Genomic DNA, 57,671 nt, shown 5'->3' on the forward strand with positions numbered 1-57,671 from the left:
GCCTGTTCGGCTTCGGCCAGTTTGGCGCGTTCCTTGTCGATGACTTCGGCCGGCGCCTTGTCGACGAAACCAGCGTTCGACAATTTGCCGCCGACACGCTGCACTTCGCCTTGCAGACGCTGGATTTCCTTGTCCAGACGCGCCAGTTCCGCACCTTTGTCGATCAGGCCGGCCATCGGCACCAGCACTTCCATCTCGCCGACCAGCGCGGTCGCGGACAGTGGTGCTTCTTCGCCTGTCGCCAACACGGTGATCGATTCGAGGCGCGCCAGTTTCTTCAGCAGTGCCTCGTTTTCGGTCAGGCGACGCTGATCTTCGGTGCCGACGTTCTTCAGGAACAGCGGCAGCGGTTTACCCGGGCCGATGTTCATTTCGCCACGGATATTACGCGTGCCGAGCATCAGGCCCTTGAGCCATTCGATGTCGTCTTCGGCGGCCTGATCAATGCGTGCTTCATTGGCCACCGGCCAAGGTTGCAGCATGATCGTCTTGCCTTCGATACCGGCCAGCGGCGCGATGCGCTGCCAGATTTCTTCGGTGATAAACGGCATGAACGGGTGCGCCAGGCGCAGGGCCACTTCCAGTACGCGCACCAGCGTGCGACGGGTGCCGCGCTGGCGTTCAACCGGCGCGTTGTCGTCCCACAGCACAGGCTTGGAGAGCTCCAGGTACCAGTCGCAGTACTGGTTCCAGATGAACTCGTACAAGGCTTGTGCGGCCAGGTCGAAACGGAACTGGTCGAGCTGACGGGTCACTTCGGCTTCGGTGCGTTGCAGCTGCGAAATGATCCAGCGGTCTGCCAGCGAGAGCTCGTAGGCTTCGCCGTTCTGGCCGCAGTCTTCGCCTTGTCCAGCACGTAACGCGCCGCGTTCCAGATCTTGTTGCAGAAGTTGCGATAGCCTTCGACGCGGCCCATGTCGAACTTGATGTCGCGACCGGTGGACGCCAGCGAGCAGAAAGTGAAGCGCAGGGCGTCGGTGCCGTAGCTGGCGATGCCTTCGGCGAATTCGTCGCGGGTCGCTTTCTCGATCTTCTTCGCCAGTTTCGGCTGCATCAGGCCCGAGGTGCGCTTCTGCACCAGCTCTTCCAGCTCAATGCCATCGATGATGTCCAGCGGATCCAGGACGTTGCCCTTGGACTTGGACATCTTCTGGCCTTGGCCATCACGCACCAGGCCGTGCACGTAGACGGTCTTGAACGGAACCTGCGGGGTGCCGTCCTCGTTCTTCATCAGGTGCATGGTCATCATGATCATCCGGGCAACCCAGAAGAAAATGATGTCGAAGCCCGTCACCAGCACGTCGGTGGAGTGGAATTTTTTCAGGAACTCGGTCTTTTCGGGCCAGCCGAGGGTGGAGAACGTCCACAGGCCCGAGCTGAACCAGGTGTCGAGTACGTCGTTGTCCTGCTGCAGCGCGACGTCCGGGCCGAGGTTGTGCTTGGCACGTACTTCGGCTTCGTCGCGACCGACGTAGACTTTGCCCGACTCGTCGTACCAGGCCGGAATCCGGTGGCCCACCACAGCTGACGGCTGATGCACCAGTCCTGGATGTCGCGCATCCACGAGAAGTACATGTTTTCGTACTGCTTGGGCACGAACTGGATACGGCCGTCTTCGACGGCGGCAATGGCCGGCTCGGCCAACGGCTTGGTGGACACGTACCACTGGTCGGTCAGCCACGGCTCGATGATAGTGCCGGAGCGGTCGCCCTTCGGTACTTTCAGGGCGTGATCGTTGACGCTGACCAGCAGGCCGGCAGTATCGAATGCAGCCACGATCTGCTTGCGCGCTTCGAAACGGTCGAGACCGGCGTATTCAGCGGGGATCTTGCCATCGATGCTCTCGTTCAGCGTGCCGTCAAGGTTGAACGCTTGGGCGGCTGGCAGAACATTGGCGTTCTTGTCGAAGATGTTCAGCAGCGGCAGGTTGTGGCGCTTGCCGACTTCGTAGTCGTTGAAATCGTGGGCCGGGGTGATTTTCACGCAGCCGGTGCCGAATTCAGGGTCGCAGTAATCGTCGGCGATGATCGGGATGCGGCGGCCAACCAGCGGCAGCTCGACAAACTTGCCGATCAGGGCTTTGTAGCGTTCATCGTTCGGGTTAACGGCGACGGCGGAGTCACCGAGCATGGTTTCCGGACGAGTCGTCGCGACGATCAGGTAGTCGTTGCCTTCAGCAGTCTTGGCGCCGTCAGCCAGCGGGTACTTCAGGTTCCACAGGAAACCTTTCTCGTCATGGTTTTCCACTTCGAGATCGGAAATCGCCGTGTGCAACTTGGTGTCCCAGTTGACCAGACGCTTGCCGCGGTAGATCAAACCGTCTTCGTGCAGGCGCACAAACGCTTCTTTAACGGCTTCCGAGAGTCCGTCATCCATGGTGAAGCGCTCGCGGCTCCAGTCCACGGACGAGCCGAGGCGGCGGATCTGACGGCTGATATTGCCGCCGGACTGATCCTTCCACTCCCAGACTTTCTCGAGGAATTTGTCGCGCCCCAGATCGTGGCGATTCTGGCCCTGGGCTTCGAGTTGACGCTCCACCAGCATTTGCGTGGCGATACCGGCGTGGTCGGTGCCCGGCTGCCACAGGGTGTTGCGACCCTGCATGCGGCGGAAACGGATCAAGGCGTCCATGATCGCGTTGTTGAAGCCATGACCCATGTGCAGGCTGCCGGTGACGTTCGGCGGCGGGATCATGATGGTGTAGGACTCGCCCGCGCCTTGCGGGGCGAAGTAATTTTCAGACTCCCAGGTGTTGTACCAGGAAGTTTCAATGGCGTGCGGCTGGTAGGTCTTATCCATGCGCGGCGGGACCCTATTGGCATTTATTCAGGAAAAGCCGGCAAGTATAGCGGGGATGTTCCGATGCGCGTAGAGCGAGGTGACCGCGGGTGGGCGAAAATTCAGGATATGGGGAGTGTCAGATATTTTGTGTGCGGGCCGGTAACGGCCTGCCGTCAGGCAAGCCCTCATTTCACCAGTTTGACCTGGTAAATCGATCTCCATAAAGAATCGCAAATTGATTCATGGCTGTCTTCCAGTCGTGCGCCGCGCTGCCCCAATTGGCAGTGATGTTTTGCAGTGCCAGCCAAATCAGCTTTGTTGCCGCATCGTCAGTCGGGAAGTGGCCTCTTGTCTTGATGATCTTGCGCAGCTGAGCATTGATGCTCTCGATGGCATTGGTGGTGTAGATCACTTTTCTGATGCCAGGCGGGAAGACGAAAAACGGGATGACTCGATCCCAGGCGCGTCTCCAAGCGGCTACGACTGTGGGGTACTGCTTGCCCCAAGGCCCGGTTTCGAATGCGTCCAGCGCTTGCTCGGCAGCTTCTACATTAAGCGCTTGGTAAATCGGCTTGAGGGCTTTGGCCAATTCACGGCGCTTGTCCCAGGCGGCGTAATCAAGACTGTTGCGGATCAGATGCACAATGCAGGTCTGCAAGGTCGCTGTCGGATACACCGCGCTCAAGGCTTCTGGCATGCCTTTGAGGCCATCGGTCACCGCGATTAGCACATCTTCGACGCCTCGGGTTTTGAGGTCGTTGAAGACCTTCATCCAGAACTTGGCCCCTCAGTGTTCTCAATCCAAATGCCCAAGATATCTCGGGTGCCGTCTGGCAGTACCCCTAACGCCAGGTAAATGGCCTTGTTGCGAACCAGCCCTTCCTCACGGATTTTGACCCGCAGAGCATCGAAGAAAATCACCGGATACATCGGCTCAAGTGGGCGTTGCTGCCAGGCAGCAACTTCCTCTAAGACCGCGTCGGTGACCGAGCTGATGAATCATGGGAAACGTCAGTCCCGTACTGCTCCGAAAGGAATGCCCGGATCTCGCGAACGGTCATGCCACGGGCGTACATGGCAATGATCTTGTCATCGAAACCCGTAAAACGACGCTCGTGTTTGGGAATCAGGATCGGCGCAAAGCTGCCGTCGCGATCCTCGGGATGTCCAGCCGCAGCGGGCCATCGTCGGTCAACACGGTCTTGCCGCTTGTGCCGTTGCGCTGGTTACTCGTCTCTTCAGGGCGCTGTGCGCCCTGAAGATAGCCAAGGTGGTGACCCAGTTCGGCGCCAAGGGCTCGTTCAATCAGCGCCTTTTTGAACGCCATCGCGGCGTCCTGAATCGCCTCGGCGCTCATTGGACCTTTGACGAACTGATCAATCAGCTCCTTCGGGATCGAAGGAAGCTCGGGTTTGGCCTCCGAGGCCGTTTTCTTCTTGGTCGGCATACATGCTCCTTTTCAACATGTTATGCCCGAACACAAATTTCTGACAGTCTCAGGATATGTTTAGCCCGTCCGGACGCCTTCGCGGGCAAGCCTCGCTCCTACAGGAGATCTGTGGTGCTCACTAATCCTCTGTAGGAGCGAGGCTTGCCCGCGAAGCTTTTTGTATCAGGCAACGCGATTCAGATCGTTATGCCGCGTTTCCTTCAGGCACAGCACCGCAATCAAACTCAGCACCGCCGCCCGGACACATACCCGCCGACATAGCTCAAACCACCCATCGCCACCAGTTTCTGCGCGAAGAACGGCGCCGCCGAAGCGCCGACAATCCCGCCCAGGTTGTAGGCTGCTGACGCGCCGGTATAACGCACATGGGTCGGAAACAGTTCCGGCAGCAGTGCACCCATCGGCGCGAATGTAACGCCCATCAGAAACAGCTCGATGCACAGGAACAGCGCCACGCCCCAGGTCGAGCCTTGGGTCAATAAAGGTTCCATCAGAAACCCGGACAGAATCGCCAGTACGCCACCAATAATCAGCACTGGTTTACGCCCGTAACGATCACTGGCCCAGGCCGATAGCGGTGTTGCGGCGGCCATGAACAAGACGGCGAAGCACAGCAGGGCGAGGAAGGTTTCGCGGGTGTAGCCGAGCGTCGTCACGCCATAGCTGAGCGAGAACACGGTGGATATGTAGAACAGCGCGTAACACACGACCATCGCGCCGGCACCCAGCAGCACTGGCAGCCAGTATTGGCTGAACAACTCGACCAGCGGAATCTTCACTCGCTCCTCCCGAGCCACGGCATTGGCGAATACCGGCGTTTCGTGAAGCTTGAGGCGAACGTACAGGCCGACCATCACCAGCGCGGCGCTGAGCAGGAACGGAATCCGCCAGCCCCAGGAGCGGAACTGCTCGTCGTTCAGGGTCATTGCCAAAGTCAGGAACAAACCGTTGGCCGCGAGAAAACCAATGGATGGACCGAGCTGCGGGAACATGCCGAACCAGGCACGTTTGCCCTTGGGTGCGTTCTCCGTGGCCAGCAACGCCGCGCCTCCCCATTCGCCGCCCAGTCCGAGGCCCTGGCCGAAACGCAGTACACAGAGCAGGATCGGCGCCCAGGCTCCGATGCTGTCGTAACCCGGCAGTACGCCGATCAACGTAGTGCACACGCCCATCAGCAGGAGAGAGGCGACCAGGGTCGATTTTCGACCGATGCGGTCGCCAAAGTGACCAAACAGCGCCGAACCCAACGGGCGGGCGAGGAACGCGATGCCGAAGGTGAGGAAGGCCGAAAGCATCTGCGCCGTGCCGGATGTCTGCGGAAAGAACACCGGACCGATCACCAGCGCCGCGGCGGTGGCATAGACGTAGAAATCGTAGAACTCGATGGCGGTGCCAATAAAGCTCGCCGTGGCCACGCGCGTGGCGGAGTTCGTTGGTTGCGCAGGTGTGGAGTCGCTGTAAGTCGTGGTGGTCGTCATGCGGTTATCCCTGACAGTCATGTGCCCCAGTGGAGCGAATTATTATGGTCGAACACCCAGGGATGTGGGTTTAAAGCGCAGTGCGGGTAGCACGGAGGGAGGGCGGCTTGGGTAAGCGGTCCGATTATAGGAAGGAGGCTAACGATCAAACAAGGGGGGGCAAACCCATGTAGCAGCTGGCGAAGCCTGCGTCCGGCTGCGAAGCAGTCGTGAATTCAGTCGATGCGTTCTATCGGGTAGATCGCGCGCACAGGTTTTACGACTGCTTCGCAGCCGGACGCAGGCTTCGCCAGCTGCTACTTTTGGATGACGGGTACAGGATTGGTATGCCAGATCAAAACCCGAGTGACGCGATTGTCTTCTGTTTCAAGAATTTCCAGTCGATAACGGCCGATTTTCAGGCAAACGGCGCTTTCGGGAATGGTTTCCAGCGCTTCAGTCACCAGCCCGTTGAGGGTTTTCGGGCCGTCGCTTGGAAGATGCCATCCGAGGCTTTTGTTCAGCTCACGGATCGACGCGGCACCATCGATCACCAGGCGGCCATCGGCCTGAGGATGGATGTGCGGGTTTTTCAGGCTTTGCTGGCTTTCGAACTCGCCGACGATTTCTTCGAGAATGTCTTCCAGGGTCACGATTCCGAGCACTTCGCCGTACTCGTCGACCACCATGCCCAAGCGCCGCTGCTGCTTGTGGAAGTTCAGCAGCTGCAGTTGCAATGGGGTGCTTTCCGGTACGAAGTAGGGCTCGCGACTGGCCGCCAGCAGCGCTTCCAGCGTCAAGCTGCCATCGGGGAGCAAATGGCCGACTTGCCGGGTGTTGAGCACCGCTTCGACCTGGTTGATATCACTGTGAAACACCGGTAGGCGTGTGCGCTTGTTGTGGCGCAATTGCTCGATGATTTCCTCGATCGGGTCGTCCAGGTTGATCCCTTCGACTTCACTGCGCGGTACCAGAATGTCGTTGACCGTGATGTTGTCCAGGGCATGGATACCTGGCAGCGAATGCGGGCGGCAGGCGACGGGCTCGTCATCGTCTTGCCGGTCCTTCGGTGTTTCGTCTTCGCTTTGTTGCACCACTTTGGCTTTGCGGGCGAACGGACGCATCAGCAACTGGCTGATGGCATTGAGCAGCCAGGCTGCCGGATAGATGATTTTCAAAGGTACGGGAAGCAAGTTGTTGCCCAAGGCCAGGATCGCATCCGGATGGCGGACAGCGAGGGCGCGCGGCAAATAATCGGCAAACACCAACACAATTGCGCCTGCGCCGAGGCAGGCTACCCACGGTCCGTTTTCGGTCCAGGTGAAAATCGCCAGCAAGGTGCAGATGACGACCACCAGCGTGCGGCACAGGGTATTGCAGAAGATCAGGCTGTGGATCGGGAAGTTCAGCCGGGCCAGTGGCTTGTCGCTTGAGCGCGAGGCCGTGCGCTTGGCCAGCAAATGCAGGTGAGCGGATTCAATGGCGCAGAACAGGCCCGACCATAAAATCAGCAGGGCCACTACTGCGATCATCGGCCCTAAGGGCAAGTCGTCCATTAATGCCGCCCGTCAGATGTGCAGGATATATTCACGGACCAGCTTGCTGCCGAAATACGCCAGCATCAGCAGGCAGAAACCGGCGAGGGTCCAGCGAATGGCTTTGTGTCCGCGCCAGCCGAGACGGTTACGGCCCCAGAGCAATACGCTGAAGACGATCCAGGCCAGGCAGGCCAGCAGGGTTTTGTGCACCAGATGCTGCGCGAACAGGTTGTCGACGAACAGCCAGCCAGAGATCAGCGACATCGACAACAGGGTCCAGCCGGCCCAGAGGAAGCCGAACAGCAGGCTTTCCATGGTTTGCAGTGGCGGGAAGTTCTTGATCAACCCCGAAGGGTGCTTGTTTTTGAGTTGATGGTCCTGAACCAGCAGCAGCAGGGCCTGGAACACCGCAATGGTAAACATGCCGTAGGCGAGAATCGACAGCAGGATGTGGGCAAGGATGCCCGGTTCCTCATCGATGATCTGGACGGTGCCGGCGGGGGCAAATTGCGCCAGCAGCACGGTCGCGGCCCCGAGCGGGAACAGCAATACCAGCAGGTTTTCCACCGGGATCCGCGAGCAGGCCAGCAGGGTCAGGGCGATGACCGCTGCGGCAATCAGGCTGGCGGCACTGAAGAAGTCCAGGCCCAGGCCGATCGGCGTCAGCAGGTGCGTGAGCAGGCTGGCGCTGTGGGCCAGCACGGCAAGCACGCCGAGCGTGACCAGCAGGCGTTTGTTCGCCTTGGCGCCGTTGGCCAGACGAGTGCCTTGATAGAGAGTCGCAGCGGCATATAAAAAGGCGGCGGCGAGGGAAGTAAGCAAACTCGGTGACAAGGGGAGCATAAGTCCTGTTAGGCAAGCCCGAAAGGCGCTGAGTTTGGCATAGAACCCACACGGCACGAAAGACCAGACAAGCTGACGGCGAGGTGTCCGCCAGACGCAGTCTTCGCTATAATCCGCGACCTGCCCACGCCGCAGGCTCGCCGAACACATGTTTAGTCCGGTCCGGGCCGCCATTATCCCGGTCTACACAGGGCCTGAAAGGATCGCGCAATGTTTGAAAACTTAACCGACCGTCTCTCGCAGACGCTGCGCCATGTCACCGGCAAAGCCAAGCTGACCGAGGACAACATCAAAGACACTCTGCGCGAAGTGCGCATGGCGTTGCTCGAAGCCGACGTCGCCTTGCCGGTGGTCAAAGACTTCGTCAATTCGGTCAAGGAGCGCGCTGTCGGCACCGAGGTGTCGCGCAGCCTGACGCCGGGGCAGGCCTTCGTGAAGATCGTCCAGGCCGAACTCGAAAGCCTGATGGGCGCGGCCAACGAAGACCTGAACCTGAGTGCCGTTCCGCCTGCCGTCATACTGATGGCCGGTTTGCAGGGCGCTGGTAAAACCACCACCGCCGGCAAACTCGCGCGCTTCCTTAAAGAGCGCAAGAAGAAGTCGGTCATGGTCGTGTCTGCGGACGTTTACCGTCCGGCGGCGATCAAGCAGCTGGAAATGCTCGCGGGTGAAGTCGGCGTTACCTTCTTCCCGTCCGACCTGAGCCAGAAGCCGGTCGAGATCGCGCAAGCGGCTATTAAAGAAGCAAAACTCAAATTCATCGACGTGGTCATCGTCGATACCGCCGGTCGCCTGCACATCGACGAAGAGATGATGGGCGAGATCAAGGCCCTGCACGCCGCGATCAACCCGGTAGAAACCCTGTTCGTGGTCGACGCCATGACTGGCCAGGATGCTGCCAACACGGCCAAGGCCTTCGGCGACGCGCTGCCGCTGACCGGTGTGATCCTGACCAAGGTCGACGGCGATGCCCGCGGTGGTGCCGCGCTGTCGGTTCGGGCTATCACCGGTAAACCGATCAAGTTCATCGGCATGGGCGAGAAGAGCGAAGCGCTCGACCCATTCCACCCTGAGCGTATTGCGTCACGCATCCTCGGCATGGGCGACGTGCTCAGCCTGATCGAGCAGGCGGAAGCGACCCTCGACAAGGACAAGGCCGACAAACTGGCCAAGAAGCTGAAGAAGGGCAAGGGCTTCGACCTCGAAGACTTCCGCGATCAGCTGCAACAGATGAAGAACATGGGCGGCCTCGGCGGCCTCATGGATAAACTGCCGAATATGGGCGGTGTGAACCTGGCGCAGATGGGCAACGCCCAGAATGCGGCAGAGAAGCAATTCAAGCAGATGGAAGCCATCATCAACTCCATGACCCCGGCCGAGCGCCGAGACCCTGAGCTGATCAGCGGTTCGCGCAAACGTCGTATCGCCATGGGTTCCGGCACCCAGGTGCAGGACATCGGTCGCTTGATCAAGCAACACAAGCAGATGCAGAAGATGATGAAGAAATTCTCCGCCAAAGGCGGGATGGCCAAAATGATGCGCGGCATGGGCGGTATGTTGCCCGGCGGCGGCATGCCAAAGATGTAAAGAATCCGCGCCGGTCATCGCACCGGCGCAGACCCGCAAGGAAGCGGGATCTCCAGCAAACCCGCACTTGGCGGGAGCTGACCGGCCGTTTTCAACGACGGCTCTATAGCAAATCTGCATGGCGTCCGATAGGCCGCCGGAAAAAGTCATTTGCAAAAGTCCGGATATTCCTTAGAATATGCGGCCTTTCGGGCACCTATGCCCGCTGTGCCTTTAGATTTGCAGCACCGACTACAGGAACGATGTTCACATGCTAACAATCCGTCTTGCCCTTGGCGGCTCCAAAAAGCGCCCGTTTTACCACTTGACCGTAACCGACAGCCGCAACCCGCGCGACGGTTCGCACAAGGAACAGGTTGGTTTCTTCAACCCTGTTGCTCGTGGTCAAGAAGTCCGTCTGTCCGTGAACCAAGAGCGCGTAGCCTACTGGCTGAGCGTTGGTGCACAACCTTCTGAGCGCGTTGCTCAGTTGTTGAAGGACGCTGCTAAGGCTGCGGCCTGAGCAATATGAACGCGACGCCAGCTGTTGCTGATGATTTGATCGTTATCGGCAAAATTTATTCTGTTCATGGCGTTCGCGGCGAAGTGAAGGTGTATTCCTTTACTGATCCAATCAAGAACCTGCTGGACTACAAAACCTGGACGCTCAAGCGTGACGGCAATGTAAAGCAGGTAGAGCTGGTCAGCGGACGCGGGAATGACAAGTTCCTGGTCGCAAAGCTCAAGGATCTCGATGATCGTGAAGAAGCTCGTCTTCTGGCCGGTTATGAGATCTGCGTGCCGCGCAACCTGTTCCCTGAACTGACCGACGGCGAGTACTACTGGTACCAGCTGGAAGGTCTGAAGGTTATTGATCAACTTGGGCAATTGCTCGGGAAAATCGATCATCTTCTGGAAACCGGCGCCAATGATGTAATGGTGGTCAAGCCTTGCGCTGGCAGCCTGGATGATCGCGAACGCCTGTTGCCCTATACGGAGCAATGCGTGTTGGCTGTCGACTTGGTCGCAGGCGAGATGAAGGTGGATTGGGATGCGGATTTCTAAGCGTGGCTAACTTGCGCGTAGAAGTGATCAGTTTGTTTCCCGAGATGTTCTCCGCCATCAGCGAGTACGGCATCACCAGTCGGGCGGTGAAACAGGGGCTCTTGCAGCTCACTTGTTGGAATCCGCGAGACTACACGACGGATCGACATCACACTGTGGATGATCGCCCATTTGGCGGTGGTCCGGGCATGGTGATGAAGATCAAGCCCCTGGAAGATGCTCTGGTTCAGGCCAAGGCAGTCGCCGGGGAGGGCGCGAAGGTGATTTACCTGTCGCCCCAAGGCCGTCAACTGACTCAGTCGGCGGTACGCGAGTTGGCGAATCTGGATGCATTGATCCTGATTGCCGGCCGCTATGAAGGCATTGACGAGCGCTTTATAGATGCTCATGTCGATGAAGAGTGGTCGATTGGCGACTATGTACTGTCTGGCGGCGAGCTGCCGGCGATGGTCCTGATCGATGCGGTTACACGACTGCTGCCTGGAGCTTTAGGGCATGCGGACTCCGCCGAGGAAGATTCCTTTACGGATGGTTTGCTGGATTGCCCGCACTACACCCGACCGGAGGTGTATGCGGATCAGCGTGTTCCCGACGTATTGCTAAGTGGCAATCACGCGCACATCCGGCGTTGGCGTTTAAAGCAGTCCCTTGGTCGGACCTTTGAACGACGCGTCGATCTTCTGGAAAGCCGCTCGCTTTCTGGAGAAGAGAAGAAGCTGCTCGAGGAATACATCCGCGAGCGGGACGATAGTTAACAACGTATCGATGGTAGATCCGACGATTTACCTTAGGAGCACAGCATGACTAACAAAATCATCCTTGCACTCGAAGCAGAGCAGATGACCAAAGAGATCCCTACCTTTGCCCCGGGCGACACCATTGTCGTTCAGGTGAAAGTGAAGGAAGGCGACCGTTCGCGTCTGCAAGCGTTCGAAGGTGTTGTTATCGCCAAGCGTAACCGCGGCGTAAACAGTGCATTCACCGTTCGTAAAATCTCCAACGGTGTTGGCGTAGAACGTACTTTCCAGACCTACAGCCCGCAAATCGACAGCATGGCCGTTAAGCGTCGCGGTGACGTGCGTAAAGCCAAGCTGTACTACCTGCGTGACCTGTCTGGTAAAGCAGCTCGCATCAAGGAAAAACTGGCTTAAGTCCAGCTTCCGATGCAGAAAAAAGCAGCCTACGGGCTGCTTTTTTGTTGCCCGCGATTTATCTTCCTTGGCCGTAATCGGTCTTGCCTGAGCCTTTATGCCCGCCATTGATCATCCACTGATAGACCAATTCCTCGACGCCCTGTGGCTGGAGAAAGGTCTTTCCGATAACACTCGCGATGCCTATCGCAGCGACCTCGCGCTGTTCAACGGCTGGTTGCAGGAGAAAGGCCTGGAACTGGCCAACGCTGGCCGGGAGTTGATCCTCGATCATTTGGCCTGGCGTGTGGAGCAAAACTACAAACCTCGTTCAACCGCGCGATTTCTCTCTGGCGTGCGGGGTTTCTACCGCTATTTGCTGCGGGAAAAGTTGATCGCTGTCGATCCGACCCTTCGCATTGATATGCCGCAGCTCGGCAGGCCTTTGCCTAAATCCATGTCGGAAGCGGATGTGGAAGCGCTACTTAAAGCGCCTGATTTAAGCGAAGCGATTGGCCAGCGCGATCGGGCCATGCTTGAGGTGTTGTACGCCTGCGGCCTGCGGGTGACGGAACTGATCAGCCTGACACTGGAGCAGGTCAACCTGCGCCAGGGTGTGCTGCGGGTGATGGGCAAAGGCAGCAAGGAGCGGCTGGTGCCGATGGGCGAGGAGGCGATTGTCTGGGTCGAGCGATATCTGCGCGATGGCCGTGGCGAGATGCTCGGCGGGCGTCCAAGTGACGTGTTGTTTCCCAGCCTGCGCGGCGAGCAGATGACTCGCCAGACTTTCTGGCACCGGATCAAGCATCAGGCCAAAGTTGCTGGGATCGGCAAGTCGCTGTCGCCACACACTTTGCGCCATGCGTTCGCCACGCACCTGCTCAACCATGGTGCTGACTTGCGGGTGGTGCAGATGCTGCTGGGCCACAGTGACTTGTCCACCACCCAGATTTACACCCATGTAGCCCGGGCGCGCTTGCAAGACCTGCACGCCAAACACCACCCGCGTGGCTGACTGCGATCCCTGTAGGAGCGAGCTCGCTCGCGATGATCTCAAGGGCAACGCGTTAAATCAGTCAGCCCGCGTCATCGTTAACCACCATCGCGAGCAAGCTTGCTCCTACAGGCTCTGCGCAATGCCTTGCATCACCCGCATTCGGCCCCACGAGCCTTATGTGGTAGGCTTTGCCGGTTTGCACGATGGGCGGTTGTGACCCGGTGTTTCGGTACCGGCGTTCTGATCGTCCCATTTGTCCGCCTTCAGGAGTTCTCATGCGTCTGACCCAGATATTTGCCGCCGCCGCCATTGCGTTGGTCAGCACCTTTGCCGTCGCCGATGACGCGGCCGACAAAGCCATCCGTAAAAGCCTGGAAAACCTCCAGCTTGAAGTGCCGGTAGAAACCATCACCGCCAGTCCGCTGCCCGGCCTTTACGAAGTCAGGCTCAAGGGCAGCCGCGTGCTGTACGCCAGTGCCGACGGCCAATTCGTGGTTCAGGGCTATATGTACCAGCTCAAGGACGGCAAGCCGGTCAACCTGACCGAGAAGACGGAACGTCTGGGTGTCTCCAAACTGATCAACGAGATTCCGCTCGCTGAAACCGTGGTTTACCCGGCTATCGGCGAAACTAAATCGCACATCACCGTGTTCACCGACACCACCTGCCCGTACTGCCACAAACTGCACGCTGAAGTGCCCGAGCTGAACAAGCGCGGCATCGAAGTGCGTTATGTGGCGTTCCCGCGCCAGGGTCTGGGTTCGCCAGGTGACGAGCAACTGCAAGCGGTGTGGTGCTCGAAAGACAAGAAAGCGGCCATGGACCAGATGGTCGATGGCAAGGAAATCAAGGCCGCCAAGTGCGATAACCCGGTTTCCAAACAGTTCGCCCTCGGCCAGTCGATTGGCGTGAATGGCACACCGGCCATCGTTTTGGCTGATGGTCAGGTCATTCCGGGCTACCAGCCTGCGCCACAAGTCGCCAAACTGGCGCTGGGCGCGAAGTAAATTCGCATCGTCACGGCAAGCCTTGACGATCATGGTCCGGCAGCGACATCGCCGGGCCATTAATAGAGAGCCGCGAACATGCGGTTGTTTTCACGGCCGGCCTTGAGTCGGCCGTTTTATGGGGAGTTCACAGTGAAACCGGTCAAAGTAGGCATCTGTGGGTTAGGGACCGTCGGTGGCGGTACCTTCAACGTACTTCAGCGCAACGCCGAGGAAATTGCTCGTCGTGCCGGGCGTGGTATCGAAGTGGCACAAATTGCCATGCGCACGCCAAAGCCTCAGTTCCAAACGACCGGTATTGCGATTACCAACGATGTCTTCGAGGTGGCCACGAACCCTGAGATCGACATCGTTATAGAGCTGATGGGCGGCTACACCGTTGCCCGTGAGCTGGTACTCAAGGCCATCGAGAATGGCAAGCATGTGGTCACCGCGAACAAGGCGCTTATCGCTGTTCACGGTAATGAAATTTTTGCCAAGGCTCGCGAGAAGGGCGTGATCGTTGCGTTCGAAGCGGCCGTGGCCGGTGGTATCCCGGTGATCAAGGCGATCCGTGAAGGCCTGTCCGCCAACCGTATCAACTGGGTCGCCGGCATCATCAACGGCACCGGCAACTTCATTCTCACCGAAATGCGTGAGAAAGGCCGAACCTTTGAAGATGTGCTGGCTGAAGCTCAGGCACTGGGTTACGCCGAAGCCGATCCGACCTTCGATGTCGAAGGCATCGACGCGGCGCACAAGCTGACGATTCTGGCGTCCATCGCGTTCGGTATTCCGCTGCAGTTCGACAAGGCCTACACCGAAGGCATCACCAAGCTGACCACCGCTGACGTGAACTACGCCGAAGCCCTGGGCTACCGCATCAAGCACCTGGGCGTGGCGCGCAGCACCGCGGCCGGTATCGAGCTGCGCGTACACCCGACGCTGATTCCGGCCGATCGCCTGATCGCCAACGTCAATGGCGTGATGAACGCGGTGATGGTCAACGGCGACGCCGCCGGTTCGACCCTGTTTTACGGCGCCGGTGCTGGCATGGAGCCGACCGCTTCGTCGGTGATCGCCGACCTGGTGGACGTGGTTCGCGCCATGACCTCCGACCCGGAAAACCGCGTTCCGCATCTGGCCTTCCAGCCGGATTCGTTGTCGGCGCATCCGATCCTGCCGATCGAAGCCTGTGAAAGCGCCTACTACCTGCGCATTCAGGCCAAGGATCATCCAGGCGTGCTGGCTCAGGTAGCGAGCATCCTGTCCGAGCGCGGCATCAACATCGAGTCGATCATGCAGAAGGAAGTCGAGGAACACGACGGCCTGGTGCCGATGATCCTGCTGACCCACCGCGTGCTGGAGCAGCACATCAACGATGCGATTGCCGCCCTGGAAGCCTTGGCGGGCGTGGTCGGTCCGGTTGTACGGATCCGCGTCGAGCATCTGAACTAAGCCGTTATCGTTCACCGGGCGTCGTGACAGGCGCTCGGCATTGCGAACACTGTCCCAATGGAGTCAGTCATGCGTTATATCAGCACCCGCGGCCAGGCACCGGCCCTGAATTTCGAAGACGTCCTGCTGGCCGGTCTGGCCACTGACGGCGGTTTGTACGTCCCGGAAAACCTGCCACGTTTCACCCAGGAAGAAATCGCTTCCTGGGCCGGCCTGCCGTATCACGAGCTGGCCTTCCGCGTCATGCGCCCGTTCGTCACCGGCAGCATCCCGGACGCCGATTTCAAAAAATCCTTGAAGAAACCTATTCTTCATCAGAGCAGGGCGTATTCGCGCACAGCAGCGTCGCGCCGCTGCGTCAGCTCAACGGCAACGAATGGGTACTTGAGCTGTTCCACGGCCCGACCCTGGCGTTCAAGGACTTCGCCCTGCAACTGCTCGGTCGCTTGCTCGACTACGTGCTGGAAAAGCGCGGCGAGCGCGTGGTGATCGTCGGTGCCACTTCCGGTGACACCGGTTCGGCCGCCATTGAAGGCTGCAAGCATTGCGAAAACGTCGACATCTTCATCCTGCACCCGCATAACCGCGTGTCCGAGGTGCAGCGTCGGCAGATGACCACCATTTTCGGTGAGAACATTCACAACATCGCCATCGAAGGCAACTTCGATGACTGCCAGGAAATGGTCAAGAATAGCTTCGCCGACCAGAGCTTCCTTAAAGGCACACGCCTTGTGGCGGTGAACTCGATCAACTGGGCGCGGATCATGGCCCAGATCGTTTACTACTTCCATGCGGCCCTGCAGCTGGGTGGCCCGGCCCGTTCGATTTCGTTCTCGGTACCGACCGGAAACTTCGGCGACATTTTCGCTGGTTACCTGGCGCGCAACATGGGCTTGCCGATCAACCAGTTGATCGTCGCCACCAACCGCAACGACATCCTGCACCGCTTCATGAGCGGCAATCAGTACGTCAAGGAAACCCTGCACGCCACCCTGTCGCCGTCCATGGATATCATGGTGTCGTCGAACTTCGAACGTCTGCTGTTCGATCTTCACGGTCGCAACGGCGCGGCGATTGCCGGGCTGATGGACAGCTTCAAGCAGGGCGGTGGTTTCAGCGTCGAGCAGGAGCGCTGGACCGAAGCGCGCAAGCTGTTCGACTCGCTGGCCGTGGATGATGCGCAAACCTGCGAAACCATCGCCGAAGTCTACGAGCAGACCGGTGAAGTACTGGATCCGCACACCGCCATCGGCGTCAAGGCCGCACGCGAATGCCGCCGCAACCTGGATATCCCGATGGTGATCCTCGGCACGGCCCATCCGGTCAAGTTCCCGGATGCCGTGGAGAAAGCAGGGGTAGGAAAAGCTCTAGAGCTCCCTGCACATCTTTGCGATTTGTTTGAGCGAGATGAGCGTTGCACCGTATTGCCGAACGACCTGAAAGCCGTGCAGGCTTTTGTCAGTCAGCATGGCAATCGCGGTAAGCCGCTGTAAACACCCCCTGTAGGAGCGAGCCTGCTCGCGATGGGCGCATGGACGACAAGGGGCACCTGATGCCCAGCGTTATCGTTGACGTCCATCGCGAGCATGCTCGCTCCTACAGTGGGCGCGCGCGTCAGCCAAGCCGACAAACGTCAGGCAACTGTTTTTTCCCTGTCATCTTTGCCATGCATGCTCTTTCGACGAGAGAGGCATCGCTATCGGCGCTCTGCTTTCAGAACTTTCTTCTCGGGCCAGCGGTCATCTACTGTAGACACACCCCAGGCACTTCGTTTTCGGACTATTGAGTGGTGATCGAGATGGAAAGTATCAGTCTCTTGCTCGGTGAGGCTCTGAGCCCGTACCAGGTGACATTGACCCCGTCAGGCATTCATGGCGAATGCCGGGTGACATTAAAGAATGCGAGCGGCGTCAAGGTGGTAGAACGCGAGTTCAATCAGGCGCAATTGACCGACAAGCGATCGCTAACCGATGTGGTCGACGGGTTGCATCGCGACGTGCTGATCGCCGAAGGTCGCCTGGAGCCCTGTGTTATCGCGGCATTACGCAATGCCGCTCAAGTCAAACTGCTGGCCAGCCGAAATTGAATTGTCGTTTGTGGGAACCTTCCTGCACTCGAGTCAGTCAGACCTTTTAACAGCAGGATCAAGCATTGTGCTCCGGTGCTTGTAGCTTGCTGCTACTGGTCTTATGCAGACCACGTTTAACCCCGAGTCGTCTCCCCACTTCTCGGGGTTTCTTTTGCCCGAAATTTGTCAGTGCCCGGCCTGCTGCTCGAAAAATGCCCTGGAGGCGTCCAGATATTCGCTGCGACTTTCCGGGTCGAGCCAGGCGGCGTAGGCCTCGCTCAGGTGATCGCGGGGCAGGGCGCGCAGCAGTTGGTTGATCTCGATGATTGCCTGCCTGCCTTGGGGAGTGTCGGTGCAACCGATGTAGCCGGACAAGTATTTGCCCGTGCCGCGAATCGGATAGAATTGTAATTCATCCTCCGTGATCCCGTGCTGCTGGGCCTGGTAGCGGATTTCCGGACGATAGCCCAATAGCAGCTGCAGGCGTCCGAGGCGTTGCATTTGCAACAGGCTGCCCAAGGCGTCGCTGCCGTAATGGAGCGTCAGCGCTTGGGGCGGTGCTTGTTTGAGTAGCGCATCGAGGAACTCGCCATAGTTGCGCTCCGCAACGATTCCCAAGCTTACGCTGCCAGTGGCCAGCAACGCCGCCAGATCTACCTCGCCATCCTTGATGAAAGGCGTCAGCACCTCCCGATCGATGCGCCTCACGGCCAGGCCATTGCTCATTGCTCGAAAGACCGGGATGGAAAACGCAATCCAGGTTTCGCGCTCTTTGCTCCAGTTCAGCGCCGCGTCGCAAACAAGGGATGGCTCGTGGAGCATTTGCAGGCCGCGAGCACGATTGACCTTCAACACGCTGTGCTGGTACTGAGGCATGCCGGCGATCAACCGCGACAACAGTTGATCGATGACCCCCTGGCCTTTTCTCGGTCCTTCGAAAATGAACAGCGGCGGTAGGTCCCGCTTCAGCCAGAGCAGGGTTTCCCTGGATTGCGCCAACGCGGGCGTGGCCAGAGCAGTGATCAGGAGCAGGCCCGCCAACGCACACAAAGGCCGCCAGTTACGCAACAGGCGGTATTTGAGGTGCCGCGCAGCCAGACGTTTCAGCTCAGATGGCTCCGTCTTTGCGCAGCTGTGTGATCTGCGACGCGTCATAGCCAAGTTCCTGGAGTACCTGTGCGTTGTGCTCACCCAGTTGCGGTCCGACCCATTCACAATCACCGGGTGTCTCAGAGAGTTTCGGCACGATTCCCGGCATCTTGAAGTCTTTGCCATCCGGCAGCTTGGCTTGCAGGAACATTTCCCGGGCGAGGTACTGCGGATCGCTGAACATGTCTTCGGCGCTGAAGATGCGGCTGGCTGGAACGTCGGCCTTATTCAGGTGCTCAAGAACCGCGTCCAGCGGCAGCGAATTGACCCAGCGATCAATGACCCCGTAGAGCTCGTCGCGGCGGCTGTCACGGCCGTCATTGCTGGACAGCACCGGGTCGTTGGCCAGGTCTTCGCGGCCAATGATCAGCATGAAGCGTTTGAAGATGGCATCGCCATTGGCGCCAATCTGCACGTGTTTGCCATCGGCGCTGGTGTGAATCGAGGAGGGGGTGATGCCGGGCATGATGTTGCCGGTACGTTCGCGGATGAATCCGAATACATCAAACTCCGGCACCATGCTTTCCATCATGGCGAAGATCGCTTCATACAGCGCCACGTCAACCACTTGCCCCTGACCACCATTGACCTCGCGGTGACGCAGGGCCATCAGCGCGCCGATCACGCCCCAGAGCGCAGCGATCGAGTCGCCGATGGAAATGCCGGTGCGCACCGGCGGCCGATCATCGAATCCGGTGATGTAGCGCAGGCCTCCCATGGATTCACCGACCGCGCCAAACCCCGGCTGATCTTTCATCGGGCCGGTCTGGCCGAAGCCCGAGAGCCGTACCATCACCAGTTTCGGATTCAATGCGTGCAAGACGTCCCAACCCAGGCCGAGTTTTTCCAGCACGCCGGGGCGGAAATTCTCGATCAGGATGTCCGCTTCACTGAGCAGTTTTTTCAGAATCGTTAGCCCCTCTGGATGCTTCAGATTCAGGGTCAGGGATTTTTTGTTGCGCGCCTGAACAAACCACCAAAGCGAGGTGCCTTCATATAACTTGCGCCATTTGCGCAGCGGATCGCCACCGTCCGGGGATTCGATCTTGATCACCTCGGCACCGAACTCAGCGCAGATGCGTGAGGCGAAAGGGCCGGCAATCAAGGTGCCCAATTCAATGACTTTCAGACCTGAGAGCGGCTTGGCGGTGAACGGCATACGGGATCCTGTAGACAAGAGGCTGAGTGAGACTTTTAACATAGCCGACTGTCAGCCGCTCACGGTAGATCTCCATCAATTCGATGATTGCCTGTCGCATCGGTTAGACTTGCCGCCTTTCCCCGTATCAAGAAGCCCGTTCATGGCCCAGCCGTCCACGACCTACAAGTTTGAACTGAACCTGACCGACCTCGACCGCAGTGTCTACGAGAGCGTCAAGCAGACCATCGCCCGTCACCCTTCGGAAACCGAAGAACGCATGACCGTGCGCCTGTTGGCCTACGCCCTCTGGTACAACGAGCAGCTGTCTTTTGGTCGTGGTCTGTCAGAAGTAGATGAACCGGCCTTGTGGGAAAAGAGCCTGGATGACCGTGTGCTGCACTGGATCGAAGTCGGTCAGCCGGATGCCGAGCGCCTGACCTGGTGCTCGCGCCGCACCGAACGCACCAGCCTGCTGGCTTACGGCAGCCTGCGCGTCTGGGAAGGCAAAGTGGTGCCGGCGGTGAAAAACCTGAAAAACGTCAACATCGCTGCGGTACCCCAGGAAGTGCTGGAAACCCTGGCCAAAGACATGCCGCGCGTTATCAAGTGGGACGTGATGATCAGCGAAGGGACGATTTTCGTCACCGACGACCGTGGTCAGCACGAAGTCCAGTTGCAGTGGCTGGCTGGTGAACGCGGCTAATTATCCGCCGTTAGACCGCGTCACCCGGATTTATCCTACGTATTAAAGAGAAGCCCCTGTCACCCCATGCGTATCGAACCTCGTCTGCTGCCCGACACCCTGCCATCGCTCGGTGATATTCCACCTCTGTTGACCCGCCTGTATGCGGCGCGGGGCGTGCAGTCCGAAGCCGAACTGGACAAGAGCCTGGCGCGGTTGATTCCGTTCCAGCAGCTCAAGGGCATCGAGGCAGCGGTGGATTTGCTGGTGACCGCGCTCGAGCAGCGGCACCGGATCCTGATCGTCGGCGATTTCGACGCCGATGGTGCGACGGCCAGCACCGTTGGTACATTGGGACTGCGCCTGCTGGGTGCGGCGCATGTCGACTACCTGGTGCCCAACCGGTTCGACTACGGCTACGGCCTGACGCCGGAAATCGTCGCGGTAGCATTGGAGCGCGATCCACAGCTGTTGATCACTGTGGATAACGGCATTTCCAGTGTCGAAGGCGTGGCGGCGGCGAAAAAGGCCGGGCTCAACGTATTGGTCACCGACCACCATTTGCCCGGCGATGAACTGCCGCTTGCGGATGCCATCGTCAATCCGAATCAACCGGGTTGCGGGTTCCCGAGCAAGGCGCTGGCCGGTGTCGGGGTGATTTTCTATGTGCTGATGGCTTTGCGGGCACGGTTGCGCAGCCTGGGTTGGTATGAAACCCGGCCGCAGCCGAACATTGGCGAGTTGCTTGATCTGGTAGCCCTTGGCAGCGTCGCCGACGTGGTGCCGCTGGATGCCAACAACCGGATTCTGGTGCACCAGGGCCTGGAGCGGATTCGTGCCGGCCGTGCCCGGCCGGGGATCAAGGCGATTCTTGAAGTTGCCAAGCGTGACCACGCGCGCATCACCTCGACCGATCTGGGGTTCATTGTCGGCCCGCGCCTGAATGCGGCGGGGCGTCTGGATGACATGAGTCTGGGTATCGAATGCCTGCTGACCGAAGACGCGGGCCTGGCCAGGGAGATGGCGGTTCAATTGGACGGCATGAACCAGGATCGCAAATCCATCGAGCAGGGTATGCAGCGTGAAGCGCTGGCCCAACTCAAGGATTTGCCGGTCGAATCAATGCCGTTCGGCTTGTGTCTGTTCGATCCCGAGTGGCATCAGGGTGTCATCGGTATCCTTGCCTCGCGTATGAAAGAGCGTTATTTCCGTCCGACCATTGCCTTTGCCGATGCAGGAGACGGCTTGCTCAAGGGCTCGGGACGATCGGTTCAGGGCTTTCATATTCGTGATGCCCTGAGCGTGGTGGCGGCTCAGCATCCGAACCTCATCACCAAGTACGGTGGCCATGCCATGGCCGCCGGCCTGACGTTGCCGGAAGCGAATTTTCCGTTGTTCTGCGAGGCTTTCGATGAAGAAGTACGTCGCCAATTGCGCGAAGAAGACCTGACCGGGCGCCTGCTGTCGGACGGCACTTTGGCGGTTGAGGAATTTCATCTGGAACTGGCCCGTGCTTTACGTCATGCCGGTCCCTGGGGGCAGCACTTCCCGGAGCCGCTGTTTCATGGGGTGTTTCAATTGGTCGAGCAACGCGTGGTCGGCGAACGGCACCTCAAAGTGGTGCTCAGAAGTGAGTGCGGCTCGGTCAAGCTCGATGGCATTGCTTTTGGCATCGATCGAGACATCTGGCCGAACCCCACGATCAAATGGGTGGAATTGGCCTACAAGCTCGACGTCAACGAATTCCGCGGCAACGAGACTGTCCAGCTGATGATTGCCCACATAGAACCGCGCTGACCCTATATCTGTAGGAGCGAGCATGCTCGCGATGGAGGTCAACGATAACGCTGGGAACCTGACACCCCGCGGTGTTCTGTCCTCCATCGCGAGCATGCTCGCTCCTACAGAGCGGCGACATCCCCCGATGTCGACTAGGCTCTAATCACTGCTTGATTATCCTTGTGACGTCTTGTCGAACTTCTTTACCCGCGGGGCGGGTGCCGTACCTTTTTCCAGTCACTCGTCGACTTTTCAAACAGAACCCTGGAGCCTGACCACTGATTCGAGAGGTGCCCCATGAGTCTGCTGCTTGAACCCTATACCCTTCGCCAACTGACCCTGCTCAACCGCATCGCGGTATCGCCGATGTGCCAGTATTCCAGCGTCGATGGCCTGGCCAATGACTGGCACCTGGTCCACCTGGGCAGCCGTGCCATCGGCGGGGCGGGGCTGGTGTTTACCGAAGCCACGGCGGTCACCGCCGACGGACGCATCACCGCGCAAGACCTCGGTCTGTGGAGCGATGAGCAAATCGAACCTCTGCAACGCATCACCCGCTTCATTGCCGCTCAGGGCGGTGTGGCCGGCATCCAGCTGGCCCATGCGGGACGCAAGGCCAGCACCTTTCGGCCGTGGATCGGCAAGCATGGCAGCGTAAAAATCGACGACGGCGGCTGGCTCCCGGTTGGCCCGTCACCCATTGCTTTCGACCCGGAACATACAAAACCCAAGCAGCTCGAAGAAGGCGAAATCGCCACTATCATTCAGGCCTTTGTCGATTCAGCGAAACGTGCGCTCACTGCCGGTTTCAAAGTCGTGGAAGTGCACGCGGCCCATGGTTATCTGTTGCATCAGTTCCTTTCACCGCTGAGCAATCAACGGCGTGACCAGTACGGTGGTTCATTTGAAAACCGCATCCGTCTGGTGTTGCAGGTCACCGAAGCGGTACGAGCGGTGTGGCCTGAAGAGTTGCCGCTGTTTGTTCGGGTATCGGCCACTGATTGGGTGGAGGACGGCTGGAACCCCGACGAAACCGTCGAGCTGGCGCGACGTTTGAAAGCCCTGGGTGTGGACCTGATCGATGTCTCGTCGGGCGGTACGGCGGCCAATGCGGAAATTCCTACAGGACCTGGTTATCAGACTCGCTTCGCCGAGCGTGTACGCAAAGAAGCAGAAATCGCAACCGGCACAGTAGGAATGATTACCGAGCCGGCGCAGGCTGAGCACATTCTGCGCACCTGTCAGGCGGACGTCATTTTCCTGGCCCGCGAGCTGTTGCGCGATCCGTATTGGCCGCTGCATGCGGACGACGATCTCGGCGGTCGCAAGGCCATCTGGCCGGCGCAATATCAACGGGCGACCCATCGTGAGCAGCCCATTCATGAATCGGATCTGCGTGACTGAACGCAGCGACCACCCCCTGTAGGAGCGAGCTCTGCTCGCGATGGACGACAGAACACCGCGGGGTATCAGACTCCCAGCGTTATCGTTCACGACCATCGCGAGCGAGCTCGCTCCTACAGTATCCAGGTATCCGATCAGGCCGCTTCGATCTTGCCGCGGTTCTGCTCGACCTTGTTCAGGTAATCCTTGAGTTTGTCCTGTTCCGCGGCGGTGGTGAACAAGCCGAGCTTGGTTCGACGCCACAGAATGTCGTGCGCGGTGGTGGCCCACTCTTCGCTGCACAGGTAATCGACTTCGCGGGTGTGGAGACCACCGCCGATGTGTTCACCCAGATCGCTCAGATTTTGTACACCTTCGAGCATGCGCCAGGTACGGCTGCCATAGGTGGTGGCCCAGCGGCGCGAAATTTCAGTCGGAACCCAGTCGAACTTGTCGCGGATCAGCGAGCTCAACGCTTGCGGGGTGGTCATATCCTCGCCACCCGGCAGGGTTGCGTTGGCAGTCCAACTCGGCTTGATGTGCTGAAAGTACGGAGCCAGTTGCGCCATCGCCGATTCAGCCAGTTTGCGGTAGGTGGTCAGTTTGCCGCCGAACACTGACAGCAATGGTGCTTCTTCACCGCTGCCCGACAGTGCCAGGGTGTAGTCGCGGGTGACGGCCGACGGGTTGTCAGACTCGTCGTTACACAGTGGGCGCACACCGGAGTAGCTGTGCAAGATGTCGTCGCGGCTGATCTGCTTTTTGAAGTGGGCATTGACCACTTTCAGCAGGTATTCGGTTTCGCCTTCCGTGATCGCCACTTTTGCCGGGTCGCCGGTGTACTCGCGGTCGGTGGTGCCAATCAGGGTGAAGTGGTTCAGATACGGAATGGTAAACACGATGCGCTGATCTTCGTTTTGCAGAATGTGCGCATGATCACCTTCGTACAGCTTCGGTACGATCAGGTGGCTGCCCTGGATCAGGCGGATGCCGTACGGCGATTCCATTTTCAGATCATCACGAATGAACTTGGCGACCCATGGGCCGGCTGCATTCACCAGCGCCTTGGCGCGGATCGACAAGAGGCTGCCATCGGCGCGCTCCAGGTGCAGGTGCCACAGGCCTTTAATGCGACGCGCGCTGACGCAACGGGTCTGGGTGTGGACGTGAGCGCCTTTTTCCCGGGCTGCCATGGCGTTCAACACGACCAGGCGCGCATCGTCGACCCAGCAATCGGAGTATTCGAAGCCTTTGGTGATTTCGCTTTTCAGTGCGCTATCCGGGCCGAACTTCAGGCTTTTCGAACCTTTGAGCTGTTCCCGTTTGCCGAGGTTGTCATACAGAAACAGGCCGGCGCGGATCATCCAGGCCGGACGCAGGTGCGGGCGATGCGGCAACACGAAGCGCATTTGCTTAACGATATGCGGCGCCTTGGCCAGCAATACTTCACGCTCGGCCAGGGCTTCGCGCACCAGGCGGAATTCGTAATGTTCGAGGTAGCGCAGGCCGCCGTGGATCAGTTTGCTGCTGGCGGACGAGGTGTGGCTGGCCAGATCATCCTTTTCGCAAAGGAACACCGAGAGGCCGCGGCCGGCGGCATCCGCTGCGATCCCCACGCCATTGATCCCGCCACCGATGACGGCGATATCGTAGACCTCGGCAAGAGGGGGCGTAGGCAAGGTAGAAGTGGGCATTGGCTAAGGCCTCGGAATTCTTTGATATTTGAATTCGAACATTAATGTTCATTTTCGAAAATATTAGCCGATAAAGTGGCGCACAGCCAGTCGGATTCGATTGAAAAAACTCATCGAAGGGCGGTTAAAGGAAACTTTTCGAACATTAAAAGCGGGAGGAGAGGGTGTTGCGGGGGATGTATTGTAGGAGCCGGCTTGCTGGCGAAGGCGTACTCAAGGGCGCCATCGCCAGCAAGCCGGCTTCAGGTTGTTTAACCGCCTTCGGCGTTAAACAACCTCCAACCGAACCTTATGCTGACTCAGCAACTGCGCCAGCGCAGGCACGGGCTGCTGATCGGTAACCAGGCAGTCAACCAAACTGATCGGCCCCAGTCGAATCATGGCGTTGCGCCCAAATTTGCTGGAGTCCGCCGCGAGGATCACTTGCCGGGCGTTGGCAATGATCGCCTGGGACACCCGCACTTCCTGATAATCGAAATCCAGCAGGCTGCCGTCTTCATCGATGCCGCTGATGCCGACGAGGGCAAAGTCGACCTTGAACTGATTGATGAAATCGACACTGGCCTGACCGACCACACCACCGTCACGTCGCACGTTACCGCCAGTCAACAGAACGTCGAAATCGTCCTTGGCGCTGAGCATCGAGGCCACATGCAGGTTGTTGGTGATGATCTTCAGATGACTGTGATTGAGCAGTGCGCGGGCGATGGATTCGGTGGTGGTGCCGATGTTGATGAACAGCGAGGCGTGATCGGGGATCTGCGCCGCAATCGCTTCGCCAATACGCTGCTTCTCATCACGCATCTGATCAGCGCGCATGGCATAGGCGGTATTTTCGACACTGGAATCGTAAGCCGCGCCGCCGTGGTAGCGACGCAGCAGATTGGCTTCCGCCAGCTGATTGATATCGCGGCGGATAGTTTGCGGGGTAACAACGAACAGCGTGGCCATTTCCTCGATGCTGACATAGCCGCGTTCGCGGACCAGTTCGAGGATTTGCTGCTGACGGGGAGGCAGATTCATGGGGCGTCCTTTGGGCTGCCGTGCAAAATTTGCCCATGATGCCGCAGGAATCTGCTCCCTACCAGTTACATCAGTCTGTAGCAGCTGGCGAAGCCTGCGTCCGGCTGCGCAGCAGTCGCCAACCTGCGCACCGAATCTATCTGATAAACCGCAGTGCCTGAATTGACGACTGCTACGCAGCCGGACGCAGGCTTCGCCAGCTGCTACAACGGATCTCTGGCTTATTCAGCCCCTTCGTGTGGCTCCCAATCGCGGGTGCGGCTGACAGCTTTTTTCCATCCGGCGTAGAGTTTTTCCTTCGCCGCTTCTTCCAGGGTCGGTTCGAACCGGCGCTCGATCACCGCCTTGCCGCGCAACTCTTCCAGGCTGCTCCAGAACCCGCAGGCCAGGCCCGCCAGGTATGCAGCGCCCAGCGCCGTGGTTTCGCGCATCTGCGGGCGTTCGACCTGAGTGCCGAGGATGTCGGCCTGGAACTGCATGAGAAAGTTGTTTGCTACCGCACCGCCATCCACACGCAGGGCCTTGAGGCGTTCGCCTGCGTCCTGTTGCATGGCATCGAGCACGTCGCGGGTCTGGTAGGCGATCGACTCCAGCGCGGCGCGGATGATGTGATCCACGCGTACGCCGCGAGTCAGACCGAACAAGGCGCCACGGGCATACGGGTCCCAGTATGGGGCGCCGAGACCGGTGAAGGCGGGGACCAGGTACACACCGTTGCTGTCCTTGACCTTGTTGGCGAAGTACTCGGTGTCGTGGGCGTCGTTGATGATCTTCAGTTCATCGCGCAGCCATTGCACGGTGGAGCCGCCGTTGAATACCGCGCCTTCCAGTGCATAAGCCACTTCGCCACGGGGACCGCAGGCGATGGTGGTGAGCATGCCGTGTTTGGACTTCACGGCTTTGTCGCCAGTGTTCATCAGCAGGAAGCAGCCGGTGCCGTAGGTGTTTTTGGCCTGACCGGCCTCGACACACATCTGGCCGAACAACGCAGCCTGCTGGTCGCCGGCGATACCGCCGATGGCGATGCCGCTTTTGGTACGACCGTAGATTTCAGAAGACGATTTCACCTGCGGCAGCATTTCTCGCGGAATATCCAGCACCTCCAGCATCTTCGCGTCCCACTCCAGGGTGTGGATGTTGAAGAGCATGGTGCGCGAAGCGTTGGTGTAGTCGGTGACGTGCACCTTGCCGCCGGTAAATTTCCAGATCAGCCAGCTGTCGACGGTGCCGAACAGCAGCTCGCCGTTGCGCGCGCGTTCACGGCTGCCTTCGACGTGGTCGAGAATCCACTTGAGCTTGGTGCCGGAGAAATACGGGTCGGTGACCAGGCCGGTGGTCTCGCTGATGTATTGCTCGTGACCATCGCGTTTGAGCTGCTGACAGATCTCGGTGCTGCGTCGGCACTGCCAGACAATTGCGTTATAGATAGGGCGACCGGTGTTCTTGTCCCAGACCACGGTGGTTTCACGCTGGTTGGTGATACCGATGGCTGCGACCTGATCATGATGCAGACCGGCTTGAGCCAGGGCCTCGACCATCACGGCGCTTTGGGTGGCGAAGATTTCCATCGGGTCATGTTCGACCCAGCCGGCTTGCGGATAGTGCTGCGCGAATTCACGCTGTGCGGTGCAGACCACGTTCGCATCGCGGTCGAAAATGATCGCGCGGGAGCTGGTCGTACCCTGGTCGAGGGCAATGATGTAGTTCTTATTCTGAGTGTCGGTCATGTCGATTGCCTTGGACGAAAAAAAGGGAGTGAGGTCTGGCGCGCGATTTAGTTGGCAGAATCATGCGCCAACGGTATCAAGAAACTCTTGGTTTGCCGTCAATGGCCGGTGTTGCATCCGTTGTAGCAGTTGTTGCGCTTGGCAGATGGCGGGCGATGACCCCGCGATAAGCCGCGGCACCGAGGCAGGCACCGACAATCGGTGCGAAAACCGGAATCAGGAAGTACGGGATATCGCGCCCGCCGGTGAAGGAAATGTCACCCCAGCCGGCAAAAAAAGTCATCAGTTTCGGGCCGAAGTCACGGGCCGGATTCATCGCGAAACCGGTCAGCGGCCCCATCGAGCTGCCAATCACCGCAATCAGCAGGCCGATCAGCAGGGGCGCCAGCGGGCCATTGGGCAGGCCATTGTTGTCGTCGGTCAGGGACATGATCACGCCCATCAGGATGGCGGTGATGATGACCTCGACCAGAAAGGCCTGAGACGTGGACAAACTCGGATTGGGGAAGGTGGAAAATACCGACGCCAATTCAAGGCTGGCTTCGGTGCCGCGAACCATATGGTGAGTTTGTTCGAAATCGAAGAAAAGATTGCTGTACAACGTGTACACCAGCAATGCGCCGCAAAAGGCGCCAGCCACCTGGGCGAAAATATAGAACGGCAGTTTGCGCTTTTCGAAGTCGGCGAAAATGCTCAGCGCAATGCTGACGGCAGGGTTGAGATGAGCGCCGGAAATCCCGGCTGTCAGGTAAATCGCCATGCTGACGCCGACACCCCAGATAATGCTGATTTCCCACAGGCCAAAGCTGGCACCCGCGACCTTGAGCGCGGCAACACAGCCCGTACCAAAGAAGATCAGCAGTGCAGTACCCAGAAACTCGGCCATGCATTGGCTCGAGAGCGACGGTTGTTGTAAAGCAGTTGTCATTGAAACCTCATTTTTTTTCTTGTCTGGCGCTTGCATTCCATCATGGGCAAAGCGCGTTTTTCACTGAGGCAGGATCCCCAACCTGTTCCCGGTTTACAGCTGGGTACTGCGATAAGACCTTTCCTGCAGTTTCAGAAACGAAAAAATATAGACAAGAAACACTGCTGTCAAAGGTCGAAAGTGAACCATTGGTCACAAATAAACTATTAGTTCCATGAATGATCGCGTCGGTGAGCGGCCGAAATCGGCACAAATGAACATGGAGAGCATTTTGTAACGGCACTGCGATAGAGCCATTTTCGGATCAATGTCCTAGAATCCGGCGCAGTATTTTTCTACTGCCGCCAGGTCTGGAGCTGTCATGACACCCGCATTGGATTTGCTGAAAAAGGTTCGCGCCGAACACCGTGTGCACAGTTATGAACATGACCCGAAGGCTGCGTCCTATGGGTTGGAGGCCTCGGAGAAGCTCGGGTTGGACCCCGCGCAGGTGTTCAAGACCTTGCTGGCGGCCAGTGAAAAAGGCGAGTTGTTGGTGGCGGTTGTTCCTGTGGGTGGAAGCCTGGATTTGAAGGCCCTGGCGCATGTGGCTGGGGTGAAAAAAGTCGAAATGGCCGACCCTGCCGCTGCGCAACGCTCGACGGGGTATCTGCTGGGTGGGATCAGTCCGCTGGGGCAAAAGAAGCGTTTGCGCACCTTTATTGATAATTCTGCCCAGCCTTTTGCGAGCATTTTTGTGAGCGCCGGCCGACGCGGCCTGGAAGTTGAATTGGCCCCCGCTGTGCTGGCTGAGCATACCCAGGCGAAGTTCGCCGATATCGGCCGTGCCTGAACGCCTACCCTGCGGCTGTATGGTGCAAAAATGCCTGCTCTGTCACTGTTCACTCGAACGGATCTAAACCACTGTAGGAGCGAGCTTGCTCGCGATGGTCGTTAACAATAACGCGTGTTTGCTGATTAAACGCAGCGCTCTTGAGTGCTTCGCGAGCAAGCTCGCTCCTACAAAGAAATTCCTGCGATTCATACGGTGGTCTGACAAAGGGAGAATGTTATGCAGCTCGAGTTTCATCAGGTCGACGCGTTCAGTGATCGGGCCTTCAGCGGTAACCCGGCAATGGTCTATCGGCTGGATGCCTGGCTCGCCGATGAGTTGATGCAAAAGATCGCCGCCGAGCACAACCTCGCCGAAACGGCCTTCGTGGTGCGCGAAGGGCAGGGCTGGCACATTCGCTGGTTTACCCCGACCACCGAGGTGCCGTTGTGCGGTCACGCGACCCTGGCCAGCGCCTACGTTTTGTTTGAAATCTACAGGGAGCCGGTCGAACGCCTGGACTTTACCTGCAAGTCAGGCCCCCTGAGCGTGAGTCGTGAAGGTGGGCGCCTGTGGCTGGATTTTCCGGCGATCGTGCCATCGGAAGTGGGCGTGACCCTGGACGTCGAACGCGCGCTCGGCGTGGAAGCCGTCGATGTGCTGGGTTCTAATGAGTTGTTTGTGGTGCTGGAGTCCGAACAGGCCGTGCTCGAGTGTCAACCAGACATGGTCGCCCTGGCGAAACTGCCGTGGCTGGGCGCCATTGTCACTGCCCGGGGCAGCAAACACGATTTCGTGTCGCGCTATTTCGCACCCGCCATTGGTATCAATGAAGACCCGGTGACCGGATCGACCCATTGCAGTCTGATTCCTTACTGGTCGAAACGTCTGGGCAAGTCGAGTCTGACGGCTTACCAGTGTTCGGCGCGGGGCGGAGAGCTGTTCTGCCGGCTGGAAGGGGATCGGGTGAAAATTGGCGGGAATGCGACGTTGGTGGCCAGCGGGAAGCTGATTCTCGCCTGATACCTGTAGGAGCGAGGCTTGCCCGCGAAAGCGTCATATCAGTCGATGATGATGTCGGCTGGCATTACGCCTTCGCGGGCAAGCCTCGCTCCTACAGGGGCGGAGGGTGTCAATGAGCGGTGCTGTAATTCAACGACCGGAATCTGCTCCGCCGTGCTGCCGGCAGCCTGGAACAACACCAGGTGTTCCGCAGCGACACGAATGCCAACCTCTGCCCCGATCTGATGATCGACATGGCTCGGGAAGATCGACTCCAGTTGCGCACCGGTTGGCATTTGCAGGCGGTAAAGCGTCGACGCGCCCTGGAAAGACTTGCCAACGATCCGCGCCTTCAAAGCGCTGTCTGGCGCATAAACGATATCGTCCGGACGCAGCAACACGTCCACCGCACCACCGACCGGCCAGGTGTATGCACGGTTGCCGCGCAACTCACCCAGTTCGGTCTGTACCGATTCCGGGCTGCTCAACTGGCCGCGAATGAAGTAACCCTGGCCGATGAAGCTGGCCACATACGGCGTCAGCGGTTCGTGGTACAGGTTGTAGGCGTATCCCATTGTTCCAGTCGGCCTTCCTTGAACACGCCAACGTGATCGCTGACTGCGAAGGCTTCTTCCTGATCATGGGTAACCAGAATCGCGCTGGTGCCACGAGCCTTGAGAATGTCGCGCACCTCGTGGCTGAGCTTGCGGCGCAATTCACCATCGAGGTTGGAGAACGGTTCATCCAGCAGCAACAGCTGCGGTTCCGGCGCCAGGGCGCGGGCCAGGGCGACACGTTGCTGCTGGCCACCGGAAAGCTCATGGGGGAATCGTTTGCCGAGGTTTTTCAAGTTGACCAGTTCCAGCAACTCTTCGGTAACGCGCTCCTTTTGCGGGTGCTTGCGAATGCCGAAGGCGATGTTGTCGGCGACGCTCAAATGCGGAAACAGAGCGTAGTCCTGGAACACCATACCGATGCGACGTTTCTCCGGCGCGAGGGTGAACCCGGCGCTGGAAATCGTCTCGCCAGCCAGTTGGATATCACCTTCGTGCACCGGCTCGAAACCGGCAATGGCGCGCAGGGTAGTGGTCTTGCCACAGCCGGAAGAACCCAGCAGGCAACCGATGTCACCCGCGTTCAAATGCAGGTTGAGGTTCTGCACCACGCGCTGGTCTTGATAGCCGCAGGCGAGGTTGCGCAGGTTAAGCAGTAATGGCTGGCTCATGCGTGGTGGTACGAAGGCGGGACGAGAAACTCAAGCAGGGCCTTTTGTGCGTGAAGGCGGTTTTCAGCTTGATCCCAAGCCACCGAACGCGGGTCGTCAAGCAGGTCGACGCTGATCTCTTCACCACGGTGGGCTGGCAAACAATGCATGAACAGCACGTCGGCGGCAGCCAGGTCGAGCAGGGCGCGGTTGACTTGATACGGGGCGAACAGCTCAAGGCGCTTGGCGGTTTCTTCTTCCTGGCCCATGGAGGTCCAGACATCGGTGCTCACCAGATGCGCGCCGCGCACGGCGTCTTTCGGATCGCGCACGATAGTCACCCGATCGCCGGCCTTGGCCACGAACTCAGCGTTCGGCTCGTAACCTTCCGGGCAGGCAACGCGTAGCTGGAAGTCGAACTGGATCGCCGCTTCTATATAGCTGTTGCACATGTTGTTGCCGTCGCCGATCCAGGCCACGGTCTTGCCCTGGATGGAGCCGCGGTGTTCGAGGAAGGTCTGCATGTCGGCCAGCAATTGGCAGGGGTGCAGATCGTCGGACAGGCCGTTGATCAGCGGCACACGCGAATTGGCAGCGAATTCGGTCAAGGTGCTGTGGGAAAACGTACGGATCATCACCGCATCGAGCATGCTCGACATGACGATGGCGGCGTCGCTGATCGGCTCACCGCGACCCAGTTGGGTGTCGCGCGGCGACAGGAAGATCGCCTGGCCGCCGAGCTGGATCATGCCGGCTTCGAACGAAATGCGGGTGCGGGTCGAGGACTTCTCGAAAATCATCCCGAGTACGCGGTTTTTCAGGGGCTCGAACAGTACGCCGCGGTTACGCAGGTCTTTGAGCTCAACGCCTCGACGGATCACGCTGACCAGCTCTTCGGGCGTGCAATCCATCAGGGAGAGAAAGTGCCTTGCGCTCATCATTGACTACCTTTTTGCTACAAACCGCAGATACTCAAAGCCTTGTTTAACGGAACAACGGGCGAGACCTGCGGCGTAAGCCGCACGGGGCGACGAAATAGGGGAAGGCGCGATCTTATAATTAAATGTCGCGTCTTACCAATAGGGCTACGGTTTTAAGGGGATTTCAGAGGAGCTATGGGATAACCGCAGTAGCGCTTTTGAAGCCTGTTTCCTGACAGCAGCCAGGCATTTGTACACCGGCCCTGCTCGGCTTGGCAATCAAACGAGGCGGCTGCAGTACATTGACGGTCGGTTTCTGACCTGTTGTCCGCGGACATCAGGGGCCATCGGCCGGCCTGATGGTCACCAATTCACAAGACGAACGTCGCTGGCGTGCTATTGGGGCAGGCGCCATAGTTTTGTTCCCGCGGCCGACTTTACCCGCCCAGAACAAGACAAAGACTGGCCATGACCAAGACTCTCCATCACCGTGCCTGCCACCTGTGTGAAGCCATCTGCGGCCTGACCATCGAAACCACCGAGGTCGAAGCAGGCAATGTGCAAATCACCTCGATCAAGGGTGATCCCCTGGATACGTTCAGTCGCGGGCACATTTGCCCCAAGGCTGTCGCACTGCAAGACATTCAGAACGATCCGGATCGCCTGCATCAACCGATGCAGCGCGTGGGTAGTGAGTGGCAGCCCATCGAGTGGGAAGACGCCTTCAACCTTGTCGCCGAACGCCTGGAGGCGATTCAGGAGCGTCACGGGCAAAACGCGGTGGCGGTCTATCAAGGCAATCCCAGCGTGCACAACTATGGGCTGATGACTCACAGCAATTATTTTCTCGGCCTGCTGAAAACCCGTAACCGGTTTTCCGCGACATCGGTTGATCAATTGCCCCATCACCTGACCAGTCATTTGATGTACGGCCACGGTTTACTGCTGCCGATCCCGGACATCGATCACACCGACTTCATGCTGATCCTTGGCGGCAACCCGCTCGCGTCCAACGGCAGCATCATGACCGTGCCGGATGTGGAAAAGCGCTTGAAAGCGATTCAGGCCCGTGGCGGTAAAGTCGTGGTGGTCGATCCGCGTCGCAGCGAAACGGCGGCCATTGCCGATCAGCATTTGTTCGTGCGGCCCGGTGGCGACGCGGCGTTGTTGTTTGGCTTGCTCAACACTCTGTTTGCAGAAGGCCTGACCCGTGACAGCCATTTGCCGGTAGACGGCCTGGATGAAGTGCGCGATGCCATCGCCGGTTTTACCGCCGAAACCATGAGCCCGCTATGTGCGGTGCCCGCCGAGCAGATCCGTCAATTGGCGCGGGACTTCGCCGCAGCGCCGAGCGCAGTTTGCTACGGCCGCATGGGCGTCTCGACCCAAGCCTTCGGTACGCTTTGTCATTGGCTGGTGCAGTTGATCAATCTGGTCACCGGCAACCTCGACAGCGTGGGCGGTGCGTTATGCACCGAGCCTGCGGTGGACCTGGTGGCCTCCACGTCGGGCGGGCATTTCAATTTGTGGCGGAGCCGAGTGTCCGGACGCCCGGATTACGCGGGCGAACTGCCGGTGTCGGCGCTGGCCGAAGAGATGCTGACCGAAGGGGAAGGGCAGGTCCGCGCGCTGATCACCGTGGCGGGCAATCCGGTGCTGTCCACACCCAACGGCCGTCAGCTGGAACGGGCGCTGGACGGGCTTGAGTTCATGGTCAGTGTCGACTTGTACATCAACGAGACCACGCGCTACGCCGACCTGATCCTGCCGTCTACATCGGCGCTGGAAAACGATCATTACGACACGACCTTCAACATGTTTGCAGTACGCAATGTCAGTCGTTTCAACCGCGCAATCCTCGCCAAACCCGAAGGTGCGCTGCATGACTGGGAGATTTTCGTCGGGCTCGCCAAGGCATTTGCAGCGAAGACCGGCAAGGAACTCAAACCGACCATCGCGCCGGCGCAAATGATTGATCGCGGTTTGCGCATGGGCCTGTACGGCGATACTTCGGAGCATCAGCTGTCGTTGACGACCCTGTTCGATCATCCCCATGGCGTCGATCTGGGGGCGCTCAAGCCCAATCTGGCTTCACGCCTGAAAACCACCAGTCAGCATGTTCAGGCAGCCCCAGCCGTCATCCTCGCCGACCTGGCGCGCTTTGCGGCGTTGCAGGCACCGTCCGCCGATGAGTTGTTGATGATCGGCCGTCGGCATGTGCGCAGCAACAATTCGTGGATGCACAATTATCACCGCCTGGTGAAGGGCAAGCCGCGCCATCAATTATTGATGCACCCGGATGATCTGGTCAGTCGCGGATTGAGCGACGGGCAGCGAGTGCGGGTCAGTTCGCGAGTCGGGATGATCGAAGTTGAAGTGCTGAGCAGTCTGGATATGATGAAAGGTGTGGTCAGCCTTCCGCACGGGTGGGGCCATGCTCGACCGGGCGTGCAAATGACCATTGCCAGTGGCCAGCCGGGATCCAGCGCCAATGACCTGACGGACGAGTGCCAGCTTGATGAGTTGTCGGGGAATGCGGCACTCAATGGCGTACCGGTGACCGTGGCGGCAGCTTGATCGTATCTGACGGAGAGACCGAGCATGGCTGTCGGCTTTCCGTTACAATGCGCCACCGTGCCGACCCATGAGTCGGAAAGTTCAGCCGAGGTGCTCCATGGATATCATCGAAACGATTAAAGAGCAGATTGCCAACAACACCATTCTGCTTTACATGAAAGGTTCGCCGAATGCCCCGCAGTGTGGCTTCTCCGCGAAAGCCGCGCAGGCTGTGATGGCTTGTGGTGAAAAGTTTGCGTACGTGGACATCCTGCAGAACCCGGAAATCCGCGCCAATCTGCCTAAATACGCCAACTGGCCAACCTTTCCGCAACTGTGGGTCGGTGGTGAGCTGGTTGGCGGTAGCGACATCATGACCGAGATGGCTGCAGACGGTTCTCTGCAAACCACCATCAAGGCTGCTGTCGAAGCCGCTGCTGCTGCCAAGTCCGAAGCCTGATCCGGATTCCTGTAGGAGCGAGGCTTGCCCGCGAAGAACGATAATCCGGTTTATCAGTAAAAACTGCGTCATCGTTCTTCGCGGGCAAGCCTCGCTCCTACAAGGGCATGAGCAACCCCGGATTTCAGTGATTAAAAAGCCCCGCCTCTTTAAAAGAGGGCGGGGCTTTTTTATTGCGTCGAGATTACTGTCGTAGAACTTATTCGTCTTCGCCCATCTGCGATTGCAGATAGTTCTCGATACCGATCCTGTCGATCAAGCCAAGTTGGGTTTCCAGCCAGTCGATATGTTCTTCTTCGGATTCAAGGATATCTTCAAGAAGTTCACGGCTACCGAAGTCGCCAACCTTCTCGCAATGAGCGATGGCCACTTTCAGATCGGCATGACCGGTGCGTTCGATACGCAGGTCGCACTCGATCATTTCCTTGGTGTGTTCGCCGATTTGCAGCTTGCCCAGGTCCTGGACGTTCGGCAGGCCTTCAAGGAACAGGATGCGCTTGATCAGCTTGTCGGCGTGCTTCATCTCGTCGATGGATTCGTGGTACTCGTGCTTGCCGAGCTTGTTCAGGCCCCAGTCTTCATACATGCGTGCATGCAGAAAGTACTGATTGATCGCGACCAGTTCATTGGCAAGGATCTTGTTGAGATGCTGGATGACTGTAACGTCGCCTTTCATGATGGGGTCCTGCCCTGTATTAGCTGTCTATAAGGCAGAGTTTGAGCCGCACAATTAATAGTGTCAAACCTAAGTTATTGAAACTTAAGTGAAAATTAATCTGAATAAGAATGTTTGTGTTCCGCGTCTAGAGCATAAGCATTTGATTTTCAGACATAAAAAACCGGACATCAGTCCGGTTCTTTGAAAAGGGGGTATTTATGCGGCTGTAAATTCTGCAGGAAAAGGAATGGCGGCTTGGGCCGTCTGCAATTTTGTCAGGGTTTCGCGAACCACTTCCTTGGCCAGGCAGGCACATTTACCGCATTGACTGGCAACGCCGGTGGCCTGGCGGACTTCCTTGTAGCTGCAGCATCCTTCATAGATCGCATCGCGGATTTGGCCGTCGGTGACGCCAGTGCAGAGGCAAACATACATAAGTGAAGACCGTCGCTTGTTTATGTCTCGAATGCGATGGATCTTAATGTTAACGAGAATGATTGTCAAAGTGCTTTGTAGAGGCTTTTTCCCAGGCCTGACGAACGGTTTCTCCAAGGCCTTCGAGAAATGAAATCCGCGCCCGCGTTTTTACGCCCAAGGGAAAAACCGTTGAGGACAGGCCAAACACGCAGTGTATGATGACCGGTCTTTGCGAAACGGGTTTGTGTCACAGGGCTGTCGTCTGAGGGTGGCAGGCTGGTGCAAACCTTGTTTTTCACGTTTCTACACCAGGAGATATCCAATGAGCGTACTCGTAGGCAAACAAGCCCCTGACTTCACCGTACCGGCCGTACTCGGCAATGGCGAAATCGTAGACAGCTTCACCCTGTCGTCGGCCATCAAAGGCAAATACGGCCTGGTGTTCTTCTACCCACTGGACTTCACCTTCGTTTGCCCGTCGGAGCTGATCGCTCTGGACAACCGCATGTCTGACTTCAAGGCACGCAACGTAGAAGTGATCGCTGTGTCGATCGACTCGCACTTCACCCACAACGCCTGGCGCAACACCCCGGTCAACAATGGCGGTATCGGCGAAGTCCGTTACACCATGGCTGCCGACATCAAGCACGAAATCGCCAAGGCCTATGACGTTGAGTCCGAAGGCGGCGTGGCATTCCGTGGCGCGTTCCTGATCGACGACAAGGGCGTTGTCCGTTCGCAGATCATCAACGACCTGCCGCTGGGCCGTAACATCGAAGAGCTGGTTCGTCTGGTCGACGCGCTGCAATTCCACGAAGAGCACGGCGAAGTCTGCCCGGCCAACTGGAAAAAAGGCGACAAGGGCATGACCGCTTCGACCGAAGGCGTCGCGGCTTACCTGACCGAGCACGCTGCTGCGCTGTAAGGCACACGGTCCTGTTATAAAAAACAGGTACAAAAAAACCGGCCCTTGAGGCCGGTTTTTTTATGGGCGGGATAAACCTGCAACTCTGTAACTCTGTAGGAGCGAGCTCGCTCGCGATGGGCTCAAGAACACCGCGGGGGCCAGACTGCCCGCGTTATCGTTGACGACCATCGCGAGCAAGCTCGGCTCCTACAAAGAGCAGAACCCGTCGCGGAATAGGATCCGCGACAGCAATCAATCGTCGAAATCTTCCCAGCCGCCCATTTGTTTCCAGCGATTGACGATGCCGCAGAACAGCTCGGCGGTCTTCTCGGTGTCATAACGAGCCGAGTGGGCCTCGCGACCGTCGAAATCGATATCGGCTGCCTGACAGGCTTTGGCCAGCACTGTTTGACCATAAGCCAGGCCGGCGAGGGTCGCCGTGTCGAAACTGGAGAACGGGTGAAACGGGTTGCGCTTCATGTCCAGGCGCGCAACCGCGGCATTCAGGAAGCCCAAGTCGAAGCTGCTGTTGTGCCCGACCAGAATTGCCCGTTTGCAACCGTTGGCTTTGAGCGCCTTGCGTATGCCGCGGAAGATATCGTTCAGAGCCGTCTCTTCACTCACCGCCATGCGCAGTGGGTGATCGAGCTTGATCCCGGTGAACTCCAGGGCTGCCGCTTCAATATTCGCGCCTTCGAAAGGCTCTACCCGGAAGAAGTAGGTGTGATCCGGGTAAACAAAACCCTTTTCATCCATGGCGATGGTGGTCGCGGCGATTTCCAGCAGGGCGTCAGTGGCCGAATTGAAACCACCGGTTTCTACGTCGACGACAACTGGCAGGTAACCGCGGAACCTGGCGGCCATTGGATGACGAGAACCGCCTCCACCGCCATTACCGTCCTGTTCGTCGTCGAAATGGTCTTCACTCACGCGTGTTCCTCCAGCAGGCGCCAGCGCAGTTTTTCACCGGCGCGCAGCGGGATAACGGTCAGCTCGCCAAACGGCAGGCTGGTTGGGGCGGTCCACTCTTCGCGAACCAGGGTGATGCGATCGGTGTTCGCCGGCAGGCCATAGAAACGCGGGCCGTTGAGGCTTGCGAAGGCTTCGAGCTTATCCAGCGCATTGCGCTGTTCGAAGGCTTCGGCATACATCTCGATCGCAGCAAAAGCGGTGTAGCAGCCTGCGCAACCGCAGGCGGCTTCCTTGGCATGCTGCGCGTGGGGTGCCGAGTCGGTGCCGAGGAAGAACTTTTCGCTGCCGCTGGTGGCGGCATCGAGTAGCGCTTCCTGGTGTGTGTTGCGCTTGAGTATCGGCAGGCAATAAAAGTGCGGCCGAATCCCGCCCACCAGCATATGGTTGCGGTTGTACAGCAGGTGATGCGCGGTGATGGTCGCGCCAACGTTGGCCGAAGCCGAATTGACGAACTGCACGGCGTCAGCGGTGGTGATGTGTTCGAACACCACTTTTAGGGTCGGGAAATGCTCGACCACGCGACGCATGTGCTCATCGATGAAGATTTTTTCGCGGTCGAACACGTCCACATCGCCGCGGGTGACTTCACCGTGAATCAGCAAGGGCATTCCGACTTCGGCCATGGCCTCAAGTGCAGGGAAGATCTTGTCGATGCTGGTGACACCAGAGTCCGAGTTGGTGGTGGCGCCGGCCGGGTACAGCTTGGCGGCGTGAATGAAACCGCTGGCCTTGGCCTCGCGAATTTCTTCAGGCTGGGTGCGATCGGTCAGGTACAGAACCATCAGCGGTTCGAACTGGCTGCCGGCCGGGCGGGCAGCGAGGATCCGCTGGCGGTAGCCGTTGGCCTCAGCCGCATTGCGGACCGGGGGTACCAGGTTGGGCATGATAATGGCGCGACCAAAGGTGCGCGCGACATCCGCGACGGTATTGGTCAACACGGCACCATCGCGAAGATGAATGTGCCAGTCGTCGGGACGCAGCAGGGTCAGGCGGTCGGACATGAGGGGATTCCAGGCGGGTCAAACTCAAGGGAATGCTACCGGAAAAGACTCTTGCAGGCACTCGCTATCAAGTTTTGCGGCAAGCTTCCGATATCCAACAGGTATGCCGTAAACAAGTGTGTGTCGGTCTTTTTGTTGTAGAAGCCAGTGGAGCCTCCCGTGCGCCAGCGTTATTTAGCCTTGCTCAGTGTGTTTGCCAGCCTTCCCGCGATGGCGCTCACTTTTCAGACTCGTCTGGAGAGCATCGAGTGGACGGTCGAAGGCGACAAATTCGAGTGCCGCCTGACCCAGCCGATCACCGATTTTGGCTCGGGGCAGTTCGTGCGTCGTGCTGGCGAGCAGGCGACGTTTCGGCTTAATGCCTACAACGCCATGATGGGCGGTGGCTCGGCTACCTTGCTGGCCGCGGCTGCGCCCTGGCAGCCAGGACGGGGTGATATCAATCTGGGCACGGTGAGAGTCGGCAACGGTAATGTGTTGTTCAACAGTTCGCAGGCGCAGGCCGGGCGTTTGATCAGCGGCCTGATGGACGGTCGCAGTCCGGTGGTTCGACATTCTTCGGGCGATGGACGGGTGTCGGAAGTGCGTTTGTTGCCAGTCAGATTCAACAAGGCGTTTGCCGACTATCAGGGCTGCGTAGCCAAACTGTTGCCACAGAATTTCGATCAGGTGAAGCAGTCCGAAGTCGGTTTTCCCGGCGGCGGTATCGATCTGGATTCGGCCGCGAAAGCCAGGCTGCAGGTGATGCTCGAGTACATGAAGGCCGATCCGACGGTCAATCACATCGAACTTGACGGGCATTCCGACAACAGCGGCAATCGCCTCACCAACCGTGACCTGTCACGCCGTCGAGCCTTGGCGGTCATGGAGTTCTTCAAGGCCAATGGCATACAGGAGTCGCAGATCACCATGCGTTTCCATGGTGAGAGCTATCCGCTGGCGCCCAATTCCAACAACGCCAACCGCTCGAAAAATCGTCGGGTCGCCGTACGGCTGGAGCGAGGGGCGCCGCCGGAGCAAGTGGCTCCCCAGGCCACGAAACCGGGACCATCGGCAACGACATGACTTGTTGGTCATCGTCGCGCTCTCGACATAATCTGTCGCTTCGTCGTCATAAGCTGTCGCGCCACTGTAAATTTTCCTGCATGAGCGGTAGACTTCACGGCTTTCCGTAGAACCCCGTGGAGTGATGGCATGGCGGACGTAAACAAGGTCGTTCTGGCGTATTCCGGCGGCCTGGACACTTCGGTGATCCTCAAGTGGCTGCAGGATACTTATAACTGTGAAGTGGTGACCTTCACCGCTGACCTGGGTCAGGGTGAAGAGGTCGAACCTGCACGCGCCAAGGCTCAGGCCATGGGCGTGAAAGAGATCTACATCGACGACTTGCGCGAAGAATTCGTGCGCGATTTCGTTTTCCCGATGTTCCGCGCCAACACCGTTTACGAAGGCGAGTACCTGCTGGGTACTTCCATCGCTCGTCCGTTGATCGCCAAACGCCTGATCGAAATCGCCAACGAAACCGGCGCTGACGCCATTTCCCACGGCGCCACCGGCAAGGGTAACGACCAGGTTCGTTTCGAACTGGGCGCCTACGCCTTGAAACCAGGTGTGAAAGTGATTGCTCCTTGGCGCGAATGGGACCTGCTGTCCCGTGAAAAGCTGATGGATTACGCTGAAAAGCACGCAATCCCGATCGAGCGTCACGGCAAGAAAAAATCCCCGTACTCGATGGATGCCAACCTGCTGCACATCTCCTATGAAGGCGGCGTGCTGGAAGACACCTGGACCGAGCACGAAGAAGACATGTGGAAATGGACCGTCTCCCCGGAGAAGGCTCCTGACAAGGCCCAGTACCTGGAGCTGACCTACCGCAACGGCGACATCGTGGCACTGGACGGCGTCGAAATGACCCCGGCTACCGTGCTGGCGACCTTGAACCGTATCGGTGGCGAACACGGTATCGGTCGTCTGGACATCGTCGAGAACCGTTACGTGGGCATGAAGTCCCGTGGCTGCTACGAGACACCTGGCGGCACCATCATGCTGCGCGCCCACCGTGCGATCGAATCGATCACCCTGGATCGCGAAGTGGCACACCTTAAAGACGAGTTGATGCCGAAGTACGCCAGCCTGATCTACACCGGCTACTGGTGGAGTCCTGAGCGTCTGATGCTGCAACAGATGATCGATGCGTCCCAGGCTCACGTGAACGGCGTCGTGCGCCTGAAACTGTACAAGGGCAACGTGATCGTCACGGGTCGCAAGTCCGACGAATCGTTGTTCGATGCCAACATCGCGACCTTCGAGGAAGATGGCGGCGCCTACAACCAGGCCGATGCGGCGGGCTTCATCAAGCTCAACGCCTTGCGCATGCGCATTGCCGCGAACAAAGGCCGCAAGCTTTTCTGAGTATTTTGAGCCTGTAATGGATTTGTGGCCTCGTCATTGACGGGGCCACAATTTCTGAAAATGGTTTTTTGATCCTGGATTGCGGTACAACATTTTTACCTTTCCCTGTTTGATACGTCTGCGCCTGCATCTCCCCGCCAGGACCTGCCTCACTGCTGATTGATTGTCAGTTGGCGGCTCCGGCCCATGACCGTCACCCCGTGTGAACTCAAATCGTAAGCAACGCAGTAACTGGCGCTGCCGCTTTTTCTTGTCTGTCTGGAATATTTGAGAACGCTTTCTCTCAGTGATTTCTCCAACTCCGTGCCCGTGAGAAACAAAATCACGTGCGCCTGTCCTTCCTGTGGCTTTTTTATTTTCTCCAGCGAAGAGCTGAGCTCAATTTTATTTTTCATCCAGCGCGCATCGATGATGTGCAAATCCTTCAGTAATTCGGGTAAGCGAATGTGATGCTGAACCGAAAGGTTGGGCTGTAAACCTGTTTCGTCTGGTGGAGCCTGCGCACTGCAAGCAATCGAATCGGGCCGAGAGCCTTTCACCGAAGCATTGTTTTTTTTGGGGTCAACATCGTCCATGGCTTTCAGGAAATGCTCGTCCTTTTCAAAGTCCGAAGGCGAGTAAAGCGATCGGTAATTGAAGTTAAGCGTGGCGAAGAAAAGGAAAAGTAAATAAAAAGGAAAGCTGATTAGAAACCAGACATAAATTTCTCTTTCTTCGTTGTCGAGGAAGGGGAGCGAAATAGCTGCCGATGTTTCAGACAGTGTTGCGAATATCGCGATTATGGTCATGGGGTTGGTAATTCTCTTTTTGAGTTTGATCATGTTTATTACTCATTGTATTTGTCTTTGCTCGTTTGATTGATGGTGTTGGTGTCTGTTGTTGGGGGTATGTTACGCCATTCATATGATGTTGGTGTCTGAAGTGTCCGTATTTTTATCTGTGGTGTACGTTGTTTTGTTTTTGGTTTTTCATGTTCGTAATGATTGTCGATGCGCATTTTTTCGCTGTAAGAACAAGTAGGTGAACGGTGTGTGATATTTCTGGTGTTAATGTTTTAGTGCTAAATGCCGGTTACGTTTAAAGATTGATGCGCTTCAAATTACCTTTGCCGAATCTTGATGCTTCATTTTTCAGATCGTAAATCTATACAAAAAATGTTGAAATTCATGACTTGTTCACATGGATTCAGATTTTGCTGCGTTGTGTTTGGCAGTTTTTTGTAAGATTAATCCGCGATTCTCGTAGGGAATGTCTCTCGCTGCAGGTCGCTGGGGGGGGCGGCATGCCATGGGTGAAACGACTAGGCTATTGTGCGGGCTCTAAAAATTCGAACAGCGAAAATTGGAATTGCCCATGAATAAAGTGCTGATCGTGGATGATCACCCCGTCATTCGTCTTGCGGTACGTATGCTAATGGAGCGTCATGGCTACGAAGTTGTTGCAGAAACCGATAATGGTGTTGATGCGTTGCAACTTGCCCGCGAATTCATGCCGGACATTGTCATTCTGGATATCGGGATACCGAAGCTGGACGGGTTGGAAGTTATCGCGCGACTTACATCAGCAGCCATGCCCATGAAAGTGCTGATATTGACTTCCCAGGCTCCTGGGCATTTTTCAATGCGTTGCATGCAGACGGGTGCTGCCGGGTATGTTTGCAAACAGCAGGATCTCACTGAGTTGCTCAGTGCAATAAAGGCAGTGTTGTCCGGTTATAGCTACTTTCCCAATCAAGCCTTGCATACTGTGCGTGCCAGTCTGGGGAACGCAAGTGAAGCCGAGATGGTGGATCGTCTTTCAGGGCGGGAAATGATGGTATTGCAACAATTGGCCAGAGGCAAGACCAACAAGGAGATTGCCGATGGGATGTTTCTCAGCAACAAGACCGTCAGTACCTACAAAACACGCCTGTTGCTGAAACTCAATGCGCGCTCTCTGGTCGACCTGATCGAACTGGCTCAACGTAATGGGATAGTGTGATTTTATCTGCGGTGACGATGGGCGATGAACGGGCATTTATCGCGGTTCGGCACAAAGTAAAAAGCCTCCGTTTCGGGAGGCTTTCAGGTGTCATTAGTCAAAATCGTAATCGGCCAATTGCTTCTGCAGTCGGCGCTCCTCCAGAAGATTGTCGATGGTACGGCGCTTGCTCAGGTTGGTTTTCGCTACTTCGACTACCGGCTCGGCATCATCAGCTTCAACGGCAGTGAATTCTTCATCTTCGTCCAAGTGCTCTTTGCCAGTGCTCATTTAGTTACTCCAGGCTAAGTGTGCCTTTGGCGCCTCTTATATCGACATTCTCTCGGCGGGTAAAAAAGATTTTTTCAATCGATAAATCAATAATCCTAATAGCGCCTCAATCGTCCGAGGTCTTGTGCTTGTATTCGCACAAGTCTTCGATCCGACAACTGCCGCAGCGAGGCTTGCGGGCAAGGCAAACATAGCGTCCGTGAAGGATCAACCAGTGATGGGAGTCGAGCAGGTACTCCCTGGGCACAAACTTCATCAGTTTTTTCTCGACTTCGACCACATTCTTGCCGGGGGCAATGCCGGTGCGGTTACTGACTCGGAAAATATGGGTGTCCACAGCCATCGTCAGCTGACGGAATGCAGTATTGAGCACCACGTTGGCGGTCTTGCGGCCCACACCGGGCAGGGCTTCCAGTTCCTCGCGAGTCTGCGGCACTTCGCCTGCATGGCGCTCCACCAGCAAGCGACAGGTCTCGATCACGTTTTTAGCCTTGCTGTTGAACAGGCCGATGGTCTTGATGTATTCCGACAAACCTTCGACGCCCAGCGCATGGATCGCCGCCGGGGTATTGGCGACCGGGAACAGTTTTGCCGTGGCTTTGTTAACGCCGACATCGGTCGATTGCGCCGAAAGAATCACCGCAATCAGTAATTCAAACGCTGATGAGTAGGCCAGTTCGGTCTTCGGTTCCGGGTTGTCTTCATGCAGTCTGCGGAAAATTTCCAGACGTTTTGCGGCATTCATGGGCAGTGCGTTTCCTCGAAAGCGGTCAGTGTGAAGGTGTCGGGCGGTGCCAGGCCTGCCATGCGGCGATCAGCAATCCCAGCAGAATAAAGCCACCAGGGGCTAGCGTGGCCAGGCGCAAGCCTGCGTCGCCGGTCAGCACCCAACCTTGCCAATCCGTTTGCGTCGCCCCGACCAGCCACAGTAGATGATTGCCGAGTGTCCCGTTACCAATGAGTTCGCGCAGCAGGCCCAGGCTCACCATCAATGCGCCGAACAGGCCACACAGGCGCAGGCGATCTCGCCAGGTGCTTTGGAAGAATCCCGTGTGTTCCAGCACGACACATTGCAAGGCAATCAAAGCTGAATAGATTCCCGTTTGTTGATGCCATTGCAGCGACCAGACTTGCGCGCCGAGTTCTGCGCAACTGGTCAGCGTTGCACTGAGCAACACGCTTGCCAGCAAGTGCGTCGCCGGGAGCATGCGAGATCGCAGTGCATTCATGCCGAGGCCAAAAACACTGGTCACTACGATGAACATCAGCCACAGGCCCACAGCGGTCACCAGTGAACCTGTGGCGCCAATGAGCGGCGCGAGCATCAATGAGTTCTGTAACAGCGGGGATTTACTCATGGGAAGGGCTCCCGAGCAGTTGTTGCCGGTGTTCATCGAAGTAGCGCAGCGCGTCGTGGGTGGCATTGATCACCGCCCTTGAGGTGATCGTCGCTCCCGCAATCTGATCGAATTGTCCTTGATCCTTTTTCAAGCCCCAGCCTTTGTCGTCCGGCTCGGTTCGAGATTTTCCGGAAAACAGCTGAAGCCAGGCATTGGGCCAGTCGGCGATTCGCGCACCGAGTCCCGGGGTTTCCGTTTGCTTGAGGGTTTTGACGCCAATCAGCCTGCCGTTGAGGTCGATGGCGATCAGCAAGTCGATTGCGCCTGCGTAACCCAGGGTCTGGCTGCGCAACAGTACGGCATAAGCCTGGCCGGCCTTGGTTGCTCGATAACCCGCCAGCAGTGTGCTGTTGCCCAGCACCGTGTTTTCGAGCGTGAGTGGTTGCTCCAGCGGTTGATTGTCGTAGCTGTCGGGCGGTAGCAGGTCCAGCAGGTTGCGGCTGTCGATCAGGCGCTGCTCAGCCGCGACCCGTGGCGCGCTGCTGTGCTGCGTGAGCCAGGTCAGGCCAATCCCGAGGACGGCCAGTAACGCCAGGGTGGCAAGGCTCGACGCGCGGCTCATGGTGCAATCCGCTCCTGCCTGGCAGCGACAAACCGCTCCAGTGCCGGTACACAGAGGTTCATCAACAGCACGGCAAAAGCCACGCCGTCCGGGTAGCCGCCCCACGTACGAATCAGATAGGTCAGCAACCCGACACCGATGCCGAACAGCAGACGTGCGCCGGGGCTTTTAGCGCCGGACACCGGTTCCGTGACGATGAAGAACGCTCCCAGCATGCTGGCGCCGGTGAGCAGATGAAACAACGGTGAACCATGGGAGTCGGAGCCCGAACCGTTCCAGCACAACAGACTGATGAGGAACAGGCTGGCGAGCATGCCGACCGGCGCATGCCAGCTGATCACTCGACGCTGCAGCAGGAACGCGCCGCCCGTGAGAAAGGCGAGGTTCACCCATTCCACGCCGCGACCACCGAAATGACCAAACGCCGGATTCACCGAGAACAGTTCATCCATGGTCAGGCTTTTATTGATCCGCAGGCTATCCAGTGCCGTGGCCCGGACCCAGGCATCCGGGTTTTGACCGAAACCGAATACTTGCTGCACGCCGCCCGACAGATCCATGCCGTGGGACGCAGGCCAGTGGGTCATTTGTTGCGGAAACGCGACCATCACCAGGGCGAAGCCGAGCATCGCCGGGTTGAACGGATTGCTGCCGACACCGCCATACAAGTGCTTGCCGAACAGCATGGCAAACGCGGCGGCACTGACGGTCAGCCACCACGGGCAATACGGCGGCAAGGCCAGGGCCAGGAGCATGGCACTGACGAGGGCGCTGCAGTCGCTCAAGGTCGGTTTGAGGGCACGCTTGCGCAGTTGCAGCACCGCCGCCTCAGCAGCCAACGCACTGCTCCCCGCCAGTAACAAGTTGATCAAAACTCCCCAGCCGTATAACCAGAACAACGCCAGCATCCCTGGCAGCGTGGCCAGTAGAACCAGTTTCATGGCCTGCTGCAGGCGCGCATCGACCGATTCAAGGGGCGCCATGGTCATCCACCTGGCGTTCGGCTTCGCTGACAGCACGCTCCAGTGCTTCGATCTGCTCGGCCTGTGCTTCGCTGGCTTGAGCTTTCTTCAGCTCGGCCCGGCGCATGGCCAACTGGATTTTCGCTCGATTCAATTCGGCATTCTTCGCCGGAGCCGCAACGGGCGTCGGGGCTGGCGGCGCAGTGCTTTCCAGCTGTGCCAGGGCGTGCTCGGAGGCTTCGAACTGCTGTTGCAGGACTATCAACTGTGACTGCTGTTCGAAGGTCGGCGGATGCCCGAAAGCCTTGAGTGACTTGGTCAATTGTGCCCGGCTCATCGCCAGATCGATCTTGGCCTTCTTCAACGCGGCATCGGCACCGGCAGCTTTCTGAGCGCGGACGCGTTCGAGCGCAGCCTGCACCGGGTCGAGCTTCATTTCACTGGGCTGGGCTTGGCGTTGTGCCCGGGAATGGCGCTCAGCGGCCTTTTGTTGTTCTTCACGTTGCAGGCGAGCGTTACGCTGTTCGAATCGACGACGTGCGTGATTGCGTTTGGCAGCGCGGGCCCGTTGTTCTTCAAGACTGAACGCCAGGCCTCCGACAATCGGCAGCACCGTGGCCATCGGCAGCGGACGCATTTCGATGCAGTCAACCGGACAGGGCGCCACGCAGAGGTCGCAGCCGGTGCATTCATCAATGATCACCGTGTGCATCAGCTTGGCCGCACCGACGATGGCGTCTACCGGACAGGCCTGAATGCATTTGGTGCAACCGATGCACTCGGCTTCGCGGATATAGGCGATCTGCGCCGGAGCCGAACCACGGCTGACATCCAGTTCCAGTACCGGCACTTTCAACAGATCGGCCAATGCGTTGATGGTTTCGTTGCCGCCCGGCGGGCACTTGTTGATCGGCTCGCCGTTGGCGATGCCTTCAGCGTATGGCTTGCATCCGGGGTGACCGCACTTGCCGCATTGGGTTTGCGGCAAGAGGGCATCGATGCGTTGAATCAGACTCATGTTTTGATCAGTCCACTGAATCCGAGAAAGGCCACTGCAATCAGGCCAGCGCCGATCAGATCGATCGGCAAACCGCGCAAGGGCAGGGGAACATCGTTATCGAGCGTGCGTTGGCGCAGGTCGTTGAACAGGCTCAGCACCAGCCAGAAACCCAGCCCGGCACCCAGGCTGAGGGCTGCGGCAGCAACGAATCCTTTATCATTCTGGATGTTGAGAAGCGTTACCCCGAGCACGCCGGCGTTGCCCAGCAGCAGCGGCCACAGACCTTCAAACGACAGCGTCGAAAGCACCCTGGACAGTCCATTCAGCAGGGGGGCGATCAGTAGCACACTAAGAGGCAGGAACACGAACAGACGCAGGGACGTCAATTCCAGCGGTATGAGCAGCCAATGGTAGAGCGCGTAACCGAGCGTACCGACAATCAGCATCAGGCAGGTCGTCGCGATGCCCAGGGCATGGACTTGCCGGCGTTCGCTGCCCAAGAGCGGATCTGCACCCAGCGGCCATTGCAACACGAGGTTGTTGATCAGGGCAGTGCTGATAAGCGTAAGAAATGCTTCGGTCATGATCGTACCGACAAGAACGGTAAAGCTTGATCTGTAGGAGCGAGCATGCTCGCGATGGACTCAAGAGCGCACTGTTTAACCAGTGAACGCGCGTTATCGTTGACGACCATCGCGAGCATGCTCGCTCCTACGGCATTATCCGGCAAGGGCGGAGGGTGGGCCAGACATGAAAATCCCACAGTCGCGCCAGGCACGACTGTGGGATCGGTTTGCCGCCCTACCTTACTTGATGCGCTGACCAGGCTTGGCGCCGCTGTCAGGGCTCAGCAGGTAGATTTCTTCTCCGCCAGGACCGGCCGCCATCACCATGCCCTCGGAGATACCGAATTTCATTTTGCGAGGTTTGAGGTTGGCGATCATCATGGTCAGACGACCATCGAGCTTGGACGGATCCGGGTAAGCGCTCTTGATTCCGGAGAACACGTTTCGCTGCTCGTCACCGATGTCGAGGGTCAGTCGCAGCAGCTTGTCGGCGCCTTCGACCGCTTCGGCCTTGATGATCAGGGCTACGCGCAGGTCTACCGCGGCAAAGGTGTCGAACTCGATTTCCGGGGACAACGGATCCTTGGTCAACTCGCCGTTGCCGGCAGGTGCAGTTTCGCCGGTGTCGGTCTGGCTGGCGGTCAGGTCTTCTTTCGAAGCGTCGCTCATTGCCTGCACTTTTACCGGGTCGATCCGGGTCATCAGCGGCTTGAACTCGTTCAGCTGATGGTTGGTGAGCCAGGCTGCGTGGTCGTTCCAGGTCAGCGGCTCGACGTTCAGGAACGCCTCGGCATCGGCGGCCAGCAACGGCAGCACAGGCTTGAGGAAAATCACCAGCTGGCGGAACAGGTTGACGCCGGTGGCGCAGATGGCCTGGACTTCATCCTGCTTGCCTTCCTGTTTGTTCAGCGACCACGGTGCCTTGTCGGCGATCCAGGCGTTGGCGCGGTCGGCCAGAGCCATGATCTCGCGCATGGCGCGGGCAAAGTCGCGGGCTTCATAGGCGTCGGCGATGCCAGGCGCGGCGGCCAGGAACGCTTCGGTCAGCTCCGGTGCGGCGTTGGTATCGACCATCACGCCAGCATTGCCTTTGTGGATGAAGCCGGCGCAACGGCTGGCGATGTTGACGACTTTGCCGACCAGGTCGGAATTGACCTTCTGCACGAAGTCTTCGAGGTTCAGGTCCAGGTCGTCGACGCCACGGCTCAGCTTGGCCGCGTAGTAGTAGCGCAGGTATTCCGGCGACAGGTGATCCAGGTAGGTCCGCGCCCTGATGAAGGTGCCACGGGACTTGGACATTTTCTGGCCGTTGACGGTCAGGTAGCCGTGCACGTTGATGCCGGTCGGCTTGCGGTAGCCCGAGCCTTCGAGCATGGCAGGCCAGAACAGGGCGTGGAAGTTGACGATGTCCTTGCCGATGAAATGGTACAGCTCGGCCGTGGAATCCTTGCCCCAGAACGCGTCGAAATCCAGCTCCGGCGTACGGTCGCAAAGGTTCTTGAAGCTCGCCATGTAGCCGATCGGCGCATCCAGCCAAACGTAGAAGTACTTGCCCGGCTCATCGGGAATTTCAAAGCCGAAGTACGGTGCATCGCGGGAGATGTCCCACTGTTGCAGGCCGGCATCCAGCCATTCGGCGATTTTGTTGGCGACGGCGTCTTGCAGGGTGCCGCTGCGGGTCCAGGTTTGCAGCATTTCCTGGAAGTCCGGCAACTTGAAGAAGAAGTGCTGGGAATCCTTGAGCACCGGAGTGGCGCCGGAAATCGCCGACTTTGGATCTTTCAGGTCGGTCGGCGCGTAGGTCGCACCGCATTTTTCGCAGTTGTCGCCGTACTGGTCTTCAGTGCCGCATTTCGGGCAGGTGCCCTTGATGAAGCGGTCGGCCAGGAACATTTTCTTTTCCGGGTCGAAGTATTGCGTGATCGAGCGCGTGGCGATGTGCCCGGCGTCGCGCAGCTTCAGGTAAATCTGGCTCGACAGCTCACGGTTTTCTTCTGCGTGAGTGGAGTGGAAGTTGTCGAAGTCCACCAAAAACTCGGCAAAGTCGGCGCTGTGTTCAGCCTGGACGTTGGCGATCAGTTGTTCCGGGGTGATGCCTTCTTTTTCCGCGCGCAGCATGATCGCCGAACCGTGGGCGTCGTCGGCGCAGACATAGATGCATTGATTGCCGCGGTGCTTCTGGAAGCGCACCCACATATCGGTCTGGATATATTCCAGCATATGGCCGAGGTGAATCGAACCATTGGCATAGGGCAGGGCGCTGGTGACGAGAATCTTGCGTGGCTCGGACATGGGGCTCGGCTACTTGATGAAACGGAGGTCGGCCACTATAAAGCGGCGGCGCAGATTTTTCACCCCCACGACCAGCCACCGCGGGTCATGTAGCAGCTGGCGAAGCCTGCGTTCGGCTGCGCAGCAGTCGTAAAACCAGGCAGCGCGGTGCTTCAGGTAAGCCGAGTTGTCCGGATGACGACTGCTTCGCAGCCGAACGCAGGCTTCGCCAGCTGCTACAGGTTGCGTCTGGCCATAGGACATCTGTCACATTCTGAAAGCATGCCGTACGCACTATAGAACAGGTACGATACCCGCCTGTTTTCCAGTCTTGTTATCGGAGTTGCCCATGAGCGCCGTCAATCGCGCAGCGGTGGAAGCCGTCCTTCGCCAATACACCGACCCTTACCTGAACCAGGACCCGGTCAGCGCCGGATGCGTGCGCAGCATCGACGTTCAAGGGGACCGCGTCAGCGTTCAGCTCGAACTGGGTTACGCCGCAGGTCTGTTCAAAAGTGGCTGGGCGCAGATGCTGCAAATGGCCATCGAAGGCCTGGAGGGCGTATCAACGGCACGCGTCGACATCACCAGCGTGATTGCCGCGCACAAGGCCCAGGCACAAATTCCGGGCTTGGCCAACGTCAAGAACGTAGTGGCCGTGGCATCCGGCAAGGGTGGCGTGGGCAAATCCACCACCGCCGCCAACCTCGCGTTGGCGCTGGCCCGCGAAGGCGCCAAGGTCGGCATCCTCGACGCAGATATTTACGGTCCGAGCCAGGGCATCATGTTCGGTATCGCTGAAGGCACCCGACCGCAGATCAAGGATCAGAAATGGTTCGTGCCCATCGAGTCCCATGGCGTTGAAGTGATGTCCATGGCCTTCCTGACCGATGACAACACGCCGATGGTCTGGCGCGGGCCGATGGTTTCCGGCGCCTTGTTGCAACTGGTGACCCAGACCGCGTGGGGCGACCTGGACTACCTGGTTATCGACATGCCGCCAGGCACTGGTGACATCCAGCTGACCCTGGCGCAGAAAGTCCCGGTGGCCGGTGCGGTCATCGTCACTACACCACAGGACCTGGCCTTGCTCGACGCGCGCAAGGGCGTGGAGATGTTCCGCAAGGTCAACATCCCGGTGCTGGGCGTGGTGGAAAACATGGCCGTGCACATCTGCTCCAATTGCGGACATGCCGAGCATCTGTTCGGAGAGGGCGGCGGGGTGAAACTGGCCAACCAGTACGGCGTCGAGCTGCTGGCTTCGCTGCCGCTGTCGATGGTCATCCGCGAGCAGGCCGATGGCGGCAAGCCGACGGTGATCGCCGAGCCTGACAGTCAGATTGCGATGGTTTACCAGGAGCTGGCCCGCCATGTCGGTGCGCGGATCGTGTTGCAGGAAGCGGCGATGCCGGCGATGCCGAATATCACCATCAGCGACGATTGATATCCGTAAAATAACGCTAATCGAATGTGGGAGCGGGCTTGCTCGCGAAGGCGGTGTGTCAGTCAACGTTGATGTTGTTTGACACACCGCCTTCGCGAGCAAGCCCGCTCCCACAGTTGTTTTGCGGTGGCTTTAGATGCGCAACCCGCCATCCAATTCCAGAATCCGGCCGGTGTAGTAGTCGTTCTCGAAAATATACGCCGCCGAATGAGCGATCTCTTGCGGCTTGCCCATGCGCTTGAGCGGAATTCCCGATGTCATCTTCTCCAGCGCCTCAGGCTTCATGCCCAGGGTCATCTCGGTTTCGATGAAGCCCGGTGCAATGCCCGCCACGCGGATGCCGTAGCGCGCCAGTTCCTTGGCCCAGGTCACGGTCGCCGCGGCGACACCAGCCTTGGCAGCGGAGTAGTTGGTCTGACCGACGTTGCCGGCACGGGAAATCGACGAGATATTGATAATTGTCCCGCTGTTCTTCAACTCGACCATTTTCGCCGCGACTTCACGGGTACACAGGAATACGCCGGTCAGGTTGACGTCGATGACTGCCTGCCATTGGGCCAGGCTCATCTTGGTCATCTCGCCGTCCTTTACCTTGAGCAACAGGCCGTCGCGCAGGATGCCGGCGTTGTTGATCAGGCCATGGATCGCGCCAAAATCTTCAGCGACCCGGGCGACCATGTGGGTCACTTGCTCTTCATTGGCCACGTTGCACAGGTAGGCGCGGGCCTCGACACCCTTGGCCGTGCAAGCTGCCACGGCGTCATCGAGCTTTTCCTGATTGAGATCAACAAGGGCCAGTTTCGCGCCTTTGCCGGCGAAATACTCGGCCATGGAGCGGCCTAAACCCTGGCAACCGCCAGTGATAATGATTACTTTGTCAGCGAGTTGCATTGGTATGCCCCGGTAGCAGATCTGAGTGGTTTCCTTGAAGAGGGCCTCTCGATTTGCGCCTGACGTGGCCTGGCTGCACATGAGAACTGCCCTAATGGCGTGCTGGGACTTTCACCAGTCGCCTGTCCGTTTTTCTGACTGATTCTATATGAGGAGTCATAAATTGAGCGTTGAAGTTGCCAAGCATGCCCGAGAATTGTTGCTCAAGGAATACCGCGGAGTTCTGTCGACGCTCTCCAAGGCAATGCCCGGTTTTCCGTTCGGTTCCGTGGTTCCTTACTGCCTGGACGAGCAGGGCCGGCCGCTGATCCTCATCAGCCGCATTGCCCAGCACACCCACAACCTGCAAAAGGATCCGAAATGCTCGCTGCTGGTGGGCGAGCGTGAAGCCGAGGACGTGCAGGCCGTCGGGCGCCTGACTTACCTGGCCGAAGCTCAGCGGATCGAGGACGAGACCGCCATCGAAGCGGCTGCCGAACGCTACTACCGTTACTTCCCCGGTTCGCAGAATTATCACAAGGCCCATGATTTCGATTTCTGGGTATTGCAACCGGTGCGTCATCGTTACATCGGCGGTTTTGGCGCCATCCACTGGGTCAACGACCTGATCCTGGCCAACCCCTTTGCCGGCAAAGCCGAACTGAGCATGGTCGAACATATGAACGCCGACCACGCCAAGGCCATTGCCCATTACGTCGACCTGGCGGGGTTGCCGAAAACCGCACCGGCGCAAATGGTAGGAATCGATACCGAAGGCATGCACTTGCGCATAGGTCAGGGCGTCTATTGGTTGCCGTTCCAAGCCCCATGTAATACGCCGACACAAGTTCGCGAGGCCTTGGTTTTCCTGGCCCACGCCGAGCAATGGCCGAAAAATGAAGTGGCCGACGCTTGAATTCACGCAACGGCGACGTCATCTAGGGAAGACTGGCAAGGCATTCTTGCGTTGAGGAACCATTTGATGCGCCCTTTTTTGCTGCTCTTTGTACTGTTTCCGGTGTTGGAGCTGTTCGTATTCGTCAAGGTGGCAGGGGCTATCGGGTTTTTTCCGGCCCTGCTGCTGGTCATTCTCGGCTCGATGCTCGGCGTGTTCGTGCTGCGAATCGCCGGTTTGGCAACGGCATTGCGTGCCCGTGAAAGCCTGAACCGCGGCGAGCTACCCGCCCAGACCATGCTCGAAGGCCTGATGCTGGCCCTGGCTGGCGGTTTGCTGATCTTGCCGGGTTTCGTCACCGACGTGCTTGGCCTGATCATGCTGTTGCCAATCTCTCGTCGTCTGCTGGCCAATAAAATGCGCCAGCGCGCCGAGGAACAAGCGATCCGCCAGCGTGCATTCGCCGATGACCTGCAGGCCCGCGGACCCGCGCCACGCGAGCCACTGGGCCGCGAGCCCAACGTGATCGAAGGCGAGTTCGAACACCGCGATAGCAAGTAACAGCCAATATCGGCACGGCACCTTCGGGTGCCGTGTTCGTTTGCGGGGCATCGACATGAAAAATTTTCGATCCCGGCCCTTGTAATAAGCTTATGCGCCCTTATGTAACGGTCACCGCAAGGTTTCTGGTGATCACGCCAGACAGACTTCCGCGGTTCGCTTGTCGAGCCGCACCCGGCATCGCCGGACTTTGTTAAACCCGCCGGGACTACACCGGCCGATGAAAACCACAATTAGGAGAGATCGACAATGAAGCTTCGTCCTCTGCATGACCGCGTCGTCATCCGTCGCAGCGAAGAAGAAAAGAAAACCGCTGGCGGTATCGTCCTGCCAGGTTCGGCTGCCGAAAAAGCCAACAGCGGCGAAATCCTCGCTGTAGGCACCGGCCGCGTACTGGAAAACGGTGAAGTGCGTGCACTGGCCGTCAAAGTGGGCGACAAGGTTGTGTTCGGTCCTTACTCCGGCAGCAACACTGTGAAAGTCGACGGCGAAGACCTGCTGGTAATGGCTGAGAACGAGATTCTCGCTGTTATCGAAGGCTGATTCCCCGCTCATTTTCCCGCTACTACAAAGTATTTAAGGAATATCGATCATGGCTGCTAAAGAAGTTAAATTCGGCGATTCCGCCCGCAAGAAAATGCTCGCCGGTGTTAACGTCCTGGCTGACGCGGTAAAAGCGACCCTGGGCCCTAAAGGCCGTAACGTGATCATCGAGAAGAGCTTCGGCGCTCCGACCATCACCAAGGACGGCGTGTCCGTTGCCAAAGAAATCGAGCTGAAAGACCGCTTCGAAAACATGGGCGCGCAGCTGGTTAAAGACGTTGCTTCCCGTGCCAACGATGACGCAGGCGATGGCACCACCACCGCTACCGTTCTGGCTCAATCGATCGTCAACGAAGGCCTGAAAGCCGTCGCTGCCGGCATGAACCCGATGGACCTGAAGCGCGGTATCGACAAAGCGACCATCGCGATCGTCAAAGAGCTGAAAGCCCTGTCCAAGCCTTGCGCTGACACCAAGGCAATCGCTCAGGTAGGCACCATCTCGGCCAACTCCGACAGCTCCATCGGCGACATCATTGCCGAAGCCATGGAAAAAGTCGGTAAAGAAGGCGTGATCACCGTTGAAGAAGGCTCGGGCCTGGAAAACGAACTGTCGGTTGTTGAAGGCATGCAGTTCGACCGTGGCTACCTGTCCCCGTACTTCGTCAACAAGCCAGAGACCATGACTGCCGAGCTGGACGGTCCGCTGATCCTGCTGGTCGACAAAAAGATCTCGAACATCCGCGAAATGTTGCCAGTACTGGAAGCCGTTGCCAAAGCCGGCCGTCCACTGCTGATCGTTGCCGAAGACGTTGAAGGCGAAGCCCTGGCGACTCTGGTTGTGAACAACATGCGTGGCATCGTTAAAGTCGCAGCCGTCAAGGCTCCTGGCTTCGGCGACCGTCGCAAGGCAATGCTGCAGGACATCGCTGTTCTGACTGGCGGTACCGTTATCTCCGAAGAGATCGGTCTGAGCCTGGAAAGCACTACCCTGGAACACCTGGGTAATGCCAAGCGCGTGATCCTGTCCAAAGAAAACACCACCGTGATCGACGGCGCTGGCGTTGAGGCTGACATCCAGGCTCGCGTTCTGCAGATCCGTCAGCAAGTGGCTGACACTTCGTCCGACTACGACCGTGAAAAACTGCAAGAGCGTCTGGCCAAGCTGTCCGGCGGCGTTGCAGTGATCAAGGTTGGCGCTGGTTCCGAAGTTGAAATGAAAGAGAAGAAAGCCCGCGTTGAAGACGCCCTGCACGCTACCCGTGCAGCCGTTGAAGAAGGCGTGGTACCTGGCGGCGGCGTGGCACTGGTTCGTGCTCTGCAAGCCATCAGCGAACTGAAAGGCGACAACGCTGATCAGGACGTAGGTATCGCTCTGCTGCGTCGCGCTGTAGAAGCTCCGCTGCGCCAAATCGTTGCCAACTCCGGCGACGAGCCAAGCGTTGTTGTCGACAAGGTCAAGCAAGGCGAGGGTAACTTCGGTTACAACGCTGCGACTGGCGAATACGGCGACATGATCGAAATGGGTATCCTGGACCCGGCTAAAGTGACCCGTTCGGCTCTGCAAGCGGCTTCGTCGATTGCCAGCCTGATGATCACCACTGAAGCCATGATCGCCGAGATCAAGGACGACGCACCAGCTGGCGGCGGTATGCCAGACATGGGCGGTATGGGCGGCATGGGCGGCATGATGTAAGCCAGCCTTACCCCTGTACTAAAAACCCCGCCTGCGAAAGCAGGCGGGGTTTTTTATTGCCCGTATTTGAGGGCCACCTAGATTAAGTGTGGGAGCGGGCTTGCTCGCGAAAGCGCAATTTCAGTCAACATATTTGTTGAAGGCTAAACCGCCATCGCGAGCAGGCTCGCATACATTTTGATCTGTGTTTCAGACGCTAACCGATTGTGCTTTGGCCGCGTCTTCGGATCTGGACGTTGGGCGATACAGAATCCAATAGTACGACCCCAGACAGATCAGCCAGCAGAACACCGCCGTCCACACGTTGTGCGAAAAAAAGTGTGCCCCCTGCATCATCCGGCCGATGGAAAACACCGTACCCAGGGCGAAGGCAAAGGCGAACGCCACGCGGGCCAGTCGTGGACGACGGTCGCGCAACACGAAAAACAGCGCAAACAGGGTGAAACCGGTTGCGGCATGACCGCCCGGCCAGCAGCGACCAGGTTTGTC

48 protein-coding genes and 6 pseudogenes (2 of these 54 cut by a window edge) are annotated in these 57,671 nt (G+C 58.3%); 26 read left to right on the forward strand and 28 right to left on the reverse strand.

All coding sequences use genetic code 11. The features are described from left to right. The 5 genes and pseudogenes from CES87_RS06295 to CES87_RS06315 all read right to left on the reverse strand — a co-directional run. Positions 1 to 2,799 (reverse strand): annotated as a pseudogene (locus CES87_RS06295) (valine--tRNA ligase) (it extends 46 nt beyond the left edge of the window). 172 nt (positions 2,800 to 2,971) lie between these two features. Next, a pseudogene (locus tag CES87_RS06300) lies at positions 2,972 to 4,228 on the reverse strand (IS256 family transposase). A gap of 165 nt (positions 4,229 to 4,393) precedes the next feature. Further along, positions 4,394 to 5,709, reverse strand: a pseudogene (locus tag CES87_RS06305) (MFS transporter). Between the two features lie 296 nt (positions 5,710 to 6,005). Next, a complete protein-coding gene (locus tag CES87_RS06310; RefSeq protein ID WP_128605439.1) occupies positions 6,006 to 7,244 on the reverse strand; it encodes a transporter associated domain-containing protein in 1,239 nt (412 codons plus the stop codon). A 12-nt stretch (positions 7,245 to 7,256) separates the two neighbouring features. After that, on the reverse strand, positions 7,257 to 8,069 hold the full coding sequence (locus CES87_RS06315) for an inner membrane protein YpjD (RefSeq protein WP_128605440.1): 813 nt from the start codon (positions 8,067 to 8,069) through the stop codon (positions 7,257 to 7,259). Positions 8,070 to 8,279: 210 nt separating this feature from the next. On the opposite strand from CES87_RS06315, the gene ffh reads away from it, so the two are divergent. From ffh to CES87_RS06365, 10 genes and pseudogenes are all read left to right on the forward strand, one after another. Beyond that, a complete protein-coding gene (gene ffh, locus CES87_RS06320) occupies positions 8,280 to 9,656 on the forward strand; it encodes a signal recognition particle protein (protein ID WP_075945558.1) in 1,377 nt (458 codons plus the stop codon). A 250-nt stretch (positions 9,657 to 9,906) separates the two neighbouring features. Further along, on the forward strand, positions 9,907 to 10,158 hold the full coding sequence (rpsP, locus tag CES87_RS06325; protein ID WP_007944872.1) for a 30S ribosomal protein S16: 252 nt from the start codon (positions 9,907 to 9,909) through the stop codon (positions 10,156 to 10,158). Positions 10,159 to 10,163: 5 nt separating this feature from the next. Beyond that, positions 10,164 to 10,700 (forward strand): ribosome maturation factor RimM, encoded by a 537-nt coding sequence (gene rimM, locus CES87_RS06330; RefSeq protein WP_128605441.1) that lies wholly within the window; start codon positions 10,164 to 10,166, stop codon positions 10,698 to 10,700. A gap of 2 nt (positions 10,701 to 10,702) precedes the next feature. After that, complete coding sequence (trmD, locus tag CES87_RS06335) at positions 10,703 to 11,455, forward strand: tRNA (guanosine(37)-N1)-methyltransferase TrmD (RefSeq protein ID WP_128605442.1); 753 nt, start codon at positions 10,703 to 10,705, stop codon at positions 11,453 to 11,455. Between the two features lie 45 nt (positions 11,456 to 11,500). Beyond that, a complete protein-coding gene (rplS, locus tag CES87_RS06340) occupies positions 11,501 to 11,851 on the forward strand; it encodes a 50S ribosomal protein L19 (RefSeq protein WP_003175895.1) in 351 nt (116 codons plus the stop codon). 97 nt (positions 11,852 to 11,948) lie between these two features. Then, positions 11,949 to 12,845, forward strand: coding sequence for a site-specific tyrosine recombinase XerD (xerD, locus tag CES87_RS06345; RefSeq protein WP_128605443.1), 897 nt, complete (start codon positions 11,949 to 11,951; stop codon positions 12,843 to 12,845). A gap of 257 nt (positions 12,846 to 13,102) precedes the next feature. Then, the gene (gene dsbC, locus CES87_RS06350) at positions 13,103 to 13,834 is read left to right on the forward strand and encodes a bifunctional protein-disulfide isomerase/oxidoreductase DsbC (protein ID WP_128605444.1); all 732 of its coding nucleotides are present in this window, start codon (positions 13,103 to 13,105) and stop codon (positions 13,832 to 13,834) included. 132 nt (positions 13,835 to 13,966) lie between these two features. Beyond that, a complete protein-coding gene (locus CES87_RS06355; protein ID WP_018926703.1) occupies positions 13,967 to 15,271 on the forward strand; it encodes a homoserine dehydrogenase in 1,305 nt (434 codons plus the stop codon). 69 nt (positions 15,272 to 15,340) lie between these two features. Then, positions 15,341 to 16,764, forward strand: a pseudogene (gene thrC / locus CES87_RS06360) (threonine synthase). A 305-nt stretch (positions 16,765 to 17,069) separates the two neighbouring features. Beyond that, a complete protein-coding gene (locus CES87_RS06365; RefSeq protein WP_128605445.1) occupies positions 17,070 to 17,357 on the forward strand; it encodes a DUF3509 domain-containing protein in 288 nt (95 codons plus the stop codon). 168 nt (positions 17,358 to 17,525) lie between these two features. On the opposite strand, the gene CES87_RS06370 is transcribed toward CES87_RS06365, so the two are convergent. Beyond that, positions 17,526 to 18,494 (reverse strand): TIGR02285 family protein, encoded by a 969-nt coding sequence (locus CES87_RS06370; protein ID WP_128605446.1) that lies wholly within the window; start codon positions 18,492 to 18,494, stop codon positions 17,526 to 17,528. Beyond that, the gene (locus CES87_RS06375; RefSeq protein WP_128605447.1) at positions 18,448 to 19,647 is read right to left on the reverse strand and encodes a CaiB/BaiF CoA-transferase family protein; all 1,200 of its coding nucleotides are present in this window, start codon (positions 19,645 to 19,647) and stop codon (positions 18,448 to 18,450) included. Before CES87_RS06375 ends, CES87_RS06370 begins: the two co-directional genes overlap by 47 nt. Positions 19,648 to 19,789: 142 nt before the next feature. On the opposite strand from CES87_RS06375, the gene CES87_RS06380 reads away from it, so the two are divergent. The 3 genes from CES87_RS06380 to CES87_RS06390 all read left to right on the forward strand — a co-directional run bounded on the left by CES87_RS06380 (position 19,790) and on the right by CES87_RS06390 (position 23,494). Next, positions 19,790 to 20,332 carry a YaeQ family protein gene (locus CES87_RS06380; RefSeq protein WP_007971297.1) on the forward strand — a complete coding sequence of 181 codons (543 nt, stop codon included), beginning with the start codon at positions 19,790 to 19,792 and terminating at the stop codon, positions 20,330 to 20,332. A 66-nt stretch (positions 20,333 to 20,398) separates the two neighbouring features. Next, positions 20,399 to 22,108 carry a single-stranded-DNA-specific exonuclease RecJ gene (gene recJ, locus CES87_RS06385; RefSeq protein ID WP_128605448.1) on the forward strand — a complete coding sequence of 570 codons (1,710 nt, stop codon included), beginning with the start codon at positions 20,399 to 20,401 and terminating at the stop codon, positions 22,106 to 22,108. A 279-nt stretch (positions 22,109 to 22,387) separates the two neighbouring features. Then, complete coding sequence (locus CES87_RS06390; RefSeq protein WP_128605449.1) at positions 22,388 to 23,494, forward strand: NADH:flavin oxidoreductase/NADH oxidase; 1,107 nt, start codon at positions 22,388 to 22,390, stop codon at positions 23,492 to 23,494. Positions 23,495 to 23,628: 134 nt separating this feature from the next. Here CES87_RS06390 and glpD read toward each other — a convergent pair whose 3' ends face one another. The 4 genes from glpD to CES87_RS06410 all read right to left on the reverse strand — a co-directional run bounded on the left by glpD (position 23,629) and on the right by CES87_RS06410 (position 28,845). Beyond that, positions 23,629 to 25,167 (reverse strand): glycerol-3-phosphate dehydrogenase, encoded by a 1,539-nt coding sequence (glpD, locus tag CES87_RS06395; RefSeq protein ID WP_128605450.1) that lies wholly within the window; start codon positions 25,165 to 25,167, stop codon positions 23,629 to 23,631. A gap of 267 nt (positions 25,168 to 25,434) precedes the next feature. Continuing rightward, entirely contained in the window at positions 25,435 to 26,190 is a 756-nt protein-coding gene (locus tag CES87_RS06400) for a DeoR/GlpR family transcriptional regulator (protein WP_128605451.1), read from the reverse strand. A 221-nt stretch (positions 26,191 to 26,411) separates the two neighbouring features. After that, a complete protein-coding gene (gene glpK / locus CES87_RS06405) occupies positions 26,412 to 27,917 on the reverse strand; it encodes a glycerol kinase GlpK (protein WP_128605452.1) in 1,506 nt (501 codons plus the stop codon). Positions 27,918 to 27,993: 76 nt separating this feature from the next. Further along, complete coding sequence (locus CES87_RS06410; RefSeq protein ID WP_128605453.1) at positions 27,994 to 28,845, reverse strand: MIP/aquaporin family protein; 852 nt, start codon at positions 28,843 to 28,845, stop codon at positions 27,994 to 27,996. Positions 28,846 to 29,206: 361 nt separating this feature from the next. On the opposite strand from CES87_RS06410, the gene ybaK reads away from it, so the two are divergent. Together ybaK and CES87_RS06425 are read left to right on the forward strand one after the other, a co-directional pair. Beyond that, positions 29,207 to 29,677 (forward strand): Cys-tRNA(Pro) deacylase, encoded by a 471-nt coding sequence (gene ybaK, locus CES87_RS06415; protein WP_128605454.1) that lies wholly within the window; start codon positions 29,207 to 29,209, stop codon positions 29,675 to 29,677. Between the two features lie 219 nt (positions 29,678 to 29,896). Next, positions 29,897 to 30,679 carry a PhzF family phenazine biosynthesis protein gene (locus CES87_RS06425; protein ID WP_128605456.1) on the forward strand — a complete coding sequence of 261 codons (783 nt, stop codon included), beginning with the start codon at positions 29,897 to 29,899 and terminating at the stop codon, positions 30,677 to 30,679. A 128-nt stretch (positions 30,680 to 30,807) separates the two neighbouring features. Here the strand turns inward: CES87_RS06425 and CES87_RS32945 are convergent. Together CES87_RS32945 and argF are read right to left on the reverse strand one after the other, a co-directional pair. Further along, positions 30,808 to 31,883 (reverse strand): annotated as a pseudogene (locus CES87_RS32945) (ABC transporter ATP-binding protein); the annotation flags it as partial. After that, positions 31,880 to 32,800, reverse strand: a complete 921-nt coding sequence (gene argF, locus CES87_RS06435) for an ornithine carbamoyltransferase (protein ID WP_128605457.1) — start codon at positions 32,798 to 32,800, stop codon at positions 31,880 to 31,882. The pseudogene CES87_RS32945 and the gene argF, both read right to left, overlap by 4 nt. A 450-nt stretch (positions 32,801 to 33,250) precedes the next feature. Between argF and CES87_RS06440 the strand changes: the two genes are divergently transcribed. Both CES87_RS06440 and grxD read left to right on the forward strand, forming a co-directional pair. Then, positions 33,251 to 35,359 (forward strand): molybdopterin oxidoreductase family protein, encoded by a 2,109-nt coding sequence (locus CES87_RS06440; RefSeq protein WP_128605458.1) that lies wholly within the window; start codon positions 33,251 to 33,253, stop codon positions 35,357 to 35,359. A 97-nt stretch (positions 35,360 to 35,456) separates the two neighbouring features. Next, complete coding sequence (gene grxD / locus CES87_RS06445) at positions 35,457 to 35,798, forward strand: Grx4 family monothiol glutaredoxin (protein ID WP_128605459.1); 342 nt, start codon at positions 35,457 to 35,459, stop codon at positions 35,796 to 35,798. A 199-nt stretch (positions 35,799 to 35,997) separates the two neighbouring features. Here the strand turns inward: grxD and bfr are convergent, their stop codons facing one another. Together bfr and CES87_RS06455 are read right to left on the reverse strand one after the other, a co-directional pair. Then, positions 35,998 to 36,474, reverse strand: a complete 477-nt coding sequence (bfr, locus tag CES87_RS06450) for a bacterioferritin (protein ID WP_128605460.1) — start codon at positions 36,472 to 36,474, stop codon at positions 35,998 to 36,000. Positions 36,475 to 36,672: 198 nt separating this feature from the next. Continuing rightward, entirely contained in the window at positions 36,673 to 36,891 is a 219-nt protein-coding gene (locus tag CES87_RS06455; protein ID WP_090324905.1) for a bacterioferritin-associated ferredoxin, read from the reverse strand. Between the two features lie 304 nt (positions 36,892 to 37,195). Here CES87_RS06455 and CES87_RS06460 point away from each other — a divergent pair, with 304 nt between their 5' ends. Then, on the forward strand, positions 37,196 to 37,798 hold the full coding sequence (locus CES87_RS06460) for a peroxiredoxin (RefSeq protein ID WP_128605461.1): 603 nt from the start codon (positions 37,196 to 37,198) through the stop codon (positions 37,796 to 37,798). A 234-nt stretch (positions 37,799 to 38,032) separates the two neighbouring features. Here CES87_RS06460 and rnt read toward each other — a convergent pair whose 3' ends face one another. Both rnt and pyrC read right to left on the reverse strand, forming a co-directional pair. Then, entirely contained in the window at positions 38,033 to 38,710 is a 678-nt protein-coding gene (rnt, locus tag CES87_RS06465) for a ribonuclease T (RefSeq protein ID WP_128605462.1), read from the reverse strand. Continuing rightward, positions 38,707 to 39,753 (reverse strand): dihydroorotase, encoded by a 1,047-nt coding sequence (gene pyrC / locus CES87_RS06470; protein WP_128605463.1) that lies wholly within the window; start codon positions 39,751 to 39,753, stop codon positions 38,707 to 38,709. The genes rnt and pyrC overlap by 4 nt, the downstream gene beginning before the upstream one ends. A 159-nt stretch (positions 39,754 to 39,912) precedes the next feature. Between pyrC and CES87_RS06475 the strand changes: the two genes are divergently transcribed. Beyond that, the gene (locus CES87_RS06475) at positions 39,913 to 40,818 is read left to right on the forward strand and encodes an OmpA family protein (RefSeq protein WP_128605464.1); all 906 of its coding nucleotides are present in this window, start codon (positions 39,913 to 39,915) and stop codon (positions 40,816 to 40,818) included. 129 nt (positions 40,819 to 40,947) lie between these two features. After that, positions 40,948 to 42,165, forward strand: coding sequence for an argininosuccinate synthase (locus CES87_RS06480; RefSeq protein ID WP_008032151.1), 1,218 nt, complete (start codon positions 40,948 to 40,950; stop codon positions 42,163 to 42,165). Positions 42,166 to 42,314: 149 nt separating this feature from the next. On the opposite strand, the gene CES87_RS06485 is transcribed toward CES87_RS06480, so the two are convergent. Continuing rightward, positions 42,315 to 42,986, reverse strand: coding sequence for a hypothetical protein (locus tag CES87_RS06485; RefSeq protein ID WP_128605465.1), 672 nt, complete (start codon positions 42,984 to 42,986; stop codon positions 42,315 to 42,317). 532 nt (positions 42,987 to 43,518) lie between these two features. On the opposite strand from CES87_RS06485, the gene CES87_RS06490 reads away from it, so the two are divergent. After that, complete coding sequence (locus tag CES87_RS06490) at positions 43,519 to 44,145, forward strand: response regulator transcription factor (protein WP_128605466.1); 627 nt, start codon at positions 43,519 to 43,521, stop codon at positions 44,143 to 44,145. Positions 44,146 to 44,238: 93 nt separating this feature from the next. Here the strand turns inward: CES87_RS06490 and CES87_RS32345 are convergent, their stop codons facing one another. The 8 genes and pseudogenes from CES87_RS32345 to metG form a co-directional block, all read right to left on the reverse strand. Continuing rightward, entirely contained in the window at positions 44,239 to 44,415 is a 177-nt protein-coding gene (locus tag CES87_RS32345) for a PA3496 family putative envelope integrity protein (RefSeq protein ID WP_178081396.1), read from the reverse strand. 106 nt (positions 44,416 to 44,521) lie between these two features. Further along, entirely contained in the window at positions 44,522 to 45,160 is a 639-nt protein-coding gene (gene nth, locus CES87_RS06495) for an endonuclease III (protein WP_128605467.1), read from the reverse strand. A 25-nt stretch (positions 45,161 to 45,185) separates the two neighbouring features. Continuing rightward, positions 45,186 to 45,773 carry an Rnf-Nqr domain containing protein gene (locus tag CES87_RS06500; RefSeq protein WP_128605468.1) on the reverse strand — a complete coding sequence of 196 codons (588 nt, stop codon included), beginning with the start codon at positions 45,771 to 45,773 and terminating at the stop codon, positions 45,186 to 45,188. Beyond that, positions 45,766 to 46,377 (reverse strand): RnfABCDGE type electron transport complex subunit G, encoded by a 612-nt coding sequence (locus tag CES87_RS06505; protein WP_128605469.1) that lies wholly within the window; start codon positions 46,375 to 46,377, stop codon positions 45,766 to 45,768. Before CES87_RS06505 ends, CES87_RS06500 begins: the two co-directional genes overlap by 8 nt. Beyond that, entirely contained in the window at positions 46,374 to 47,360 is a 987-nt protein-coding gene (locus CES87_RS06510) for an RnfABCDGE type electron transport complex subunit D (protein WP_128605470.1), read from the reverse strand. The genes CES87_RS06505 and CES87_RS06510 overlap by 4 nt, the downstream gene beginning before the upstream one ends. A 601-nt stretch (positions 47,361 to 47,961) precedes the next feature. Next, positions 47,962 to 48,336 (reverse strand): annotated as a pseudogene (rsxB, locus tag CES87_RS34155) (electron transport complex subunit RsxB); the annotation flags it as partial. Between the two features lie 17 nt (positions 48,337 to 48,353). Further along, entirely contained in the window at positions 48,354 to 48,923 is a 570-nt protein-coding gene (locus tag CES87_RS06520) for an Rnf-Nqr domain containing protein (protein ID WP_128605472.1), read from the reverse strand. A gap of 222 nt (positions 48,924 to 49,145) precedes the next feature. Beyond that, positions 49,146 to 51,197 carry a methionine--tRNA ligase gene (metG, locus tag CES87_RS06525; protein ID WP_128605473.1) on the reverse strand — a complete coding sequence of 684 codons (2,052 nt, stop codon included), beginning with the start codon at positions 51,195 to 51,197 and terminating at the stop codon, positions 49,146 to 49,148. Between the two features lie 328 nt (positions 51,198 to 51,525). On the opposite strand from metG, the gene apbC reads away from it, so the two are divergent. Beyond that, positions 51,526 to 52,620 (forward strand): iron-sulfur cluster carrier protein ApbC, encoded by a 1,095-nt coding sequence (gene apbC / locus CES87_RS06535; RefSeq protein WP_128605475.1) that lies wholly within the window; start codon positions 51,526 to 51,528, stop codon positions 52,618 to 52,620. Between the two features lie 132 nt (positions 52,621 to 52,752). On the opposite strand, the gene CES87_RS06545 is transcribed toward apbC, so the two are convergent. Continuing rightward, entirely contained in the window at positions 52,753 to 53,511 is a 759-nt protein-coding gene (locus tag CES87_RS06545) for an SDR family oxidoreductase (RefSeq protein ID WP_128605476.1), read from the reverse strand. 163 nt (positions 53,512 to 53,674) lie between these two features. Here CES87_RS06545 and CES87_RS06550 point away from each other — a divergent pair, with 163 nt between their 5' ends. From CES87_RS06550 to groL, 4 genes are all read left to right on the forward strand, one after another. After that, complete coding sequence (locus CES87_RS06550) at positions 53,675 to 54,406, forward strand: HugZ family protein (RefSeq protein WP_128605477.1); 732 nt, start codon at positions 53,675 to 53,677, stop codon at positions 54,404 to 54,406. Between the two features lie 66 nt (positions 54,407 to 54,472). Next, positions 54,473 to 54,946, forward strand: coding sequence for an FxsA family protein (locus tag CES87_RS06555; protein ID WP_128605478.1), 474 nt, complete (start codon positions 54,473 to 54,475; stop codon positions 54,944 to 54,946). A 249-nt stretch (positions 54,947 to 55,195) separates the two neighbouring features. Beyond that, positions 55,196 to 55,489: a co-chaperone GroES gene (locus CES87_RS06560; RefSeq protein WP_054045166.1), complete on the forward strand. Its 294-nt coding sequence runs from the start codon at positions 55,196 to 55,198 to the stop codon at positions 55,487 to 55,489. 49 nt (positions 55,490 to 55,538) lie between these two features. Next, complete coding sequence (gene groL, locus CES87_RS06565) at positions 55,539 to 57,182, forward strand: chaperonin GroEL (protein WP_128605479.1); 1,644 nt, start codon at positions 55,539 to 55,541, stop codon at positions 57,180 to 57,182. A gap of 189 nt (positions 57,183 to 57,371) precedes the next feature. Here groL and CES87_RS06570 read toward each other — a convergent pair whose 3' ends face one another. Then, positions 57,372 to 57,671, reverse strand: the 3' end of a protein-coding gene (locus tag CES87_RS06570; protein ID WP_128605480.1) for a phosphatase PAP2 family protein. It continues 444 nt past the right edge of the window; 300 of the gene's 744 nt are visible here — the last part of the coding sequence; its start codon lies off the right edge, out of view — the gene reads right to left on this strand; its stop codon occupies positions 57,372 to 57,374.

Origin of the sequence: Pseudomonas sp. ERMR1:02 (assembly GCF_002277815.1) — a bacterium.
In the GTDB taxonomy this organism is placed as follows: domain Bacteria; phylum Pseudomonadota; class Gammaproteobacteria; order Pseudomonadales; family Pseudomonadaceae; genus Aquipseudomonas.

Excerpts from the sequence above, each read along its gene's own strand:
- CES87_RS32345 (WP_178081396.1), bottom strand. The coding sequence starts at position 44,415 with ATGAGCACTGGCAAAGAGCACTTGGACGAAGATGAAGAATTCACTGCC.
- CES87_RS06380 (WP_007971297.1), top strand. The coding sequence starts at position 19,790 with ATGGCCCAGCCGTCCACGACCTACAAGTTTGAACTGAACCTGACCGAC.
- CES87_RS06485 (WP_128605465.1), bottom strand. The coding sequence starts at position 42,986 with ATGATCAAACTCAAAAAGAGAATTACCAACCCCATGACCATAATCGCG.
- apbC (WP_128605475.1), top strand. The coding sequence starts at position 51,526 with ATGAGCGCCGTCAATCGCGCAGCGGTGGAAGCCGTCCTTCGCCAATAC.
- CES87_RS06555 (WP_128605478.1), top strand. The coding sequence starts at position 54,473 with ATGCGCCCTTTTTTGCTGCTCTTTGTACTGTTTCCGGTGTTGGAGCTG.
- CES87_RS06440 (WP_128605458.1), top strand. The coding sequence starts at position 33,251 with ATGACCAAGACTCTCCATCACCGTGCCTGCCACCTGTGTGAAGCCATC.
- CES87_RS06375 (WP_128605447.1), bottom strand. The coding sequence starts at position 19,647 with ATGCCGTTCACCGCCAAGCCGCTCTCAGGTCTGAAAGTCATTGAATTG.
- CES87_RS06490 (WP_128605466.1), top strand. The coding sequence starts at position 43,519 with ATGAATAAAGTGCTGATCGTGGATGATCACCCCGTCATTCGTCTTGCG.
- bfr (WP_128605460.1), bottom strand. The coding sequence starts at position 36,474 with ATGAAAGGCGACGTTACAGTCATCCAGCATCTCAACAAGATCCTTGCC.
- CES87_RS06365 (WP_128605445.1), top strand. The coding sequence starts at position 17,070 with ATGGAAAGTATCAGTCTCTTGCTCGGTGAGGCTCTGAGCCCGTACCAG.
- CES87_RS06500 (WP_128605468.1), bottom strand. The coding sequence starts at position 45,773 with ATGAGTAAATCCCCGCTGTTACAGAACTCATTGATGCTCGCGCCGCTC.
- argF (WP_128605457.1), bottom strand. The coding sequence starts at position 32,800 with ATGAGCGCAAGGCACTTTCTCTCCCTGATGGATTGCACGCCCGAAGAG.
- CES87_RS06510 (WP_128605470.1), bottom strand. The coding sequence starts at position 47,360 with ATGGCGCCCCTTGAATCGGTCGATGCGCGCCTGCAGCAGGCCATGAAA.
- CES87_RS06370 (WP_128605446.1), bottom strand. The coding sequence starts at position 18,494 with ATGACGCGTCGCAGATCACACAGCTGCGCAAAGACGGAGCCATCTGAG.
- CES87_RS06455 (WP_090324905.1), bottom strand. The coding sequence starts at position 36,891 with ATGTATGTTTGCCTCTGCACTGGCGTCACCGACGGCCAAATCCGCGAT.
- glpK (WP_128605452.1), bottom strand. The coding sequence starts at position 27,917 with ATGACCGACACTCAGAATAAGAACTACATCATTGCCCTCGACCAGGGT.
- nth (WP_128605467.1), bottom strand. The coding sequence starts at position 45,160 with ATGAATGCCGCAAAACGTCTGGAAATTTTCCGCAGACTGCATGAAGAC.
- CES87_RS06480 (WP_008032151.1), top strand. The coding sequence starts at position 40,948 with ATGGCGGACGTAAACAAGGTCGTTCTGGCGTATTCCGGCGGCCTGGAC.
- CES87_RS06425 (WP_128605456.1), top strand. The coding sequence starts at position 29,897 with ATGCAGCTCGAGTTTCATCAGGTCGACGCGTTCAGTGATCGGGCCTTC.
- groL (WP_128605479.1), top strand. The coding sequence starts at position 55,539 with ATGGCTGCTAAAGAAGTTAAATTCGGCGATTCCGCCCGCAAGAAAATG.
- rplS (WP_003175895.1), top strand. The coding sequence starts at position 11,501 with ATGACTAACAAAATCATCCTTGCACTCGAAGCAGAGCAGATGACCAAA.
- CES87_RS06505 (WP_128605469.1), bottom strand. The coding sequence starts at position 46,377 with ATGAGCCGCGCGTCGAGCCTTGCCACCCTGGCGTTACTGGCCGTCCTC.
- CES87_RS06460 (WP_128605461.1), top strand. The coding sequence starts at position 37,196 with ATGAGCGTACTCGTAGGCAAACAAGCCCCTGACTTCACCGTACCGGCC.
- CES87_RS06520 (WP_128605472.1), bottom strand. The coding sequence starts at position 48,923 with ATGACCGAAGCATTTCTTACGCTTATCAGCACTGCCCTGATCAACAAC.
- ybaK (WP_128605454.1), top strand. The coding sequence starts at position 29,207 with ATGACACCCGCATTGGATTTGCTGAAAAAGGTTCGCGCCGAACACCGT.
- ffh (WP_075945558.1), top strand. The coding sequence starts at position 8,280 with ATGTTTGAAAACTTAACCGACCGTCTCTCGCAGACGCTGCGCCATGTC.
- CES87_RS06560 (WP_054045166.1), top strand. The coding sequence starts at position 55,196 with ATGAAGCTTCGTCCTCTGCATGACCGCGTCGTCATCCGTCGCAGCGAA.
- CES87_RS06310 (WP_128605439.1), bottom strand. The coding sequence starts at position 7,244 with ATGGACGACTTGCCCTTAGGGCCGATGATCGCAGTAGTGGCCCTGCTG.
- glpD (WP_128605450.1), bottom strand. The coding sequence starts at position 25,167 with ATGCCCACTTCTACCTTGCCTACGCCCCCTCTTGCCGAGGTCTACGAT.
- pyrC (WP_128605463.1), bottom strand. The coding sequence starts at position 39,753 with ATGTCCGACCGCCTGACCCTGCTGCGTCCCGACGACTGGCACATTCAT.
- grxD (WP_128605459.1), top strand. The coding sequence starts at position 35,457 with ATGGATATCATCGAAACGATTAAAGAGCAGATTGCCAACAACACCATT.
- CES87_RS06545 (WP_128605476.1), bottom strand. The coding sequence starts at position 53,511 with ATGCAACTCGCTGACAAAGTAATCATTATCACTGGCGGTTGCCAGGGT.
- xerD (WP_128605443.1), top strand. The coding sequence starts at position 11,949 with ATGCCCGCCATTGATCATCCACTGATAGACCAATTCCTCGACGCCCTG.
- metG (WP_128605473.1), bottom strand. The coding sequence starts at position 51,197 with ATGTCCGAGCCACGCAAGATTCTCGTCACCAGCGCCCTGCCCTATGCC.
- CES87_RS06410 (WP_128605453.1), bottom strand. The coding sequence starts at position 28,845 with ATGACAACTGCTTTACAACAACCGTCGCTCTCGAGCCAATGCATGGCC.
- rimM (WP_128605441.1), top strand. The coding sequence starts at position 10,164 with ATGAACGCGACGCCAGCTGTTGCTGATGATTTGATCGTTATCGGCAAA.
- recJ (WP_128605448.1), top strand. The coding sequence starts at position 20,399 with ATGCGTATCGAACCTCGTCTGCTGCCCGACACCCTGCCATCGCTCGGT.
- CES87_RS06390 (WP_128605449.1), top strand. The coding sequence starts at position 22,388 with ATGAGTCTGCTGCTTGAACCCTATACCCTTCGCCAACTGACCCTGCTC.
- dsbC (WP_128605444.1), top strand. The coding sequence starts at position 13,103 with ATGCGTCTGACCCAGATATTTGCCGCCGCCGCCATTGCGTTGGTCAGC.
- CES87_RS06315 (WP_128605440.1), bottom strand. The coding sequence starts at position 8,069 with ATGCTCCCCTTGTCACCGAGTTTGCTTACTTCCCTCGCCGCCGCCTTT.
- CES87_RS06400 (WP_128605451.1), bottom strand. The coding sequence starts at position 26,190 with ATGAATCTGCCTCCCCGTCAGCAGCAAATCCTCGAACTGGTCCGCGAA.
- rpsP (WP_007944872.1), top strand. The coding sequence starts at position 9,907 with ATGCTAACAATCCGTCTTGCCCTTGGCGGCTCCAAAAAGCGCCCGTTT.